The sequence below is a fragment of the Kitasatospora sp. NPDC048540 genome, assembly GCF_040651175.1.
In the GTDB taxonomy this organism is placed as follows: domain Bacteria; phylum Actinomycetota; class Actinomycetes; order Streptomycetales; family Streptomycetaceae; genus Kitasatospora.
Map to the genome: position 1 here is coordinate 31,682 of NZ_JBEZIR010000032.1, position 47,512 is coordinate 79,193.

A 47,512-nucleotide genomic window follows, 5' to 3' on the forward strand; every position below is an offset into this window, starting at 1 on the left:
ACCTCGGCGACCGGCTCAGCCTCGACAGCGGCCTCAACGACCTCGGCCTCGACCTCCGCGACCGGCTCAACCTCGGCTACCGGCTCGACCTCGGCGACCGGCTCAGCCTCGACAGCGGCCTCAACGACCTCGGCCTCGACCTCCGCGACCGGCTCAACCTCGGCTACCGGCTCGACCTCGGCAACGGGCTCAGCTTCGACCTCGGCCTTGACGGCCGGCGCTGCAGCCTCCTCAACGGGCTCAACCTCGGTGGTCTCGGCAACCACCTCAACCTCGGTCTCGGCGGCGGCCTCAACGACCTCGATCTCAACCTCCGCAACGGGCTCAGCCTCAACCTCGACGACCGGCGCAGCCTCCGCGACCGGCTCGGCCTCCACCTCGGCGGCAACCTCGACCTCGGTCTCGACAGCGGCCTCAACAACCTCGGCCTCGACCTCCGCAACGGGCTCGGCCTCGGCCTCGACGACCGGCGCAGCCTCCGCGACAGGCTCGACCTCGGTGGCCTCGGCCACCGGCTCGGCCTCCACCTCGGCGGCAACCTCAACCTCAGTCTCGACAGCGGCCTCAACGACCTCGGCCTCGACCTCGGCCACCGGCTCGGCCTCGGCCTCGACCTCGACGACCGGCGCAGCGTCAACCGCGGCCTCGACGGCCTCGGCGTCAGCGTCGACCTCGACCTCCGCCACGGCCTCCGCCGCCGCGTCCTCGCCGTCCCGCGGCCCCGCCGCGAGTGCCTGCCGGGCGGTCTGCTCGTCGGTGCCGACGTGGCGGTCGTAGGCGGCGAGCGCCGCCTCGCGGTCGGCCTGGCGCTCGGTGAGCTCGGTGAGCAGGGGCTCCAGGTCGTCCGCGGCCAGCTCCTCGCGGAGGGCGCGGAGGGCGGGCAGGCGGTAGAGGGTGCCCTCGTCGGCGGCCAGGCGGTCGACGAGGTCGGCGAGTTCACCGAGCGGCAGGGCCGGCAGGTCGCGCTCGGGCAGCAGGCGGCCGAGCGCGCGGACGGCGGTGCCGAGGGATTCGACGGCCTGCGCGGTCTCGGTGATCAGGGTGCCGCCGACCGGCACGACCGGCTTGGCGGTGGCCTCGTCCTCGGACAGGGCCGCCCAGTCGGTGCGGACCGCGGAGGCGGCCAGCAGCGCGGCGTGCAGGTCGGTACGGCTGGTGCGGCCGCCGACGGTGAGGCCCTTGGCCTTGGACCGCAGCGACCAGCGGCGTCCGAGCGGCAGGCTGATGCCCTGCTGCTTGCGCCAACGGCCGTCCGCGGTGGCTGCGGTGAGCTGGTCCAGGTCGGCGTCGTAGGCGTCGGCGCTGAGGGTGCCCGAGGTGCGCTGGACCCGCTGGAAGAGGTCGAGCAGCAGGTCGAGGCCGTTCAGGGTCTCGGGGATGTTCAGTCCGGCCTTGGTGGCGAGTCCGGTGACCGCCGCGCCGACGGCGCGGATGTCTCCGTTGCGCAGCTCGGCCAGCACCGTGGAGGCGGCGCGGGCCTCCTCCGGTCCGGCGACGTGGTCTGCGGCCTCGATCCAGGGGTTGGTGTCGGTGGTCAGGGTGAAGCCACCCTGCTCGGCGTACCGACCGAGCTCCTCACGGGTGCTCCGGCGGCCTTCGCCGTCGGGGGTCTCCGCTGGGGCCGGCACCGTGGCGTCGGCGTCGTTCAGAAAGCGCACTGTCATGGCTGGTCCGGTTCTGGCGGGGGGCTGGCGGGGAACGTTCGGCGGTGTCGGGGCGTCGCGAGCAGCCCGGCTCGCGCGGCGCGGGAGGCCAGGATACGGGTGAGCGTTCGAGGCACGCACGCACCGGGGCCCTTATAACTCCCCGCGCCGCCGGGCGCCACCCGGACACCGGTCGTGCCGGGCGGGTTCACCGGTGCCGCCGGGGCAGCAGGTGGGCCACGTCGTGACGGCTCACCGGGCGGAGGTAGTCGCGGACCGGGGTGCGGTGCCACCAGTCCCCGGTGGCCCGGCGTTCGCTCCATGAGGTGAACCGGTAGCGGTAGAGCCGTGCCCGGACGAAGGTGGGCGGCGCGCCGGGGAACGGGTTGTGGCGCAGGAGGGCGAGGGTGTCGCGGTCGTTGACCAGGAGTCTGGCCACGAAGGAGTCGAACCAGGGCCCGGCGTAGGAGGGTGAGATCGCGGCGAACCACATCAGCCAGTCGAGCCGCAGGTGGTACGGCGCGAACTGACGGGGCGTCCTGCCGGGTTCGGTGGGCTTGCCCTTGAAGCCGTACTCGCGCCAGCCGGTGGCGTGGGTGACGACGGGCTCGTCGGTTCCTTCGAGCACGACCTCGTGGCGCAGTCGGCCCACCGTGCCGAACGCGCCGTACGCGTTGACCAGGTGGAGGCGGTTGTAGGAGCGGTTCATCTGCTGGTGGCGCGAGAACAGGTTGCGGGCGGGCCAGTAGCTGAGGGCGGCGATCAGCACGGTCAGGGCGATCACCAGTGCTTCGTACCAGTGCGGTCCGGCCCGGTGGCCGGGGGCGGCGGGCAGTGGGAGGTGGCGGGCGTCGACGGCGGACAGGGCGAGGGCGATGGTGAGCCAGTTCAGCCAGGCGAAGTTGCCGGAGAGCACCAGCCAGAGCTGGGTGGCGGTGATCAGGGCGCCGGCGATGCTCGCGACCGGCTGGGGCAGGAAGAGGCCGAACGGGACGGCCAGCTGGACCACGTGGTTGGCGGCCGCCTCGACGCGGTGCAGCGGCCGGGGCAGGTGGTGGAAGAACCAGCTGAGCGGGCCCGGCATCGGCTGGGTCTCGTGGTGGTAGTAGAGGCAGGTGAGGTCGCGCCAGCAGCGGTCGCCGCGCCATTTGATCAGTCCGGCGCCGAACTCGACCCGGAACAGCAGCCAGCGCAGCAGCCACATGCCGAGGACCGGCGGCGCGGTGTCGTCGTTGCCGAGGAAGACGGCCAGGAAGCCGGTCTCCAGCAGCAGGGACTCCCAGCCGAAGGCGTACCAGGTCTGGCCGACGTTGACGATGGAGAGGTAGAGCACCCACGGGACCGCCCAGAGCAGCATCGCGGCCCAGAGCGGCAGCAGGTCGTCGGCGCCGGCGAGCAGGGCGGCGGTGAGCGCGGCGCCGGTCCAGCAGACGGCTGCGAAGGCCCGGTCCGAGTAGTGCAGGTGGAACAGTCCGGGGGCTCGGCGGGCGGGGACGCGGGCGGTGAAGCGGGGCACCGGGAGCATGCCGTGTTCGCCGATCAGGGCGCGGAACTGGGCGACGGCGGTGAGGAAGGCGGTCAGGTAGACGGCGGCCAGCAGCCGCTGGAAGACCTCCCGGGCGAACCAGTACTCGGGTGCCGCGAACCAGTCCACCCGCACCTCACCTCGGATCGGCCCCGCCGGGACGGCTCCCATCCGTACCACCCGCTCACGCCGTCGCGGCGGGCGGGCGCACCCCGGCCGGGCGGCGTTCATCCGGTCGGCGCACCGGGCCGGCCGCGCCGGGGCCGCGGGAGCGGGCGAGCCGGGGTGGGGGCTGCGTGTACGTCCGGCCGTGGATGTGGTCTCATACCCGCGCAAGGACCCAACAGGACCAAACTCGGGAGTCGCACATGTCATCCTCGGTTCCGCAGCGGCCGGCGGAGACCCTCGCCCCCGGGTCGACCGCCGCCGCCACGGTCGGGCCGCCCAGGATCGGCGGGGCGGTGTGGGCGGCGCTCGGCATCGTGTACGTGGTGTGGGGCTCCACCTACCTGGCCATCCGGGTGGTGGTGGAGACCATGCCGCCGCTCCTCTCGGCCAGTGCCAGGTTCTCCGCCGCGGCGCCGCTGCTGGCGCTGCTGCTGGTCTGGCGACAGGGCGTGGGCGCGCTGCGGGTGACCCGGCGCCAGCTCGGTTCGGCGGTGCTGGTCGGCCTGCTGCTGCTGGTCGGCGGCAACGGGCTGGTGGTCCTGGCGGAGCGCTCGGTGCCGTCCGGGATGGCCGCGCTGCTGGTGGCGAGCGTGCCGCTGTGGGTGGTGGTGCTGAACCTGGCCGGCGGCCGCCGGCCGGCGGTGGCGACGCTGGCCGGGGTGCTGCTCGGGCTGGCCGGCCTGGTGGTGCTGACCTCGCCGGGGCTGAGCGGCCAGGTGAGGCTCGGTGGCCTGCTGTCGGTGGTGCTGGGGGCGCTGATCTGGGCCTTCGGCTCGTTCCTGGCGGGCCGGCTGGAGATGCCGGCCAATGCGATGGCGGCCAGCGTGTACGAGATGGCGGCCGCCGGCCTCGGCGCCGGGCTGCTCGCGGTGGTGCGGCACGAACCGCAGTACTTCGACCCGGCGGCCGTCTCCGGCCGCTCCTGGGCCGCCCTGGCCTACCTGGTCGTCTTCGGTTCGCTGATCGCCTTCACGGCGTACGCCTGGCTGCTCCAGCGCGCGCCGCTGTCGCTGGTGGCGACCTACGCGTACGTCAATCCGGTGGTGGCCGTGCTGCTGGGGTGGCTGGTCCTGGCCGAGCCGCTGACCTGGCCGGTCCTGCTGGGCGGCGCGATCGTGGTGAGCGGGGTCTTCCTGGTGGTCCGGGCCGAGCGGTAGCGGGCCCGGCTCCCCTCCGGGAGGGGGGAGTTGGGCACCTGCCTTGAAGGCTTGACCTATCCGAATTCGGGGGCCCGACGTCTCCGCAGGTCACAAGGGAAGATCATTCAAGAATGTAACGACTTGGTCGACATTGTAAGTGGGATGCTTTAATTATTGACGTCACATCGGGGTGCCAGCTTGACTCCCCTTCACTCGCCGCAGGCTGCGGCGCTGTCAGGGAGGCACCACCCACCATGAACGCAATGACGCGTCGCCTGCTCGTCGGCACGGCCGCTGTGTCGATGACGCTGTCGCTCGCCGCCTGCGGCTCGAGCGGCTCCACGCCGTCCGCCGGCGCCAACAAGACCATCGGTCTCCTGCTGCCCGAGCGCGCCTCGTCGACCCGTTACGACACCTTCGACAAGCCGCTGATCGAGTCCTCGATCAGCGGCCTGTGCACCAAGTGCACCGTCGACTACGCCAACGCCGACGGCGACGAGGGCACCCAGAAGCAGCAGTTCGACGACATGCTGGCGCGGGGCGTCAAGGTCATCCTGCTGGACGCGGTCAACGCCAAGATCACCGCACCCTGGGTCGACGCGGCCGCCAAGAAGGGCGCCAAGGTCATCGCGTACGACCGCCTGGCCTCGGGCAACGTCGCCGCGTACGTCTCCTTCGACAACAAGCGCACCGGCGAGCTCCAGGGCCAGGCCCTGGTCGAGGCGCTGGGCAACAAGGCCGCCAACGCGCAGGTCGTCATGGTCAACGGCGCGGAGAGCGACCCGAACGCGGCCGACTTCAAGGCCGGCGCGCACAAGTCGCTCGACGGCAAGGTCAAGGGCATCGTCTACGAGCAGTCCGGCGAGTGGAAGCCCGAGGTGGCGGCCGCCAAGATGACCGAGGCCATCGGAAAGCTCGGCAAGAACGGCTTCCAGGCCGTCTACTCCGCCAACGACGGCATGGCGGCGTCGATCATCGAGACCCTGAAGAAGGCCGGCCTCGAGAACATCCCGGTCGGCGGCCAGGACGCCTCCCTGGACGCCATCCAGCGGGTGCTCACCGGCGAGCAGGCCTACACGATCTTCAAGCCGTACGCACCGGAGACCGACGCCGCCGCCAACATCGCGGTCTACCTGGTCAAGGGCCTGGACGTGACCACCGTCGCCACCGCCATGACCGACAGCAACGGCGCGCAGATCCCGTCGATGCTGCTCAGCCCGATCGTGGTCACCAAGCCCCGGATCAACGACACGGTGATCGCCGGCGGCCTCTACACCGCCGCCCAGATCTGCGACCCCGCGCACGCGGCGGCCTGCAAGGCCGCCGGGATCCAGTAACCGTCCCGCCCGGCCGCCACCACCGGCCACCACCACCGGCCACCCGCTGTCCGGGTCCGCGGCCGACGCCCCCGAGCGCGTCAGCCGCGGACCCGCTGGGTGACCGCGATGCAGCCCAGCACGGCCAGCGCCGCCACCGGCGCGGCCGGGGACGGCTGCTCCCCCAGCACCAGCACGGCCCAGCCCAGCGTCAGCAGCGGCTGGGCCAGCTGGAGCTGACTGGCCCTGGGCACCCCGATCGACGCCATACCCCGGTACCAGAGCACGAACGCGCCGAACTGGGACACCCACGCCAGGTAGAGCAGACCGGCCACGGCCTTCGGCCCGGCGTGCACCGGTTCCGCCGCCAGCGCGAACGCCGTCACCGGCACGGTCACCGGCAGCGCCGCCAGCACCCCCCAGGCGATCACCTGCCAACCGGGCATCCGCCGCGCCAGTCGGCCGCCCTCGGCGTACCCCGCCGCACACACCAGCAGCGCCGCGAAGAGCAGCGCATCGGCCAGGCCGAGCCCGCCGTGGCTCTGCGTCAGGGTGAAGGCCAGGACCGCCGCCGCGCCCGCCAGCGCCGCCCACCAGAAGGCCCGGGCCGGACGGGCGCCGCTGCGCAGCACGGCGAAGACGGCGGTGGCCAGCGGCAGCAGGCCGATCACCACGGCGGAGTGGGTGGCCGAGGAGAGCTCCAGGGCGAGCGTGGTGAGCAGCGGGAACCCGACCACGCACCCGGCCGCGACCACCAGCAGTCCGGCCCGGTCCTCCCGGCGGGGCAGCGGCGCCTTGGCGGCCAGCAGGCAGCCTGCGGCGACCACGGCCGCCAGCACCCCGCGCAGACCGGTCGCGGTCCAGGGGCCGAAGCCGTGCAGCGCCCAGACGGTCGCCGGGAAGCTGAAGGAGAAGGAGAGGACGGCGGTCGCGGCGAGCACGGTACCGCCGACCGCAGTACCGCCGACGGCAGTACCGCCGAGCGTGGTACCACCCGCCGCAGTACCGCGGACCGCTATCGTCATCGGACTGGTAGCGCTATCTTGTGCTGTCATGAACGAGCGTAGCAGCGGCGCGGAGCTGGCCGCCATCCTCCGCGGCGAGCTCAACCGCTACTCACCCGGCGAGAAGCTGCCGTCCAGCCGGGCCCTGATGGTGCGCCACCAGGTGAGCCCCGTGACGGTCTCCCGGGCCATCGCCGAGCTGGCCGCCCAGGGGCTGGTGGTCACCCGGCCCGGCGCCGGGGTGTTCCGTGCCGAGGCCGCACCTGGCGCCGCCCCCGGCGGATCCGGAGGTACGGCGCCGCCCGACACCTCCTGGCAGGAGGTCGCGCTCAGCGCGGAGGCCGGGGTGCCGCCGAGCCGCAGCGCAGACGCCTCCGGGGTACTGGCCGCGCTCGCCCTCGCACCGCCCGAAGTGGTCGACCTCAACAGCGGCTACCTGCACCCCGTGCTGCAACCCGAACGCGCGCTCGCCGCCGCCCTCGCACGGGCCGGCCGCCGGCCCGGCGCCTGGGGCCGACCGCCGATCGACGGCCTGCCCGAGCTGCGGGCCTGGTTCGCCCGCGACATCGGCGGCGCCCTCACCGCGTCCGACGTCCTGATCACCGCCGGCGGCCAGAGCGCCCTGACCACGGCCCTGCGCTCGCTGGCCGCACCGGGGGCGCCCGTCCTGGTGGAGTCGCCGACCTACCCGGGCACGGTGGCCGTCGCCCGCGCCGCCGGTCTGCGGCCGGTCCCGGTACCGGTGGACGCGGACGGCCTGCGGACCGACCTGCTCGCCGACGCCTTCGCCGCCACCCGGGCCCGGGTCCTGGTCTGCCAGCCGCTGTTCCAGAACCCGACCGGCGCCGTACTGTCCGCGGCCCGCCGGCCCGAGGTCCTGCGGATCGCCCGCGCGGCCGGCGCGTTCGTGGTGGAGGACGACTTCGCCCGGCGGCTGGTGCACGCCGACGCCCCCGCCCTGCCGGTCCCGCTCGCCGCCGAGGACCCCGACGGCGTGGTCGTGCACATCAGGTCGCTGACCAAGCCGACCTCGCCGAGCCTGCGGGTCGGCGCGATCACCGCCCGCGGACCGGCCTACCAGCGGCTGCGCGCCGTCCAGGCGATGGACAGCTTCTTCGTCCCCCGGCCGCTCCAGGAGACCACCCTGGAACTGGTCGCCTCCCCCGCCTGGTCCCACCACCTGCGCACCCTGGCGGGCGCCCTGCACGACCGCCGGCAGACCCTCGCCGTCGCCCTGCGGCAGTGGCTGCCCGACCTGCTGCCCGACCGGCTCCCGTACGGCGGCTACCACCTGTGGCTGCGGCTGCCCGACGGCCGGGACGACGGCGCGCTGGCCGCCGCCGCGCTGCGGGCGGGCGTCGCCGTCACCCCCGGCCGCGGGTACTTCACCGCCGAGGCGCCCGGGCCGCACCTGCGGCTCAGCTACGCCTGCGCGGACAGCCCCGAGCGGCTCACCGAGGGCGTACGGCGTCTGCACCGGGCCTACGGGGAGCCGCTCTGACGGGACGACCGACGACGGCCCGCGCGGCGGCGGCCGTGGGCGGGCCGAGCGGCGGCGGCGTGGGTCAGCCGGTCCGCCAGGCATCCGCGCACAGGGCGGTGGCCAGCTCCTCCCGGTAGCAGGACGCGGCGAGCCAGGCCAGGGCGAACGCCAGCGGGTCCCCCTCGCGGAGACGGCCGAAGACGTCGCGTTCGCGGTCGGCGGCGGCCGCGCACAGCGCCGTCAGCAGGTCCGCGGCGGTACCGAGGCCCGCCGCGCGCAGCCGGGCCGCCTCCGGCACGGCCGGGCCCGGGGCGAGCGCACGGCGGCCGGCCGTGACGGCCTGCTCCAGACGCCGGCCCAGCACCTCCACCGGAGGCTCCGGGACGGCACCGGCGGACGGCCGCGGCGCCGGCTCCACGAGCTCCGGGGCCGAAAGCTCCGGGACCGACGGCAGGTCGGCCTGCTGGAGCCGTTCCAGACCCAGGCCGACCCGGCCCGCGCGGGCGTCCGGCAGCCGCAGCCCCGCCGGGCCCGGCACCTGACCGGCCGCCAGCAGCCGCAGCCTCGGGTGGGCGGCCCGCTCCAGCCGGCCGATCACCCGCAGCCGCAGTCCCGGTACCGAGGCCAGCAGGGCCTGGTTGTCGCGGCACGGCAGCGCCGGGTGAGCGGCGGCCGGTGCCAGGGCCAGCGTCAGGCCGGCGCATTCGGCCAGCACCTCACCGGGCACCGGACCGGCCCCGACCACCGTGACGTCCAGGAACAGCAGGTCCGCACCGGCCGGCCGGTCCTCCTCGGGCAGCCGGCCGGCGGCCAGCGCCCGGTCGGCCTGGGACGCCACCGGCTCGGACCAGAGCGCCGCCGACGGCTGCTCCTGCCAGTCGGCACCGGCCGCGCGGACGGCCCGCACCTTCGCCCCCGCGCCCAGCCGGCCCGACTCAGTCCGGGTCGCCGACTGCACCACCAGCCCCGCCCGGGAGAACTCACGGTGGCTCAGCGAAGCGTCCCCCAGCCGCAACGGACGCGACCCGGCCGTCAGCGCCGCCTCGGCGGCGGCGTCGGCACCCGAGTGCGGGGTGACGTCGGAGACGGTGCTGAGCCGCCCGGCCGGGTCCACCGCCCAGGCCACCACGCCCGCATGGGTCGCGGTCAGCACCGGCTCGGCGAACAGCCCGTACAGGCGCAGCCCGCCGCCTTCCCGGTAGGTCTGCCGGGCCGTACCGCGCAACCCGGCGGCGGGCGCCGGGCCGAGCAGCGCGGTGGTTACCTCCAACAGGTCCCGCAGGACCGCCGCCAGATCGCCGAGCCGGTGCTCGGCCTGCCGGGCCCGGGCCGCCCGCAGCCGGGTGACCAGCGCGACGGCGAGCGCGGCCGGCCGGTGCAGACCGAGCAACCGCGCCTGGTGGGCCACCCGCAGCACCTCGGCCTGCAGAACGCCGCCCGCGCCACCGATCCCGGCGGCGAGCACCTCGGCGGCGGCCGCCCGCAGCTGCCGCACCGCGTCGGCCTCACGCGCGGCCAGCGGCGCGGGGGCGGCCGGAGGCGCGGGGGCGGGTTCCGGCGGCGCGGGGGCGGGTTCCCCGGGCGCGGCCGGGTCGGCGGGCGCGGCGGGCTCCCCCGCTTCCCCCGATTCCCCTGGCTCCCCCGGCGGCTCCGGGTCACCGGGGGAACCCGGGTCAGCGGGCTCCGCGAGGTCGGCCGCGCTGACGGCGGCGGCCCGGTGCAGGCAGCCGGGCGCCAGCAGACAGCCGCAGCGGACGTCGGCCGCCGAGGCGACCACGCCGCCGGGCGCGTGCAGGACCAGCTCGCTCTCCTCGTCGATCCTGATCCGCCAGTCGTCGCCGTCCCGGACGGCGGTCAGGCCGTCCAGCTTGGCGACCGCCCCGTCCAGCCGCTTGCGCAGCCTGGGCGTCAGCCCGCCCACGACGTCGGCGACCACCTCCGCCCGTACGGCGGGCAGGGTGCCGGCTCCGGTCACCGTTCCAGTCCCGGTCATGCGATCTTCTCCCCCACCCAGCGGGCCAGTTCCAACGGGCTCAGTGCGGCCACGGGCATCCCGGCGGCGACCAGTTGCCCGGCCACGGCCTTGGAGTAGCGGGCCCGGCCGGTGTCGTCCAGGGCCGCGCAGCCGAGCAGGTGGCAGCCCTCGCCGACCAGCGCCCGGGTCTGCGCGAGCAGTCCGCCGACGGGGTGGCCCTCCTCGAAGTCGCTGATCACCGCGATCAGCGTGCGGGACGGCACCGTGACCAGCTCCCGCGCGTACGCCAGCCCGGCCGCGATGTGCGTGCCACCGCCGACCCGGACCTCCAGCAGCAGCCCGAGCGGGTCCGCCACCCGGCCGCTGAGGTCGGCCACCTCGGTGGAGAAGGCCACGAAGTGCGTCGTCAGGGACGGGACGCCCGCCAGGATCGCGGCCGTCATGGCGGCCCAGATGGTGGAGGGCTCCATCGAGCCGGAGACGTCCACCACCAGGATCAGCCGCCAGTCGGCGGACCTGGCGGCCCGGCTGCGGAACACCGGCCGCTCGGGTACGACCAGGGTGCCGCCGTCCGGCCCCGGGCGGGCGGTCGTCAGGTTGGCACGGATCGTCCGGTCCAGGTCGAGCACGCCGCCGGGACGGCGGCTCGGCCGCGGAACGGTGAGACCGGTCAGCGCCGGACGCAAGGTCTGCGCCAGCTCCCGGGTCAGCTCCTCCACCAGCCGCCGCACCAGCGGCCGCAGGGCCGCCAACCTGGACTCGGACAGGCCGCCCGCGTGCTCCAGCACGGTCCGCAGCAGGTCCACGGAGGGGCGGACGGCCGCCGGGTCGAGGCTCGCCAGCACGTCGGAGCGCCCATGCGCGGCAGCTGCCGCCAGCACCTCCTCACGGATGCCGGGGCCGAACAGCGCCGCCAGTTCCTCGGACCACTCCCGAACGCCCGGGTACGGGGCCTCGCGGCCGCCGCGGCCGCCCGGCCCGAGATCGAGCCCGGCGCCCTCACCGCGGCCGTGGCCGTACAACTCGTCCAGCGCGGTGGCGAGCCGGCCGGCCGGGCCCGACGGCCGGCGGCTCCCGGGGCGGCCGAGCAGCAGCCGCCAGCGGTCGGCGGCGGCCAGCCGGTGCGAGGGTCCGGCGGGCACGTCGTCCGGCGCCGGAGCCTGCACCCGGGGGCCGCCCGCACCCGGAGCGCCACTCCCGCCGACGGGCGGACAGTCTGCGGGCGGGAGGTCGGCGGGCCGGAGGTCGGCGGTGGGCAGCAGTCCCTTGGCGGCCAGCGCCTGCCGGGCGGCCAGGTCGGCCCGGGCCCAGGCGCCGAGCACGGCGGGCGGGCGGGCGGCGGGGAGGGTGTCGACGTGCTCGCCGAGCTGCTCCTCGACCAGCGTCAGCAGCCGGTCCCGGGCGGCCGGGCTCAGGGCGTCGAATCCGCCGCGCAGGGCCGGCAGTCGGTCCAGGAAGGCGGTGTCGGGCAGCGCGGCCACCCGCTCCAGCAGCGGGGCGAGGGCGTCGGGCGCGCTGTCGAGCAGGCCCTCGGCGGCGGTCAGCAGACCGGTGAGCGCGCGGACCAGGGTGTGCCGGCGGTCGGCGTCGGTGGCGCCGTCCACCCAGGAGGCGACCCGGCCGCCGAGTTCACCGGCGGGCCGCTCGCCCAGCAGCACCAGGACGGCCCCCGCGGCGCCCCGGACCAGCGGCGAACCCCGGTCGGCCAGCTCCCGCAGGGTGTGGCCGAGCCGCAGACCGCCCTCGCCGTGGGCGCGGCGGGCGAACTCCAGCAGCGCATGGGCGTCCGCCGGGTCGTCGGATCCGGCCAGACCGTCGAGCCGGGCGACCGCGGCCGTGGTGAGCAGGGCCGCGGTCGGCGCGGCGGCATCCGGGCGCGCCGGGCCGGTGGCCTCGGTCGGGAAGTGACCGGCCGCCAGCCGGTCCACCAGGGCCAGGCCGGCCAGCAGTTCGGGCAGGCTGCCGGTGGCGGGCAGCACCTCGGCCAGCTGGTCCAGCCGCACCGCGGTGAGCGCGGCCAGCCCGCAGCCCGCCGCGTCGGCGAGGCCGTCGATCACCTGACGGGCGGTCGGCCCGTCCGCTGCACGCTCCCGGCGCAGCCGCTCCCCGAGGGTGCCCTCGGCGGCCTGCGCGGCCGTCACCCCCCGGCTCCCGGCGACCGCCAGCATGGCCTGGACCGCCGGGGTCCAGCGCACCCGCCACCGGCTGCCGATCGCCTCGGTGCCGCCCGCGCCGCCGGTGGCCACGCGCTCCCCGTACGGGACGCCGCAGACCTCGAGGCGGCTCAGCAGCAGGGCGCGGCGGGCGTCCAGCGGGCTGCGCAGCGGGTCGAGCCGCAGATCGCGCGGGGCCGCGTCGGCGCTGTCCGCGGGCCCGGGCAGGCCGAGTTCGGCGAGCTGGGCCTCGACGGCCGGGCCGAGCCCGCCGCGCGGGGCGGCGGGGGTCGGACGGCCGGTGCGGGTGCCGACCAGGACCTGTTCCAGGGCGCGCGCCACCGCCCGGCCGCGGCCGAGCGGCTCGCCCTGGGCGAGCACCGTACGGACGGCTTCGGCGAGTTCACCGCGGCCGGGGGCGGGCAGCCCGCGCAGCCTGGCGAGGTCGCCGGCCAGCCGGACGATCTCCCGGGCGTCCGCCGGACCGGCCGGGTGGCCCTCGGCACGCAGGCGCTCGCAGATCCGTACGGCCGTGCCGATCACGGCCTCCGCGAGGCTGTCCGGGTCGCCGCCTGCGGCGAGCACGGTGTGCTGCCACTCGGGGTCGCGGATACCAGCCGGGTAGCCGGAACGGGAGTCGAGCAGCGGGTAGGTGTAGGGGATCAGCGAGACCACGTGGGAGCCGGGCGCCACCTCGGGCGCCTCCCCGGGCACCGGCCCGCTGGGCGCCGCCCGGCCGGAGCCCGACAGGGCGGGGTGGGAGGGCCCGGTCGGCGCGAGGTCCGGCCGCCCCGCCGTCGGGGTCCGCCCGGCCGCCGGCCCGCTGTGCGTCGGGTGACCATCGCCGGGCGCCCCAGGGCCAGGACCGTACTCGGGCCCGGGCCCGTAGTGAGGCTCGGGCTGCAGCAGTGCGGGGGCGTGGAAGGCGCCGACCACGGCGGCGACCCGGCGACCGTCGGCGCCCGCCTGCCGGATCCGCTCGCGCATCCACTCCTCCCGGCGCAGGTCCACCGGGTCGACACCGCCGGAACGCTCGGCGTCCGCCCGCAGCGCCCAGCCGACCAGCAGCGCTGCTCGGCGCACCGCCTCCGGTGTGCTGCCGGGGGCGGGCGCCTCGACCAGGCGGGTCTGCCAGCCGCGGTTGAGGTGGGCGGTCCAGCGCTCCAGCCAGCGGGCGGCCGGTTCGTCGAGCCGTACCCGCGGGTCCGTCAGCAGTTCCTCGGCGCCGCTCTCGGCCAGCAGGTGCAGCCAGACCTCGTCGAACGCGTGGTCGGCGGCGGCGGGCAGGATCTCCAGCAGCCGCAGCCGGACGGTCTCCTCGCGCCGGGCCAGCCCGGTCAGCGCGGACCGGGAGGCCTTCCAGAACGCGCCCGGCGCGCGGCCGATCGCCGGCGCGGCGATCAGCTCGGCGAGCAGCGACTGCTCCTCCTGCGCCTGGTCCAGCCCGGCCGCCCTGATCAGCGTGCGGGCGTCCTCGGCCAGGCCCGCGTACGGTGCCATCCCGGCGGCCGACCGCTCGGCGCACAGCCGGCGGAAGCGCTGCCACGCCGTCGGACCGCCGAGCCGGGCCGCCAGGTCCTTGACGTACTGGCGCAGCGCCTTGACGGTCAGCGCGCCGGCCAGCGCGAACTCCAGGAAGACCGCGCGCAGCCGCTCCTCGTCGATCTCCAGGCCGAAGGTGCGTTCCGCCTCGCGGGCGCGGCCGAACCACGTCCCGGCGTACGCCTGGTTGCCTTGGGCCAGGAAGATCCGGGCGACCTGCTCGCAGTACGTCGGCAGGAAGTGCGGCACGGCCCGCCCGAGGCGGTCGGCCAGCTCCTCGAAACCCTCCTTGGCGGCCTTCGGCTTGGCGGCCACCTGCCGGGACGGCCGCTCCATCTCCTTGACCACGGCCAGCGCGTGGTGACCGTTGGCCGGGTCGTTGACCAGGGCCCACGCGGGGAAGCCGAGCGCCTCCCGCCGGACCTGCCCCACCTCGACGGGCGGCGCGTCGGCGGTCAGGCCGAGGAACTCCAGTGCCGCGTCCTCGGCGCCGCCGAGCAGCCCCGGGACCAGCCGGACCACCAGGCGGTCGTCCAGCACCGGATGGCGGTAGCCACGGGCCGTCAGGACGTCCGCGGCGCTGTCGGGGCCGCCGGTGCCGGACACCGTGCCGAGGGGTAGTACGGCGCCCGCGTCGAGCAGCCGCCGACCGTCCTGGGCGGTGTCCTGATCCTGATCCTGATCCTGATCCATCGTCCGCTCGGCGCTCATGCCGACTCCTCCCCCTCGACCGTGCGGCCGGCGTGCAGCGCGGCGGCCATCCGCATCCCCTCCGACCAGGCCACCGGCCCGACCTCCCGCAACGGCACCTGACGGCCGTCCGGACCGGCCCAGCTCAACGGGCCCGTCTCGCACTCGTCGTACTCGTAGTAGTCCCCCACCCAGACCCGGGCCTCCAGCAGCCGGCCGCCCTCCACCACCGACACCACGGCGGACCCGCCGCGGACCCGGTACCCCAGCCGCGCACAGCGGCCGACCAGCTCGCGCAACTCCCCGTACCGGGCGCCCGCGTACGTGTCGCACTCGACGGCCTTCGCGGCCGGGCCGGCCGGACGCGGCCACACCTCGCGGTGCAGCTGCTGCACCCGCTGGGCGACACCGAGCTCCACCGCGAACTCCCGCAGGTCCGCCAGGTCCTCCAGCAGCGCCGGATGCGGGATCAGCACCTCGGCGCCGGACAGCCGGACGGTGTCGCCGTCCAGGTCCACCACGCCGACGCCGCGGTCCCGGTCGGCGCCGCGCAGGAAGCCGGCCGTGCCGCCCTGCGCGTCGGTGACCACCAGATCGCGCAGCACCGACTGCCAGGCGGGGTCCGGCCAGACGGCCGCGAGCACGGCGGCGGGCACCGGCAGCGAACGGATCATCCACCGCTCGACCGTGCGCAGGCACTCCTCCTCGTGGCCCTCCAGCCACTCGGCGAGCCGCCGCAGACGGCTCAGCGCGGGATCGTCCTTGAGCTTCCCCGGCACCGATTTCAGCTGCCGCCCGGCCGCGTTGCGGCACACGACCTTCCGGTCGGAGTCAAGGGCGATCTCGTAGTCGCCCGCTGTAACCCACCCCACGGCGCTGCCTCCCAGCTGCGGTTTCCTCCGGCTGGCACAGAACGTAACGACCCGCACTGACAATCGACCGGGGAGGCCGGGACGTGCCCCCGGCTCCCCCGAAGGCGACCCGCCGCACCGCCGACGCAGAGGGGGCCGGGACTGCGCCTTACGCCCCCGGGCGGGGTCAGCCGTGGGTGAGTTCGAGGACCGCGATGCCGGCGAGGACGGTGGCGCTGGCGGCCAGGCGGATGCGGCCGAGGCCTTCGTGGAGGACGAGTGCGCCGATGATCGCGGCGATCACGATGCTGGTCTCGCGCAGGGCCGCGATGGTGGCGAGGTCGCTGCCGGGCTGGGCCTGGGCCCAGACGACCAGGCCGTAGGCGGTGAGGGACATCAGACCGCCCGCCAGGCCGCTGCGCCAGCCGGTGCGGAGCTGGCCGGCCAGGGCGCGTCCCCGCAGGGCGGTGGCGACGGCCAGCATCGCCGCGCCCTGGGTGAGGAACATCCACGCGATGTACCCGGACGGGGCGCCGGAGGCTCGGACGCCGGTGCCGTCGACGACGGTGTAGCCGGCGATCATCACACCGGTGCCGACCGCGGCGGCCAGTGCGGGGAGCTGGGCACGGCCGGGGAGGCCGCCCGCGAGGGCGAGTCCGGCCAGGCCGAGCGAGATGACGAGCACGCCGGCGAGTCTGGCCGCGGGCAGGCCCGGGCCGAGCACGGTGGCGGCGAGCAGCGCGACCACCAGCGGCGAGGTGCCGCGGGCGATCGGGTACATCTGGCCGAAGTCGCCGAGCCGGTAGGCCTGGAGCAGCAGCAGCTGGTAGCCGACCTGGAGGGCGGCGGAGGCGGCGATGTACGGCCAGGCGGCCGGGTCCGGCACGGGGGTGAGGCAGGCGAGCGCCGCGCCGCAGCCCAGGAAGGCGGTGTTCATCAGGGCGAACCCGGCCAGTTTGTCCCGGACCCCGTGGGCGAGCGCGTTCCACACGGCGTGCAGGACGGCGGAGGCGAGCACCACGAGCGGGACGGTCTGAGCGGGCACGCCGCTCCTTCCGGGTGAGGGGAAGGCAAGGGGTCGGGAAGCCGGGGGCGGAAGGCCGGGGGTCGGGAGGGCGGCGGTGCGGGCCCCGGTGCCGTGGCCGGTGCCGGGGCCGCGCCGCGCGTCGTCAGCGAGCCTGGATCGCCCAGAACTCGTCGAAGGACAGCAGGCCGTCCCGGCTGGTGTCGGCGTCGCTGATGAGCGCCTGGGCCTTGGGCACGGTGATGTAGGGGTCGCCCATCTCCGCCATGACCTTGGAGTACTCCTCCGGGGAGATGTGTCCGTCACCGTCGATGTCGAACCGGGCGAAGACCGCCTTGGCCGTGTCGATGTCCATCTGGCTGTCCTCCACTTGAGTGTCACTGTGACGGCGGTACCCTACCCGGCCGCCCCCGGGTGTCCGATACGTCCCCCCCCCGGGGCCGCGGTGGCCGCCGGTCCGGTGGCGGGCGAGACTGGCGGTGTGCCGGAGCTGCCCGAAGTCCAAGCCCTGGCCGAGCGCATGACCGCGGACTGCGCCGGCCGCACCCTCACCCGGATGGACGTCCTCTCGGTGCAGGTGCTGAAGACCTTCGACCCGCCCGCCCACGCGCTGCACGGACAGGCCGTCACCGGCGTGGGGCGGCACGGCAAGTTCCTCGACCTGGCGACGGCGGACGGTCTGCACCTGGTGCTGCACCTGGCCCGGGCGGGCTGGATCCGGCACCGCGGGTCGTTCCCGGACCGCCCGCCGTCCCGGCGCGGGCCGCTCGCGCTGCGGCTGGTGCTGGACGACGGTTCGGGCTTCGAGGTGACCGAGCAGGGCACCACCAAGCGGCTGGCCGCGTACGTGGTGACGGATCCGCTGGCCGTGCCGGGGGTGGCCCGGCTGGGGGTGGATCCGCTGGGCGGGGAGTTCACGGCCGAGGTGCTGGCCGGGCTGACCTCGGGCGTCCGCAAGCGGCTGAAGACGCTGCTGACCGATCAGGCGGTGCTGGCCGGCATCGGCAACGCGTACTCGGACGAGATCCTGCACGCGGCCAGGCTGTCCCCGTACGCGCTGGCCGCCTCGCTGGACGGGGAGCAGCTGGGCCGGCTGTACGCGGGGATCCGGGAGGTGCTGAGCGGGGCGCTGGAGCGGGCGCGGACGGTGGCGGGGGCGGACGGGCTGAAGGCGGAGAAGAAGGCGGGCCTCGCCGTGCACGGGCGGGCCGGGGAGCGCTGCCCGCGCTGCGGGGACACCGTGCGGTCCGTCAACTTCGCCGACTCCTCGCTGCAGTACTGCCCGACCTGCCAGACCGGCGGGCGGATGCTGGCCGACCGGAGGCTGTCGCGACTTCTCAAGTAGGTGATTGAATGTGCGCGAAACCGCCCTGCATCGCGCATGAAACGTCACTGGGGAGCCAGCAGTCGTGATCCTGATCGTCACGCCCAACCCTGCCCTCGACCTCACCTACACCGTCCCCGCGCTCCGGCCCCACACCAGCCACCGGGTGTCGGAGGTCGCCGCCCAGGCCGGCGGCAAGGGCGTGAACGTCGCCCGGGTGCTGACCGCGCTCGGCCGCGCCACGCTCACCGTGCTGCCGCTCGGCGGACCGACCGGCACGGCCGTCGGGGACGGGCTGACGGCGGCCGGGATCCCGTTCGCGGCGGTACCGGTCGCCGACGGAACCCGGCGGACCGTCGCCGTGGTCGACCCGGTGGACGCCACCCTGCTGAACGAACCCGGCCCCCGGATCACCGGCGCCGAGTGGACGGCGCTGCGCCGCGAGGTGGACACCCGGCTGTCAGCGGCCGGTGTCCTGGTGCTGTCCGGCAGCCTGCCGCCCGGGATGCCCGAGGACGCCTACGCCGACCTGGTCGCCCTCGCCCGGCGGCACGGCGTACCGACCGTCCTGGACGCCGACGGCCCCGCGCTGACCGCCGCCCTGGCCGCCGGGCCGACCGTGGTCAAGCCCAACGCCGCCGAGCTGCGGGCGGCCACCGGCCTGGCCGACGTCCCCGCCGCGGCGGCCGGGCTGCGGGCCCGCGGCGCCCGTACCGTGGTCGCCTCGCTCGGCCCGGGCGGGCTGTACGCGCTCTCCGAGGAGGGCGCCTGGCAGTGCGCCCCGCCCGTCGTCGTCACCGGCAACCCGACCGGCGCGGGCGACTCCGCGGTGGCCGCCATCGCCGCCGGACTGCTCGGCGGCGCCGGCTGGCCCGCGATGCTCCCCGACGCGGTCGCGCTGTCCGCCGCCACCGTCCTCGCGCCGTCCGCGGGACGGTTCGACCTCGCGGCCTACCGCCGTTTCCGCGCCACCGCGACGGCGCACGCCGCCCCCGTCCCGGCGACGGTCCGTCAGACCTGAGACAGTGGGCCCGACATCATGATCACGGAGGTGGCGGGCATGATCGGTGACCGGTCCAACGGCGAGGTCGACGCCGTCGTGGTGGGGTCCGGCCCGAACGGCCTGGCGGCGGCGCTGGTCCTGGCCGGCGCCGGACTTCGGGTCGAGGTGCACGAGGCCGCCGACACCGCCGGAGGCGGCGCCCGGACCGCCGAGACCACCCTGCCGGGCTTCCGGCACGACCTGTGCTCGGTGGCCCACCCGATGGCGCTCGCCTCACCGTTCTTCCGCGCCTTCGGACTGGCCCGCCGGGTCGAGCTGCTCCAGCCCGAGATCGCGTACGCCCAGCCCCTGGACGACGGCCCCGCCGGCCTGGCCTGGCGCGACCTGGACCGCACCGCGGCCGGCCTCGGCCGGGACGGCGCCGCCTGGCGGGCCCTGTTCGGACCGCTGGTCGAACGCTGGCAGGGGCTGGTCGACACGGTCCTGGCGGACGGGCGCCGACCGCCCGCCGACCCGCTCACCGCCCTGCGCCTGGCCCTGCGGACCGCCGAGCTCGGCACCCCCGCCTGGTCGGCGCGGCTGCGCGGCGGGACCGCCCGGGCGCTGCTCGCCGGGGTCGCCGCCCACGCCGTGCGCCCGCCGCGCGAACTCGCCCCCGCCGGGGCCGCCCTGCTGCTGGGCACCCTCGCGCACGCCGTCGGCTGGCCCGTCCCGCGCGGCGGCAGCCAGGCCGTGACGGACGCGATGACCGCCGAACTCACCCGGCGCGGCGGACGGATCGTCACCGGCCACCCGGTCGGCGCCCTCACCGACCTCCCGCTCGCCCGCGCCGTCCTGCTGGACACCTCCCCCGCCGGCCTGCTGCGGATCGCCGGACGCCGGCTGCCCGACCGCTACGCCCGCAGGCTGCGCGGCTACCGCTACGGCGCGGGCGTCTGCCGGGTCGACTTCGCGCTGGCCGGCCCGGTCCCCTGGCGCGACCCCGACTGCGCCCGGGCCGGCACCCTGCACCTGTCCGGCACCAGGGCCCAGACCCTCGCCGCCGAACGCGAGATCGCCGCCGGCCGGCACGCCGAGCACCCCTACGTGCTGACCGTCCAGCCCGGCGTGGTCGACGACAGCCGCGCCCCCGCCGGACACCACACCCTGTACAGCTACGCCCACGTGCCGCACGGGTCGACGGCCGACCTCGCCGGGACGGTGACCGCCCAGGTGGAGCGCTTCGCGCCCGGCTTCCGCGACCTGGTGCTCGCCCACCGCACCACCACCGCCGCCGACCTGGCCACCCACAACGCCAACTACGTCGGCGGCGACGTCGGCGCGGGCGCCATGACGCTGCGCCAGACCCTGCTGCGCCCGGTGCCCGCGCTGGACCCGTACGCGACACCGCTGCCCGGCCTGTACCTGTGCTCGGCCGCCGCCCCGCCGGGCCCCGGAGTGCACGGGATGTCCGGACTGCACGCGGCCGGGCGGGCACTGCGGCAGGTCTTCGGCATCACCACCGCGCCGCTGGAGCTGGCCGCGGGCCGGGACCTCGGCGGGCGGCGGAACGACATCCCCGGGTAAAGACTCGGCAAAGCAGCGGGACGTCCGGGGGCACACGGTGCTCCTGCACAGGCAACGGGCCTACGCCGGTCCCGCCGCCCCTGCCGAGCCCAGCCGCCCGAGGACAGCCGCCATGATCCGCCTGAACCGACCGTTGCTGCGCCCCGCCGACCGGCCGGGGCCCGCCGCCGTACCCGACCCCGACCTGCTCCGCGAGGCCGGCTACGGCCGGGACGCCGCCTACCAGCAGCTCGTCGAACGCCACCGGGCCGCCGTCCGCGGCTACCTCGGCACCTGCGTCGCGGACCCTCCGACGGCCGACCGGCTGACCGGACTCACCTTCACCCGGGCCGGGCAGACGGTCCGCCGGGGCGACCCCGGCGCCGGCCCGTGGCGGGTCCGGCTGCTCGCCACCGCCCGGACCGCCACCCTCCAGGAGTGGCGGCGGGAGCCGGACGCGGTCCCGCTCACCGAGGGGTTCCGCAGCTGGGCCGCGGCCGGCGGCGCCTGGCCGCTGGACGGGAGCGACCGGCTGACCGAGGCGTACCGGATCCTCCCCCTCCCCTGGCAGACCGTCCTGTGGCACGGCGTGGTGGAGCAGGAGGACCCGCGGGCCACCGCCCCGATCACCGGCCTCCACCCCGACCAGGTCGGTGACCTCACCGACCGGGCGCTCGCCGGACTCCGCAGCACCTTCACCGCCCTGCACCGCCGGGCGGTGGCCCACCGCCCGGCCTGCACGGCGGCCCTGACCGCGCTGCCCACGGGACCCGGTCGGCCCGCCCCCGACCCCGCCGGGGCCGCTCACCTGACGGACTGCCCGCTCTGCGGGGCCGCCGCACTGGACCTGGCCGACCTCCCCGGCCGGCTGCGCCGCCAGCTGCCCGAGCGGCTGCTCGGCTGGTGGGACGAGGCGGCCCGGCAGCGCGGGCGCGAGGAGGCCGCGGCGGCCGCGCCCGACGCGCAGGAGGGCCGGCCCGCGCCCGCCCGCCGGACCTTCCGGCTCCCGGACGCGCACCGGCGGTCGAAGACCGAGCTCGCCGCCGGGTCCGTCCTCGCGCTGGTGGCCGCGCTGGCCGCCGGGTTCGGCGGCCCACCGCCCGCGGCACCGGCGGCGGCCGGGCCGCCGCCGTCCGCCGCGGCACGCCTCCTCCCGTCACGGCCGGGGGTCACCACCCCCGCGACCACCCTGATCCCCGCCTCCGCCTTCGCCGCCGCGGAGGGCACCGCGCCGATCTCCGCGACCGGCCGGGCGCTGACCCCGGCCGGCTGGCTCCGGTTCGACAACGTGGACTTCGGCGCCACCCCGAAGACCTTCGTGAGGATCCGGTTCGACCCGCGCGGGGCGGAGTCCGCCGAGATCCTGGTACGGCTGGACGACCCCGGTACGCCACCGGTCGCCGCGGCCCGCCCCGCCGCGCCCGAGACCCGGCTGACCCGGGCGGTCACCGGGCTGCACAACGTCTACCTGTTCGCGCGCTGCCCGAGCGCCACGGCGTGCGCGGAGATCGAAGGGTTCTCGTTCCGCTGACCCCCCGCGTCCCCGCGCAGCCGGGTGACGTCCCGCGGCGCGCCGCATGACCCGCACCCGTAGCGGCGACACTCCCCGAGGTGACCACCTGAGGAGTGAGCGACGGATGAGTGATGTGAGCGACGGCGGGCTGTCGGAGGCGCGGCTCGCCCGGCTGCGCCAGGTGCTGGCCGGCTACGTGGAGCGCGGCGAGGTGCCCGGGCTGGTGGCGGTGGTGCAGCGGCGCGGACACGTGCACATCGAGGTGCACGGCACCCTGGCGGCCGGCGGCGGCGAACCGATGCGGCGCGACAGCATCTTCCGGATCTCCTCGATGACCAAACCGGTCACCGCCACCGCCGCGATGATCCTGGTCAAGGAGGGCCGGCTGCGGCTGGACGACCCGGTCGACGCCCTGCTGCCCGAACTCGCCGACCGCCGGGTGCTGCGCGCACTGGACGGCCCGGTCGAGGACACCGTGCCCGCCCTGCGGCCGATCACCCTGCGCGATCTGCTGACCTTCCGGCTCGGCTACGGCGCACTGATGGCCCCGCCGGGCACCTACCCCGTTCAGCAGGCGGTCGCCGACACCGGCCTGCACATCGGCCCGCCGGACCCGGCCAAGGACCCGGAGCCGGACGAGTGGCTGCGCAGGCTCGCCACCCTCCCGCTGTTCCACCAGCCCGGCGAGCGCTGGATGTACCACACCGGCGCGGAGGTGACCGGGGTCCTGGTCGCCCGCGCCGCCGGCCGGCCGCTGGAGGAGTTCATGCACGAGCGGATCTTCGAGCCGCTGGGCATGCGCGACACCTCCTTCAGCGTCCCCGCCGCCAAGCTCGACCGCTTCACCACCAGCTACCTGAGCAACCCCGCCGACGGCGCGCTGATCCCGTACGACCCTCCTGCGGACGGTAGTTGGAGCCGGCCACCGGCCTTCCCCGGCGGCGGCGCCGGGCTGGTGTCCACCGCCGACGACTACCTCGCCTTCAGCCGGATGCTGCTGGGCCTCGGCCGGTACGCCGGGCGCCGGGTACTGTCCCGGCCAGCCGTTGAACTGATGACGACCGACCAGCTGACCCCCGCCCAGAAGGACGCCTCCGGGCTGTTCCCCGGCCAGTTCGACGACTTCGGCTGGGGATTCGGGATGGGTGTCACCACCGTGCGCACCGACCTCGCCCGCTCGGTCGGCTCGTTCGGCTGGGACGGCGGCCTCGGCACCTGCTGGACCGCCGACCCGCGTGAGGAGCTGACCCTGCTGCTGCTCACCCAGCGTGCCTGGGCCAGCCCCGAACCGCCCGAGCTGGTCCGCGACTTCCGCACCCTCGCCTACCAGGCCATCGACGACTGAACGGCCCGCACCGGCACCCCGCCGGAGGCCGGTCGGCGCCGGTCGGTCACCGTGGATCGATCACCGCAGGTCGATCACCGCGCGGCCGAGGAAGTCCTCCTCGTCCAGGAGTTCGGCGAGGCCCGGGTCACGGAAGGCGGGCGCGAGCGGGAGCCAGGCCAGGAAGGATCCGTAGCCGCCGCAGGTGGCCTCGCCGCCGTCACCGCCGCACACGACGCCCGGCTCCGAGGTCAGCTCCGGCCGGTACGGGTCCCGGGCGATCCGCAGGCCGAAGGCGTTGGCCCGCAGGTGCGGACCGTCGGGCGCGCTGAACGGGTCCGCCGTCGCCGGATGCCCGTCGCCCCACCGGAACAGGGTGCGGGCGCCCGCCCCGCAGGCGTACTCCCACTCGTCGGGGGTGGGCAGCCGTACGCCGTCGTCCCACCCCCGCTCCCCGTCGGCCTCGGCCGGTTCGACGCTCATCAGGAAGGACGGCAGCAGCACCGAGCGCCGCGGGGCCAGCACCCGTGCCAGGTGGGCGGCGAGGTCGGCGGGGAAGCCGAACTCCTCGACGCTCCGCGCGTACGAGGCCGCCTGCTCGGCGGTCGGACGGAAGGCCGCCGGGTCGACCCCCAGCTCGGCCGGGCCGCCCGGCACCAGGGCGAACTCCCGCCCGCCCAGCCGGAACAGGGCCACCGGACCGGCCTCGGACCGTTCGAGGGTCCACTGCGGCGCCCCGACCCGGGCGGCCACCGCGGCCGCGTGCACCCGGGCCCGGTCGTCCGTCGCGGACCGCCAGCGGTCGAGCGTCATGGTGGTACTCGTCATGCGCGGGAGTCTGCCACCGGGGACCGACACCGCCCGCTCGCCCGCCCGGCACCGGCCCCTAGGCTGCCCGGCATGACTGATATGACGATCAGCTGTGCGTGGCGCGGACCGTTCACCGACGACGAGCTCAACCTGCTGCACGCCGAGGGCTTCGGCCATCCCGTGCTGGAGATCGGCTGGTCGGCGCGGCTGCACCGGCACAGCCTGGGCTGGGTCTGCGCCCGGCAGTCGGGCGACCTCGTCGGGTTCGTGAACGTGGCCTGGGACGGCGGGCTGCACGCCTTCCTGCTGGACACCGTGGTGGCCGGCGCCCGGCACCGTACGGGGGTGGGCCGGGAGCTGGTCGCGGCAGCCGTCGCGGGGGCCCGGGCGGCGGGGTGCGAGTGGCTGCACGTCGACTTCGAGGAGCGGCTGCGGCCGTTCTACGTCGAGGCCTGCGGCTTCGACCCGACCGAGGCGGGACTGGTCCGGCTCTGACCGCCGCGGGCCGCCGCCCGGCACCGGCCGGGGGCGCCCCGGGCGCGCCCGCGCGGTAGCCTGGCGGGCCGGTGGCCCGGGGCCGGGTCCGGTACGGAAGGTGGCGACGGTGGCGGGTGGCGAGGCGAAGCGGCTGGTGGCGGCCGTGGACGTCGGCGGGACGAAGATCGCGGCCGCGCTGGTGGACCAGGACGGCACGCTGACCGCCCGGATCCAGCGCCCGACCCCGGCGCGGGCCGCGGCCGGGGTGGTGCTGGACACCGTCCTGGGTCTGGTCGACGAGCTGGCGGCGGATCCCCGCTGGCCCGAGGTGGGCGCGGTCGGCATCGGCAGCGCCGGGCCGGTGGACGCCGCCGCGGGCACCGTCAGCCCGGTCAACATCCCCGCCTGGCGGGGCTTCCCGCTGACCGCCCGGGTAGCCGCGCACCGCGCGGTCGACGTGCCGGTCACCCTGATCGGTGACGGCGTCGCCATCGCCGAGGCCGAGTACTGGCAGGGCGCCGCCGCCGGTCACCGCAGCGCGCTGTGCATGGTGGTGTCGACCGGCGTCGGCGGCGGCCTGATCCTGGACGGCCGGGTGCACGCGGGGCCGACCGGCAACGCCGGGCACATCGGCCACATCAGCGTCGACCTGGACGGCGACCCCTGCCCGTGCGGCGGCGTCGGCTGCGTGGAGGGTCTGGCCAGCGGCACCGCCATCGCCCGGTACGCGCTGGCGCACGGCTGGCGGGCGCTGGGCGAGGACGCCACGGCGGCGGCGGTCGCCGAGGCAGCGAAGGGCGGGGACGAGGTGGCGCTGGCCGCCTTCGACCGGTCCGCGCGGGCGCTGGCCGCCGCGATCGCCGCGACGGCCACCCTGGTGGAGATCGAGGCGGTGGTGATCGGCGGCGGGGTGGCCCAGGCCGGCCCGGTGCTGTTCGACCCGCTCGCCCGGCACCTGGACACCTTCGCCGCGCTGCCGTTCGCCCGTGGCATCCGGGTCCACCGGGCCCGGCTGGGCACGGACGCGGGCCTGGTCGGCGCCGCGGCGGCCGCACTGCGCAGCTGACCGCCCCTCACGCCGTACCGGCCGGGCGGCCGTTCCCGACCCCGGCCCTCCCGACCCCGGCCCTCCCGGGCTCAGTCCGCGGCGGGCCCCGCGGCGGCCCGGTTGACGAAGCTCGCGAGCGGGGCGTGGGTGCGCCAGCCGAGCGTCTCGTACAGGGCGCGGCCCTCGGTGCTGCCGCCGAGCAGGCCGGTGCCGGCGCCCCGGTCGAGCGCCGCGTCGGCGAGGGCCCCCATCACCAGGCTGCCGAGGCCGCGCCGGCGGTGTCCGGCGGCGGTCTCGATCTGGTCGACCACCGAGACGCCGCCGACCGGCGCGCACTGTCCCCGGGCGGCGAGCGAGCCGTCGGCGGCGAGCACCCGGATCCGGGTGACCCCGGCCGTGGTGTCGCTGGTCAGGGTGTACCCGTCGGGGGTGCGGGGGGTGCCCCGGCGCAGCTCGGTGGCCATCAGGAAGCCGGGGGCGTCGTTGGTCCAGCCGGCACCGAGCCAGCCGGCCATCAGCTCCGGCTCGACGAACGCCTTGAGCCAGGTGCCGGGGGCGGTGACGGTGCCGGCGACCTTGCGGACGGTCACCTCGTCGGCGTCCGGCAGTACGTGGCGCACCACGTGGTCCGGCAGCCCGACGTCGACCCGCAGGCCCCACGGCTCCTCCACCGCCGACGGCGTGCCCCGCGACACCGTCCAGCCGGCCACCCAGGCACGGACCAGCTCCGGTACACCGGCGTGCTCCAGCTCCACCACGACACCCCCAGGTAATAGCCCAATCGACTGAGAGAACCTTACCTGAGGGTGGACCGGCAGCTCAGCCGGATTTCCCGTCGGCGGCCGCTCCGACCACGGCGGGCCGCTGGTGCTCCGGGATCCCCTCCAGCAGCTCCTCGACGATCAGCCGCTTGGAGATGGTGTCCACCGCGGCCCGCAGTTCGGCGCTGCGCGGCCGGCCCCGGTCCTTCTCCAGCTGCTCGTTGAGCCAGCCGGCCCAGGCGCGGTTGAGGGCGTCGGCCTCCTGCCGGCCGGACCCGGTGTGGGAGTAGAAGGTGCCGGCCCGGCTGAGGTAGCCGCCCGTCACCATCCGTTCGAAGGCCGGCTCCAGCACCTCCGGCGGGAGCTTGCGACGGGCCGCGATCAGGTTGAGGTTGGCGTGCCCGACGGTCCGGGTGAACAGCTCGACCTGCATCACCGCCCACGCCCCGGCGATGTCCAGGTGGGAGTCGGAGGTGCGCAGGATCCGCCGCGCGGTGTCCAGGTCGGTGCGGCGCAGGATGTTGCCGACGGACAGTTCCAGCAGCCGGGCGGAGTCGCCGCCGGTCGGCGAGCCGAAGCCCTCGCCCAGGTCGGTGGAGGTGGCCCGGGCCGAGTCGCGGAGCTTGACCTGCTTGAGGAAGAGCGCCACCACGAAGCCCAGCAGCGCGACCGGGACCGTCCACAGGAAGACGGTGTGCAGGGTGTCCGCGTACGCGTCGATGATCGGCGCCGCCAGCTCGGGCGGCAGCGCGTGCAGACCCTCGGGGCTCTGCGCGGCCCGGGTCAGCTCCGCCGGGTCGCCGCCGAGGGTGGCCGCGGTGGTGACGCCGTCCGCGAGGTTGGTCCGCAGGCTGTTGGTGTAGATGGTGCCGAAGACCGCGGTGCCGAACGAGCTGCCCAGGGTCCGGAAGAAGGTGACACCGGAGGTGGCGGTGCCGAGGTCCGCGTAGTCGACGGTGTTCTGCACCGCGATGGTCAGCACCTGCATGCACAGGCCGATGCCGGTGCCGAGGACGAACATGTACAGCGACTCCAGCCCGCTGCCGGTGTCCGGCCCCATCAGCGACAGCAGGTACAGGCCCGCCGCCATCACCAGCGAGCCGACGATCGGGAAGATCCGGTAGCGGCCGGTCCTGGACACCACGTTGCCGCTGAACACCGAGGCGATCAGCAGGCCGAAGACCATCGGCAGGGTCCGCACCCCGGAGACGGTGGCGGAGTCGCCGTCCACGTACTGCAGGTAGGTGGGCAGGAAGGTCATCGCGCCGAGCATCGCGAAACCGACGATGAAGCTGAGCACCGAGCAGACCGTGAAGACCGGGTTGCCGAACAGCCGCATCGGCAGCATCGGCTCGGCGGCCCGGGTCTCCACCAGGCAGAACAGCGCCAGGGCCAGTACCCCGAGGACGAACAGTCCGATGATGGCGGCCGAGCCCCAGGCGTACTCGTTCCCGCCCCAGCTGGTCGCCAGGATCAGGGAGCTGGCGCCGACCGCCACCAGCGCGATGCCCAGGTAGTCGATCACCGGGCGGGCCACCGAACGCAGCGACGGGATGTTCCGCGCGGCGGCGATCACCACCACGATCGCGATCGGCACATTGACGTAGAACGCCCAGCGCCAGGTCAGGTGGTCCGTGAACAGGCCGCCGAGGAGCGGGCCGATCACCGTGGCGACGCCGAAGACCGCGCCGATCGCGCCCTGGTACTTGCCCCGCTCGCGCAGCGGGATGACGTCCGCGATCAGGGCCATCGCGGTGACCATCAGACCGCCCGCACCGACGCCCTGCAGCGCCCGCCAGCCGATCAGCAGCGACATGTTGGTCGCGAGGCCGCAGAAGAACGAGCCGGTGATGAAGACGATCGCGGAGACCTGGAAGACCACCTTGCGGCCGAACAGGTCCCCGAACTTGCCGACCAGCGCGGTGGTGACGGTCTCCGCCAGCAGGTAGGCGGTGACCACCCAGGACATGTGCGCCGCGCCGCCGAGGTCGGCCACGATGGTGGGCAGCGCGGTGCCGACGATGGTCTGGTCCAGGGCCGCCAGCAGCATGCCGAGCACGATGGTGCCGAAGACGATGTTGCGCTGCCGCTTGTCGAGCACGGGCGGCGCCGCCTCCGGCGCGGCCGGGGCGCTCTCGCTGGTGGTGGTCACGCTCGCATCCTCACACCGGCCCGGGCCCGACGCCCGCGCTGACGTCCGGCAAGGTGAGGGTCCGTCGGCCGGGGCCGGGACCGGATCCGGCCCCGGCTGCCACAGAACCGGGCCCCCGGAGCGTTGAAGGGACATGGACCGCACAACGACGACGAGTTCGGCGCCGCCGGAGCAGCAGCCGGACTTCCTTGAGTTCGCTGCGGCACGGGGACGACATCTGATCCGAACCGCCTTCCTGCTCACCGGCGGGGACGGCTACCTGGCCGAGGACCTGGTCCAGGAGACGCTGGCGCGGATCTACCTCAGGTGGCGGCGGATAGCCGCGCTCGACAACCCGGCCGCCTACGCCCAGACCGCGCTGGTGAACACCTTCCTGTCGCACCGGCGGCGGCGCAGCAGCACCGAGCACGTCACCGACCGGTTCGCCGAGGTGGCGACTGCCCCCGAGGATCCGGCGCTGCGGCTGACACTGCTGCGGGCGCTGGCCGAACTGTCGGCGCCGGACCGCGCGGTGCTGGTGCTGCGCTACTGGGAGGACCGCAGCGTGGAGGAGACCGCGGCGGCCCTGCGGCTCGGCCCGACCGCGGTGCGCTCGCGCAGCAGCCGGGCGCTGGCCCGGATGCGAGCCGCGCTCGGGGACGAGCTCGGTGAGCTCGCCGGCTCCTGACCGCACCCCGGCGCCCCCGGCCCGGACCACTGACCAGCCCGACCCGTGACAGGGGATCAGCCATGACCTTCGAGGAAGACTTCAGCCATGCCCTGCGGGACGCCGCGGAGCTCTCACCCGACCCGCCGGCCGTCGCGCTGGCCCGTTCCGCGGCCCGGATCGGCCACCTGCGCAGGCAGCGCCGGCGCGCCGTCCTGGTGACGTCCTCGCTGGCCGCGGTGGTCCTGGCCGGACTGACCGTGGCCGGGGCCCACCTCCCGGGCCTGAAGACCACGCCCTCCGGCGGCCACCGGTCCGACCGGATCACCGGGCCCTTCATGGACCGGACCATCCGGGCGCTGCTGCCCACCGGGGAGGTGCAGGAGAGCCGGGCCTTCGGCCTCGGCGAGGTGCAGGCGCCCGGCGCCGGCCCGCTGGTGTCGGTCGTTTTCGACGACGGCCGGGGCTCAGCCATGGTCACCCTGACCACCGACCGGGTGGCGCTGCCGATCACCACGAAGACCAACGGCACCGAGTGCTGGGACAGTTTCTCCTCGCCGGTCGAGGCCTGCACCCGCACCCCGCGGCCGGACGGCTCGGTGCTGCTGATCCAGAAGCTCCACCCGCGGGACCAGTACGACGTACGGACCTGGATGGCGGTCTACACCGGCGCCGACGGCCACCAGATCCGGGTGGACGAGACCAACTCCCGCAACGCGGGCCTGCCGCTCACCCGGGACGCCCCGCCGCTCAACGACGAGCAGCTCGCCGCACTGGTGACCAGCAGGCTCTGGGACCCGGTGTTCGAGGAGTTCACCGGCCCGGCGACACCCCGGCCGACGGCGCCGGTCACCCGGGCACCGGCCCGGCCGCCGGCCTCGGCCGAGGTACTGGCCAAGGCGACGGCGCTGCTGCCCGCGGGGGTGACGGCCGGGGACGGCGGTACCCAGGAGAGCGAGGGCACGGCCCACTTCCCGGTCACCTCGCAGGGCCGCGAAAGCACGCTGGCGGTCACCGTCACCCCGCACTGGCGCGAGGAGGACCAGGACGACCCGAAGACGTTCTTCCGGGGGTTCGCCGACAGCGGCACCCTCAGCACCGCCGCGGACGGCACCCTGGTGATCGTCCGGGTGACCGGGGCGAGCAAGGGCAGCCCGGAGCCGGCCCTGCACTGGAGCGTGGAGGCGCTGCACCCGGACGGCACCATGGTCCAGGTCAACGAGTGGATCGGTGCGAAGGTCTGGGACGCCGTCCCCGGCACCCCGGCGCTGACCACCGATCAGCTGACCGCGCTGGTCACCGGCCCCGCCTGGCGGGGCTGACCGGCCGGCCGGGGGACAATCGCGGGGTGGAGTGCATCTTCTGCGCGGCCGTGGCCGGCACGGCGCCGGTCCACCGGGTGCTGGCGGACGAGGTGGCGGTGGCCTTCCTGGACCACCGCCCGCTCTTCCCCGGTCATGTGCTGGTGGTGCCCCGGGACCACGTCGAGACGCTGTCCGACCTGCCCCCGGCGCTGGTCGGCCCGTTCTTCGCCCGGGTCCAGCGGGTCGCCGGGGCCGTGGAGGCGGGGATGGCGGCGGCGGGCAGCTTCGTCGCCGCCAACAACCGGATCAGCCAGTCCGTGCCGCACCTCCACTTCCACGTGGTGCCCCGCAACCCCAAGGACGGGCTGCGGGGCTTCTTCTGGCCCCGCACCCGCTACCGGGACGAGGCGCACGCGGCCGGAACGGCCGCCCGGGTGAGGGCGGCGATGCCGTCGGACCCGTTGCCGCCGGGATGATTTGACGGATCATCAGGTCAATTCCCGACGCGCGCCCCATAACTCCCGTTCCGGCTGTGGATCTACCGGTCGGCACGATATGTTTCGAGCCGTTGCCCACCGAATCCTCACACCGGCATTGGAGTCTTCGCCATGGCCGTTCCCAGGTCGCTCACCGCCCTCGTCGGCGCAGCCACGCTCTCGATCGCCCTGGCCGGCTGCGCGGACCCCCCGGTCGGCACCATCACGGCGAGCGACGGCACGACGGTCGTGAAGCTCAGCGGTCCGTTCAACAGCAACTGCCAGGGCTTCGCCGGGCAGGGCGTCACCTCGGTGATCAACCGGACCCTGGTCGACATCGTGCTGCACCACGGCCCGGACTGCACCGACCCCAAGGACGCCGCCACCTTCTACCTGGCCACCGACACCTCGATCGAGGACAGCTCGGACCGCTGGCTCAGCTTCTCGGTCGTCAACTGACCGGCCCGGCGGCCACCGCGACCGCCGGAGCAGGGCCGACGACCGTGGCCGGCGCCCCGGGCCGGGCCGCGGCTGGCACACTGGCCCGCATGATCGAGCTGAACGGCGGGCCCGCCCGGGCGGCGGACCTCGCGGCGCTGGCACTGACCGGCTACGGCCACTTCACCACGCTACGGCTGGCGGACGGACGGATCCGCGGCCTGGACCTGCACCTCGCCCGGCTGGTCCGGGACTGCCGGGTGGTGTTCGGCGCGGAGCTCGACCCCGCTCGGGTCCGGGACCGGCTGCGCGCCGTGGCGGCCCGCACCGAGGAGCCCGTCACCGTCCGGGTCACCGTGTTCGACCCCGGGCTCGCCCTGGAGCGGCCGGGCGCCGACGCCACTCCCCACCTGCTGGTCACCACCCGGCCCGCGGCGGCGGCCGCAGCGGCGCCGCTGCGGGTCCGCACCGTCGAACACCGACGGGAGCTGCCCGAGGTCAAGCACACCGGACTGTTCGGCCTGCTGCACCAGCGGCGGCTGGCCCAGCTCGCCGGTTTCGACGACGCCCTGCTGACCGGGCCGGACGCGGCCGTCTCCGAGGGCACCACCTGGAACGTCGGCTTCCACGACGGCCGGGACCTGGTCTGGCCGGACGCCGACTGCCTGCCCGGTGTCACCGCGGCGCTGCTCGCCGGGGCGTACGACGGTCCGCAGCGGCGGGAGCGGGTGTCCGCGGCCGGACTGGGCCGGTTCACCGCGGCGTTCGCCGTCAACGCGGGCTTCGGGGTCCGCCCGATCGCCGCCGTCGACGGCCACCGGTTCGACCCGGCCCACCCGGTGCTCGACCGGCTGCGCGCGGCCTACCTGGCCGTCCCCGCCGACCGCCCGTAGCGGCCGGACGGCGGTCACAGGCCGAAGCGGGCCCGCCGGTCGGCCGGGACCAGGTCGGTGAAGTCCGGGTGGCGGCCGATCCACTTCCGTACGTAGGGGCAGTAGGGCAGCACCGCCAGCCCCCGCCGGCGGGCGTCGTCGAGGGCGGCCCGGACCAGCCGGCCGGCCAGGCCCCGGCCCTCGAAGACGGGGTCGACCTCGGTGTGGATGAGGGCCAGCTCCCCCTCGGACAGGTGGTACTCGGCGAAGCCGACCGGCTCCCCCGTACCCGCCGCGGCTCCGGGACCGATCCGGATCTCGTAGCGGGACGCCCGCGGATCGTCCGTGACCCGCTCCTGCTCCTGCTCCTGCTCCTGCGGGGTGTCGTCCATACCGGCTCCCGTCCTGCCGCTGGGGCTGTCCCGGCTCCGGGGTGCGGAGCCGGGCGCCGTCGTCGAGGTCCGGGCAGGATAGGCCGCGCGCGGGGGCGGGTTCAGGCGACCCGCAGGGCGGCGGGTTGCTGCGCGAACGGGACCACCCGGTCGGCCGCCCACGCCGGGGCGGGCCGAGGACCAGCGAGTGGCGGGCGGTGCCGCCGGTGGCGGCGAGCAGGCCCTCCGCGACCGTGACCGGCGCCGCTCACCAGCCGGCGGCCGCGGCCAGCAGGTGTTCCCGGACCCGGGCGACCTGCGGGGAGCCGCCACCGCCGGCCCGCTGCGCGAGGTACAGGGTGTTGATGGGCGGGTCGGCCGGCTCCAGCAGCGCGAGCAGGTCACCCGACGCCAGCTCGCCCCGGCACAGGTACCGCGGCAGCACCGCGATCCCGGCCCCCGCCACCGCGGCGGCCAGCAGCCCGCGCAGGTCCGGCAGCACCACGCCGGCCCGCCCGGCCAGCCGTACGCCGAACACGTGCCGCCAGTAGCGGCGGGCTATCGGGTGGTCCTCGGCGTAGCTGAGCAGCGGCACGCCGGCCAGCGCGGCCGGGCCCTCGGCGGCCACCGCGCCGGGGCCGATCCGCCGGGCCCACTCGACGCCCGCGACCAGCACGAACTCCTCGTCGCCCAGCGGCACCGCGGCCACCTCCCGGCCGCGCGGGCGGACGGCCGAGAGCACCAGGTCGTACCGGCCGCCGCGCAGCCCCTCGAGCAGGTCGTCGGCGAGGCCGGTGGTGGCCCGCAGCCGCAGCCCGCCGGCCACCAGCGGCGCCAGCGCGGGCAGCGCCCGCACCGACAGGAACTCGGCCGGGCCCGCCAGGTGGACCGGCTCCCCCGCGCCACCCGGGCCCGGGGCGACCCGCTCGGCCACCTCGGCCAGCGCGTCCAGCGGCCCCGCCACGGCGGCGGCCAGCTCCGCCGCGACGGCGGTCGCGGCCACCCCGCGCGGCAGCCGCTCGAACAGCTGCCGGCCGAGCCGCTGCTCCAGCGCCCGGACCTGCGTGGTGACGGTCGGCTGGGACAGCCCGAGCACCCGGGCCGCCGCCGTGAACGAGCCCGCGCGGTGCACCGCGAGGAAGGTCCGCAGCAGGTCCAGGTCGAGCCCGGTATGTGAAAGCGAATGGGTCACATGGCCGAGCCTATTGGTCCCCGATGGCTCCGGCGGCCTACCGTCGAACCCGTCACCGGCCGAGGGCACGGCCCCGGCCGCAACCAGGACGTCCAGGGAGACCACCATGTCCAAGATCCTCTTCGTGCTGACCGGCGCCTCGCAGTGGACCCTCGCCGACGGCACCGGGCACCCGACCGGCTACTGGGCGGAGGAGTTCGCCACGCCGTTCCACGCCCTCACCGCGGCCGGGCACCGGGTCACCGTGGCCACCCCGGGCGGGGTGGTGCCGCCGGTGGACCGGGCCAGCCTCGCCGAGGGCGTGGCCGGCAACCGGGCCGCGGCCGAGGCACTGGCGGCGGAGCTCGCCGAGCTGCCCGAGCTGCTGAACCCGGTGAAGATCTCCGAGGTCGACCTCGCCGACTACGACGCGGTGTACTACCCGGGCGGGCACGGCCCGATGGAGGACCTCGCCGTCGACGCCGACTCCGGCCGGCTGCTCACCGCCGCGCTCGCCTCCGGCAAGCCGCTCGGCGTGGTCTGCCACGGACCGGCCGCCCTGCTCGCCGCCGAACTCCCCGACGGCACCTCACCGTTCGCCGGCTACCGGCTGACCGGCTTCAGCAACGCGGAGGAGACCGCGGCCGGGTTCGCCGACCGGGCGGTGTGGCTGTTGGAGGACCGGCTGACCGCGCTCGGCGCCGACTACCGGGCGGGTGAGCCGTGGGCGCCGCACCTGGTCACCGACCGCAACCTGGTCACCGGCCAGAACCCGGCCTCCTCCGGGCCGGTGGCCGAGGAGCTGGTCAAGCGCCTGGCCTAGGGTCCGGCTCCGGGCCCCCGTCGGCCGCGACCACGGCCGCGGCCTCGGTCAGCCACTGCACCCAGAACGACTCCAGGCTGATCCCCGCCTGCAGCACCAGGTGCTGCAGGCGGTTCTCCCGGTCGGCCCGATCGGCCGGGAAGTCCCGCTGCTCGATCTGCCGGTACTCCTCCAACTGCGCCCGGTGCAGGCCTAGATGGCGGCGCAGCTCGACGTCGAGACCGGCCGCGCCGACCACCGCGGCGGCCCGCAGCCGCAGCAGCAGGGCGTCCCGGACCGGCTTGGGGTCGTGCTCCTCGGCCACCCAGGCGGCCAGTTCGGCCCGGCCCGCCGGCAGCACCTCGTACTCCTTGCGGCGGCCGCGGGCCGGGGCCTCGTGCGGCAGCTCCCTGATCTGCCCGGTCTCCTCGAGCCGGCCGAGCTCCCGGTAGATCTGCTGGTGGGTGGCGGACCAGAAGTAGCCGATCGACCGGTCGAAGCGGCGCGTCAGCTCCAGCCCCGAGGACGGCTTCTCCAGCAGAGCGGTGAGGATGGCGTGCGGCAGCGACATGGGACGGGCGGGACCTCTCCGGGCTGACGGCGCAGCGGCTGCCCGGCGGGCGGCCGCTGCGTGGCAGCTGAATCCTACGAGCCCGGCCGCCGGTCAGAGGATCGCCGCGAGCCGGGTGCCCTGGTCGATGGCCCGCTTGGCGTCCAGTTCGGCGGCGAGGTCCGCGCCGCCGATCAGGTGCGGCGCGTGGCCGAGCGCGCACAGCTGCTCGTACAGGTCGCGGCGCGGCTCCTGGCCGGTGCAGAACACCACGGTGTCGACGGCGAGCAGGCGCGGGGCGCCGTCGACGGTCAGGTGCAGGCCCTGGTCGTCGATCCGCTCGTAGGTCACGCCCGCCACCATCTCCACGCCGCGGTGCCGCAGTTCGGTGCGGTGGATCCAGCCGGTGGTCTTGCCGAGGCCCGCGCCGACCTTGGTGGTGGAGCGCTGCAGCAGGTGGACGGTGCGGGCGGCCGGGTGGCGGACCGGGGTGCGCAGCGCGCCGCCGGTGCGGTACTCGGTGTCGACGCCCCACTGTTCGAAGAAGACCGCCGGGTCCTGCGCGGCGCCCTTGCCCGGGTCGGTGAGGTACTCGGCGACGTCGAAACCGATGCCGCCGGCCCCGACCACGGCGACCCGCGCCCCGACCTCGGCGCGCCCGCCCAGCACGTCCAGGTAGCTGACCACGCTGGGGTGGCCGACGCCGGGGATGTCCGGGGTGCGCGGGGTGACGCCGGTGGCCAGCACCAGCTCGTCGTACCCCTCGGCGGCGAGCTCCTCGGCGGTGGCGGTGGTGGACAGTCGCAGGTCGACGCCGTGCAGCTCCAGCTGCCGCCGGTAGTAGCGCAGCGTCTCGTCGAACTCCTCCTTGCCGGGCACCTGCCGGGCGAGGTTGAGCTGGCCGCCGATCCGGTCGGCGCTGTCGTACAGGGTGACGGCGTGGCCGCGCCCGGCGGCCGAGACGGCGAGGGCGAGGCCGGCGGGTCCGGCACCGACCACGCCGATCCGCTTGCGGCGGCGGGTCGGCGAGAGCACCAGCTCGGTCTCGTGGCAGGCCCGGGGGTTGACCAGGCAGGAGGTGATCCGGCCGCTGAAGGTGTGGTCCAGGCAGGCCTGGTTGCAGCCGATGCAGGTGTTGATGGTGTCGGCCTGCGCGGCGCCCGCCTTGGCGACGAACTCCGGGTCGGCCAGCAGCGGGCGGGCCAGCGAGACCAGGTCGGCGTGGCCGTCGGCGAGCAGTTGCTCGGCCAGCTCGGGGGTGTTGATGCGGTTGCTGGTGACCAGCGGCACGGAGACCGCGCCCATCAGCTTCCGGGTCACCCAGCTCCAGGCGCCGCGCGGCACCGAGGTGGCGATGGTGGGGATCCTGGCCTCGTGCCAGCCGATGCCGGTGTTGATGATGGTGGCGCCGGCCGCCTCGACGGCCCGGGCCAGCTCGACGACCTCGGCCAGGGTGGAGCCGCCGGGGACCAGGTCGAGCATGGAGAGCCGGTAGATCAGGATGAACTCGGGTCCGACCCGCTCGCGCACCCGCCGGACGATCTCCACCGGGAAGCGCATCCGGTGCTCGAACGGGCCGCCCCAGCGGTCCTCGCGCAGGTTGGTGCAGGCGGCCGTGAACTCGTTGATCAGGTAGCCCTCGGAGCCCATGATCTCGACGCCGTCGTAGCCGGCCCGCTGGGCGAGCGCAGCCGCGTCGGCGAAGTCCTCGATGGTCCGCTCGACCTCCTCGCCGGTCAGCGCGCGCGGCGGGAACGGGCTGATCGGCGCCTGCAGCGCGCTCGGCGCGACCAGGTCGGGGTGGTAGGCGTAGCGGCCGAAGTGCAGCAGCTGCAGGGCGATCCTCCCGCCCTCGCGGTGCACCGCCGCGGTGATCACCCGGTGCTCGTCGGCCTCGGCCGCGGTGGTCAGCTTGGCGCCGCCGGACCACGGGCGGCCCGCCTCGTTGGGGGCGATGCCGCCGGTGACGATCAGGCCGACGCCGCCGCGGGCGCGCTCGGCGTAGAAGGCGGCCATCCGCTCGAAGCCGCCCTCCGCCTCCTCCAGGCCGACGTGCATCGAGCCCATCACCACCCGGTTGGGCAGGGTGGTGAAGCCCAGGTCGAGCGGGCTGAGCAGCTGGGGGTACGCGGTCATCCGACGCCTCCTGGTCCGTGGTCGCCGCCTCACGGTAGGACGCGCCGAAGCTATATGCAACTAGTTGCACAACCGGTCTGCGTCACACCGCGGCCGCCCGCCGCTCCTTCAGCCGGTGCTTCAGCCCCAGCAGCGCACCCGCACCGCCGCGCGGCACCAGCCAGGACTCGTCGAAGCGGTCCACCGCGCCGAACCGGTATTTGTACCGCTCGGTCCCGCGCAGGAAGTCGAAGGTGGCCAGCCCCTGCTCCGCACAGCTGCGCACCGCCGCCGCGATCACCGCCGTCCCCAGCCGCAGCGGGGCCAGCTCCGGCTCCCAGCCGATCTGGTAGTACGCGAAACCGGTGCCCCACCGGAAGCCGTACAGCGCCCCCACCACCCGCTCGCCCCGCTCGGCCAGCAGGAAGGCCGGCCCGTCCTGCGGCGAACCCGCCGCGGCCGACCGCTCCAGCACCCGGGCGTGCAGCTCGCGGCGCCGCCCGTCGAAGGTGGTGGCCTTGCCCATCGCCTCGCGGCGCTGCCCGTGCAGCCGCAGCACGGTGTCCAGCAGCTCGGGCCCGGCCTGCCCGGGCGGCACCCAGCGGAACGCCACCCCGGCCGCGGCCAGCTTGCGCCCGTACCGGCGCAGGTCGGCCCGGAACTGCCGGGAGCCGATCGCGTCGAAGCCGCCGCTCAGGTCCGTGCGCGGACACGCGGCGCGGGCCACCCGCCGGGCGCCGGGCGGCAGCAGAACGCCCTGGTCCGGGTCCAGGTCGGGCAGCCAGAGCGAGCCGCGGCCGGCCCGGGCGGACAGGAACTCCCGCACCTCGGAACGCCGTTCGGGGCGGGCGGGGAATCCGCAGTGGTCGGCCGCGCCCGGACCCGAGCCGAGCACCGTGAACACCGGCGCCGACAGCGGCAGCCGCGGATGCAGCCGCTCCCGGGTGCGCAGCAGCGGCACCACCGCCTCGACCCGCCCGCCGTCCCCCCGCCAGAGCGCCAGCTCCGCCGCGCCCGCGGGCAGCCCCGCCCCCAGCGTCTCCCACCAGGACAGCACCCACTCGGGCGTCATGAACCAGGACCCGGCCGGATCGGCCGCCACCAGCTCCCGCCAGCCGTCCACCGCCTCCGCCGGCAGCCCCGCCACCGTGCGGTGGATCTCCGGACCGCGCACCCCCGCCGCCTGCCCCTGCACCGCCACCATCGTCCGCGACCCCCACCCCTGACCCCGGCCCGGCCGCCGGCCGGCGGGTCCGGGCCCGAGTGAATTGTGCCGAACGGTGAAGGGGTCCGGCCGGGTTTCACCCGAACCCGCCCGGTCCGCACCGGGACATCCCGGTGACGCTCCGTCAGGGAGCGGCGACGGTACGGCGAATCCACCGGGTCACCTCCATCTGAGTTTGCCTCAAGTCTCGACGGGACCGGCTCAGTTGATCCACCGTGGTGCTCGCAACCGGACCGCCCCGCTCCTGACCGGGAGACCGCGGCGGACCACCAGGCACGGCCCGAAGGATGGAGACCACCCCATGACCACTCCGGCGGACCTCACCGTCTGCATCGTCGGCGCCGGACCGCGCGGCCTGTCCGTGCTGGAACGGCTCTGCGCCCACGAGCGCGAGTCCCCCGCCTTCGCCGCGGTCACCGTGCACCTGGTCGACCCGGCCGCCCCCGGCGCCGGCCGGGTCTGGCGCACCGACCAGTCCCCGCACCTGCTGATGAACACCGTGGCCTCGCAGATCACCGTCTACACCGACGACAGCGTCCGCATCGACGGCCCGGTCGAACCCGGACCCAGCCTGTACGAGTGGGCCCGGGAGCTGGCGCACCCCGGCCGCCCCACCGGCCAGGACGAGGCCGCCCTCGCCGAGGCCCGCACCCTCGGACCCGACTGCTACCCGACCCGCGCCTTCTACGGCCGCTACCTGGCCGACGCCTTCCGCCGGATCACCGCACAGGCACCGGCCCACCTGGACGTCCGGGTCCACCGCACCCGGGCCGTCGCCCTCACCGACACCACCGGCCGGCCCGGCGGCCCGCAGCGCCTCACCCTGGCCGACGGCCGGCAGCTGGACGGACTGGACGCCGTGGTGCTCTCCCAGGGCCACCTGCCCGCCCGGCCGACCCCCGCCGAGCAGCGGACCACCGCCCTCGCCCGGGCGCACGGCCTGCGCCACCTGCTCCCCGCCAACCCCGCCGACGTCGACCTCGACCACATCGCGCCCGGCGAGCCCGTCCTGCTGCGCGGACTCGGCCTGAACTTCTTCGACTACCTGGCGCTGTTCACCCTCGGCCGCGGCGGCACCTTCGAACGGTCCGGCGACCACCTGGCCTACCGCCCCTCCGGCCGCGAGCCGCGCCTGTACGCCAGCTCCCGGCGGGGCGTGCCGTACCACGCGCGCGGCGAGAACCAGAAGGGCGCCCACGGCCGCCACCTGCCCCGCCTGCTCACCCCCCGGTACCTCGCCGCCCTGCGCCGGCGCGCCGAGGACGGCGACCCGGCCGGGTTCAGAGCCGAGCTGTGGCCGCTGGTCTCCGCCGAGGTGCAGAGCGTCTACTACCGCACCCTGCTGGAGTCGCACGGCCGCCCCGCCGCCGGCGCCGACCTCGCCGAACGCTACCTCGCCGCCGACGCCGGCGAACGGGAACAGCTGCTGGCCCGGCTGCTGGACGCCCACGGCATCGCCGCCGCCGACCGGTGGAGCTGGGAGCGGCTCGCCGACCCGTACCCCGCGCGGGGCTTCGCCGACCGGGCGGAGTTCCGCCGCTGGCTGCTCGACCACCTGGACCGGGACGTCCGCGCGGCCCGGGCCGGGAACGTCACCGGCCCGCTCAAGGCCGCCCTGGACGTCCTGCGCGACCTGCGCAACGAACTGCGGCTCGCGGTCGACCACGGCGGACTGACCGGCGACTCCCACCGCGACGAACTGGACCGCTGGTACACCCCGTTGAACGCCTTCCTGTCGATCGGACCGCCGCTCGGGCGGATCGAGCAGATGGGCGCCCTGATCCGGTGCGGTCTACTCGAACTCACCGGACCCGGCACCGAGATCACCCTCGACCCGGACCGGCCCGCCTTCTCCGCCCGCTCCCACCGGGTACCCGGCCCCCCGGTCCACGCCACCGTCCTGATCGAGGCCCGGCTGCCCGAACCCGACCTGCGGCGCACCGCCGATCCCCTGCTGCGCCACCTGCTCGACACCGGGCAGTGCGCCCCGTACCGGATCGGCCGCCACCTCAGCGGCGGGCTGGCCGTCACCCCGCGCCCGAACCGGCTGCTGGACGCCCACGGCCGGGCCCACCCGCGCCGGTTCGCCTACGGGGTGCCCACCGAAGGCGTCCACTGGGTGACCGCGGCCGGGATCCGCCCCGGCGTCGACTCCGTCACGCTGGGGGACTCCGAGGCGATAGCCCGCGCGGTGCTGACCCCGAGCCACGCCCTAGGGTTGACGGCTGACGCACCGACAGGAGAGACCGCGGCTCCCGTCGGCACCGACCGGATCGGAGTGATCGCATGACCGAGAACCTCGACGACCTGACCGACGCGGGCCTGCTCTCCCCGGTCCGCGCCGGCACCGCCGTCGAGGCGGCCACCGGCGACCGGGCCTGGCTGCAGGCCATGCTGGACGCCGAGGCCGCCCTCGCCCGCGCCCAGGCCCGGCTCGGCACCCTGCCCGAGGACGCCGCCGAGGCCGTCACCGCCGCCGCCCGCGCCGACCGGCTCGACCTGCGCGCCCTGGCGCTGGCCGCCCGGGAGACCGCCAACCCCGTGGTCGGCCTGGTCCAGGCGCTCACCCGGGCGGTCGCGGAGATCGACCCGGCCGCCGCCGAGTACGTCCACCGCGGCTCCACCAGCCAGGACGTCTTCGACACCGGCGCGATGCTGGTCGCCGCCCGGGCCCTGCGGATCATCCGCACCGACCTCGACCGCACCGCCCGCGCCCTCGCCGCACTGGCCGCCGGCCACCGCGACACCGCGATGGCCGGCCGCACCCTCGCCCTGCACGCCGTCCCCACCACCTTCGGCCTCAAGGCGGCCGGCTGGCGGCAGCTCGTCCTGGACGCCGACCGCCGCCTCGCCGACCTGCTGGACCACGGCCTGCCGGTCGCCCTCGGCGGCGCCGCCGGCACCCTCGCCGGATACCTGGAGTACGCCCGGATCGACGGCGACCGGCCCGACCGGGACCCCGGCGAGTACCTCGACCTGCTCCTCGACGCGTACGCCGAGGAGACCGGCCTCGCCCGGCCGGTACTGCCATGGCACGCACTGCGCACCCCGATGGCCGACCTCGCCGCCGCCCTCGCGCTCACCACCGGCGCCCTCGGGAAGATCGCGGTGGACGTCCAGGTGCTGGCCCGCACCGAGGTCCGGGAGGTGGCCGAACCGGCGGTGGCCGGCCGGGGCAGCTCCTCGGCGATGCCGCACAAGCGCAACCCGGTGCTCTCCACCCTGATCCGCAGCGCCGCGCTCCAGGTCCCGGTGCTGGCGGCCGGCCTGACCCAGTGCCTGCTCGCCGAGGACGAACGCTCCGCGGGCGTCTGGCACGCCGAGTGGCAACTGCTGCGCGAGTGCCTGCGGCTGGCCGGGGGCGCCGCCGCCACCGCCGCCGAACTGGCCGAGGGGCTGGACGTACGGCCCGAAAGGATGGCCGAGAACCTGCAGCTGACCGGCAGCCAGGTGGTCTCCGAGCGGATCGCCGCGGTCCTCGCCCCGCACCTCGGCAAGGCACCGGCGAAGGACCTGCTCACCCGGGCCTCCGCCACGGCCGAGCGGACCGGCCGGCCACTGCCCGGGGTACTGGCCGAACTCCCGGAACTGGCCGAGCGGTTCACCCCCGCCGAACTGGCCGGCCTGTGCGACCCGGCCGCCTACTGCGGCGCCGCCGGCGCCCTGGTTGACCGGGCGCTGCGCACCGGCCCGCCGGCCGGCGGCGGCCCCGCGACCGTTACCGGACCGGGACACCCGGGCCGAACCGGGGACCGCACCCCTCGCGTGTGACTGCACGTGGGCCCCACCGGCCCGGACACCCTCAGGAGGACCCATGAACCGCCGTACGTCCAAGGCTGCCGTCGCACTGCTCGCGGTCACGGTGCTCGGCCTGGCCGCCACCGGCTGCTCGGGCGCGACGAAGCCGACGGCGTCCACGGCGACCGGCGCGGCGCAGCCCGCCGCCGCCACCGCCACCCAGGCGGCCGGCGGCGGCACCACCTCCGGCACCGCCCCCACCCGGGGGGCGACGGCCGCCGCCACCCCGGCCGCCGCCGACCGCTGCCACACCGGCGAGGTCAAGGCCGACATCCAGCTGCAGGGCGACCGTCCCGGCTCGGCGATGCTGATGCTGGTCAACAAGTCCACCCGCACCTGCACCGTGTTCGGCTACCCGGGCGTGGGCGGGCTGCTCGCCGACAACAGCAAGGTCGCGCTGACCGCCAACCGGGTGGCACACCCCGGTGCGCCGGTCGCGGTCACCCTGAAGCCCGGCACCACCGCCTTCGCCGGTCTGGACTGGGCGCCGTGCAGCAAGTCCGACGTGGACTGCAAGGTTCTGGCGGGCCTCGAGCTGACCCCGCCGGACGAGACCACGCAGGTCATCGCCGCCGTGCTCGGCACCGACGGCAAGCCGGTCAACGCACTGACCGTCTCCAAGGCGGGCGTGCGCGTCGGGTCGCTGCAGCCGGCCTCGCAGGGCGTGGTGTTCACCGGCTGACCCCGCCCACGCTCCCACGGTCCACCGGCCGGCACCGGCGGCGGTCACGTCTCGCTTCCGCCGGGCCGGCCCGGTGTCCGGCCCGACCAGAGCGGCTCGACCCGCTCCCAGGCCGGCTCCCAGGCGGCCACGGCCCGCCGGTCCAGTACCCGGTACCGCAGCGCGCAGCCCAGCGCGGCCACGGTGGCCACCGCCGACGTCGTGAGCACCCCGGTCACCGCGGCGCTGAGCACGATGTCGGTCCCCGACCGGGGCGCGGGCACCGCACGGCCGTCGTCGCCGACCCAGACCGGCACCGTGCTGCCGGCCGGTGTCCCCGGCGTCACCGACACCCAGCCGGTGACCTGCCCCGTCGGACCGGACACCCAGGTGGCCTCGACCGGCACCCCCGCGGCGGCGTCGGCGGGCGACCCGCCGCTGTCGGCCGGCACGGCCGCCTCCTGGGTGGTCGCGGTGGTCCGGTGCCGGTGCTGGGCCTCCACCGCCGCCTCGTGCAGCCCTCCGCGCCAGGCCAGCGCCGCCAACGCCAGACCGGCCGCGAGCGAGAGGACCAGGCCGAGCAGGAACAGGGCCAGCAGGCGGCTGCGGGAACGGTCGGCGGTACGGCACAGCGGGTTGGCGTCCCGGCCCGCCGCACGGCACAGGTGGCCCCGCAGGGTGGTGTGGGCGATCGGGCTGCCGGGCCCGGACGGTCTGCGCGCCATGGTGCTCCTCCTCGGCGGGGAGTTGCCGGGGTGCGGCGCCACGGGCCGCGGCCCGCGCGGGCACCCCCTCCAGTCTCGCTCTCCCGGCGCCCGAGGTCACCGCCGGACGGGAAGACCCGGCCCGACCTGGGCGGACCCGGCAGCCCGGTCCGCCGGCCGGCCGCGGGGCGCACCATGGAGAGGAGGCCCGGCACCGTCGTCCCAGGAGGTGCGTCATGGTCCACCGGTGGCACCACGGGTATCCGAGCGGGTGGGGGTACGGCCTGGCCGCCCTGCTGCTGCTCGGCGTCGTGGTGATGATCGCCCTGCTGGCCGTCCTGGTGTACCACCAGTTCGCCGCCCGCCGCCCGGCACCGGTCCGCGGACCGGCCGTCCCGCCGCCCGCCCCACCCGGGCCACCGGCTGCCGTCCCGGCGCCCGCGGCCGAACAGCTGCTGGCCGAACGGTACGCGCGCGGCGAGATCGACGACGAGGAGTACCGCCGACGCCTGGACGTGCTGAGACAGCACCGCCGGGAGTGACCCGCCGGGCCCGGTGGTGCGCCGCTCGGGCGGCGCTAGCCTGCCGTGGCCTCGGCCAGCGGCAGTTCGGCGCCGTCCAGCTCCAGCACGCAGGCGATGGCGTCCCGGTCCCCGGCGGGGTGCTCGATCCGCAGCGCGAAGGGCCGGGCGGGCGAGCCGGGCAGCTCGCCCGCCAGCAGCTGCACGGCGTGGCCGTGGCGGCGGTCCCGGCGGTAGCCGACCTCCTTGCCGTCCACCAGCAGCTCGTACTCGATCCGCCGGCCGGCGCGGACGTTGACGGTGACCGAGTGGCCGACGTGGTCGAGGTGGAACCGGCGGTGACGGCTCATGGCGGCGCTCCGGGGAGGTCGGTCGTCGGGACCACTCCATGCTGCGCCCGCCCGGCACCGGCCGCCGCCCCGCGGCGGGCAGTGCCCGGCGGTCAGCGGCGCAGCGCCAGCGCCGCCAGCAGGGCAGCGCCGTCGGCGAGCACCTCCTCGTCGAAGGCCGCCTCGGGCGAGTGGTTGTAGGGGGCGGTGTCCGGGGTGCGGCCGGGCAGGGTGGCCCCGAGGAAGAAGTACGCGCCGGGCACCCGGTTCAGCACGAACGAGAAGTCCTCGGAGCCGGCCAGCGGCTGCGGCAGGTCGGTGTAGCGCTCGGCGCCGAGCAGCTCACGGGCGGTGTCCGCGACGAACGCGGCCTCGGCGGCGTGGTTGGCGGTCACCGGGTAGTCGTGCCGGTACTCCACCTCCACCGTGAGGCCGTGCGCCTCGGCGATCCCCCGGACCACCCGGGGCAGCACCTCGGCGGCCCGGGCGGCGGCCTGCGCGGAGAAGCTCCGTGCGGTCGCCGTGAAGGCCGCCTCGTCGGGGATCACGTTGTGGGCGTCCCCGGCGTGGAAGGCGCCGACCGTGACCACCACCGGGTCGAACGCCGAGAAGGTCCGGGTGACGGCGGTCTGCAGGGCGGTCACCATCTCGCAGGCCGCCGGGATCGGGTCGAGCGCCGCGTGCGGGGAGGAACCGTGCCCGCCGCGGCCGCGGACGACCACGTGCAGCCGGTCCGCCGCCGCCATGATCGGGCCGGGCCGGGTGGCCACCACCCCGCTCGGCAGCAGCGCCGAGGAGACGTGCAGGGCGTACCCGGCGGCGACCGGGCGGTCCGCCCCGGCCGCCGTCAGCACCCCCTCCTCGACCATGATCTCGGCGCCGCCGTCGCCCTCCTCGCCCGGCTGGAACATCAGCACCACGTCGCCGGCCAGCTGCTCGCGCCGCTCGGCCAGCAGCCGGGCCGCGCCGACCAGGATCGCGGTGTGCAGGTCGTGCCCGCAGGCGTGCATCCGCCCGGGCAGCGCGGAGGCCGGGTGCCCGGCCGGGGCCCGTTCGTGCACCGGCAGGGCGTCCATGTCACCGCGCAGCAGCACGGTCGGGCCGCCGCCCGCGCCGCGCAGCACCGCCGTCACCGAGTCCAGCCCGGCGCCCGTGGTCACCTCCAGCGGCAGGCCGTCCAGCGCGGCGAGCACCCGGCGTTGGGTGGCGGGCAGGCGCAGGCCGATCTCGGGCTCGGCGTGCAGCTCCCGGCGCAGCGCGACCAGCTCGGGCTGCAGACTGCGGGCGGCTTCCAGCAGGTCCATCCTCGGACTCCTCGTTCACGGCTTAGCGGTACCGGTGGTCGAACGCCTGCCCAACCTCTCCGACATTCACTCGTTCGGGTAGCAGTGACTCCTCCGGACGGCTCAGCGGCTCGTGAAGATCTAGTGTTCCGCTCGGGTGGATCGGTTCTCCATACCCGTCATTTTGCCTTTGCCGAAGCTGATTTGACGCTCCGCCAGGACAACCGGGCGGCGCGCCGGACCCACACGAAGGAGCTCCTGCCGATGCCCGTGGACGCAAGCCCGGAGACACAGCAGGCACAGCAGGCGCAGTCCAGTCTCGCGACAGCGGCTGCCCGCAATCTCGCCACCACGACCAAGTCCGCCCCGCAGATGCAGGAGATCACCTCCCGCTGGCTGCTGAAGATGCTCCCCTGGGTGCAGACCTCGGGCGGCGCGTACCGGGTCAACCGGCGGCTCACCTACACGGTCGGCGACGGCCGGATCGAGTTCGTCAAGTCCGGGCCGGAGGTCCGGGTCATCCCGCGCGAGCTCGGCGAGCTGGCGCTGCTGCGCGGCTTCGACGACGACGCCGTGCTGATCGCACTCGCCGACCGCTGCGTCCAGCGGGACTTCGGCCCCGGTGAGGTGCTGGCCGAGCGCGGCACCCCGGCCGACCAGATCCACCTGATCGCCCACGGAAAGATCAACAAGGTCGGCACCGGCAAGTACGGCGACACCACCGTCCTGGAGACCCTGGGCGACGGCGACCGCTTCGGCGAGCAGAGCCTGCTCGACCCGGACGCCGCCTGGGAGTACACCGCCACCACGCTGACCTCCGGCACCGTGCTCTCGCTCTCCCGGCGCGAGTTCGAGGCGGTCCTGGCCGGCTCCGAGGCGCTGCAGACCCACCTGGCGGAGTTCCGCTCCCTCCCGATGCAGCGGCAGAACGAGCGCGGCGAGGCCGAGATCGCCCTGTCGGCCGGCCACACCGGCGAGTTCCAGCTCCCCGGCGCCTTCGTGGACTACGAGCTCAAGCCGCGCGAGTACGAGCTGAGCATCGCGCAGACGGTGCTGCGGGTGCACACCCGGGTCGCCGACCTCTACAACCAGCCGATGAACCAGACCGAGCAGCAGTTGAAGCTCACCATCGAGGCGCTGCGCGAGCGCCAGGAGCACGAGCTGATCAACAACCGCGAGTTCGGCCTGCTCAACAACGCCGACTTCACCCAGCGGATCCAGACCCACTCCGGCCCGCCCACCCCGGACGACCTGGACGAGCTGCTGAGCCGCCGCCGCGACTCCGAGTTCTTCCTGGCCCACCCCCGCACCATCGCCGCCATCGGCCGCGAGCTCAACTCCCGCGGCCTCTACCCCGACCACGTCGACCTGGGCGGACAGAAGGTGCCGGCCTGGCGCGGGGTGCCGATCCTGCCCTGCAACAAGATCCCGATCACCAAGGAGCACACCAGCTCGATCCTGGTGCTGCGCACCGGCGAGGACAACCAGGGCGTGATCGGCCTGCACCAGACCGGTATCCCGGACGAGTACCAGCCCAGCCTGTCGGTCCGCTTCATGGGCATCGACGAGAAGGCGATCATCTCCTACCTGGTCACCGCCTACTACTCCGCGGCGGTCCTGGTGCCGGACGCGCTCGGCGTCCTCGAGAACGTCGAGATCGCGCACGGCCGTAACTGATCGACATCAACACAGGTTGACACGGCGTCAGGCGGCTCGGGCCCGACCTTGTCCCGCGCCAGTCGGCACCGCCGCCCAGGCCGCAGCAGGTGACTGCCC

40 protein-coding genes are annotated in these 47,512 nt (G+C 75.7%); 21 read left to right on the forward strand and 19 right to left on the reverse strand.

Translation table 11 applies throughout. The features are described from left to right. On the reverse strand, positions 1–1,664 hold a 1,664-nt coding region (locus AB0D08_RS15490), incomplete at its 3' end, for a hypothetical protein (RefSeq protein WP_359889074.1). Between the two features lie 187 nt (positions 1,665–1,851). After that, positions 1,852–3,297, reverse strand: coding sequence for a lipase maturation factor family protein (locus AB0D08_RS15495; protein ID WP_051812475.1), 1,446 nt, complete (start codon positions 3,295–3,297; stop codon positions 1,852–1,854). A 239-nt stretch (positions 3,298–3,536) separates the two neighbouring features. Between AB0D08_RS15495 and AB0D08_RS15500 the strand changes: the two genes are divergently transcribed. Together AB0D08_RS15500 and AB0D08_RS15505 are read left to right on the forward strand one after the other, a co-directional pair. Continuing rightward, complete coding sequence (locus AB0D08_RS15500) at positions 3,537–4,493, forward strand: EamA family transporter (protein WP_359889076.1); 957 nt, start codon at positions 3,537–3,539, stop codon at positions 4,491–4,493. A gap of 236 nt (positions 4,494–4,729) precedes the next feature. Next, positions 4,730–5,812: a substrate-binding domain-containing protein gene (locus AB0D08_RS15505; protein ID WP_033820591.1), complete on the forward strand. Its 1,083-nt coding sequence runs from the start codon at positions 4,730–4,732 to the stop codon at positions 5,810–5,812. An 80-nt stretch (positions 5,813–5,892) separates the two neighbouring features. On the opposite strand, the gene AB0D08_RS15510 is transcribed toward AB0D08_RS15505, so the two are convergent. After that, the gene (locus AB0D08_RS15510) at positions 5,893–6,846 is read right to left on the reverse strand and encodes a DMT family transporter (protein ID WP_082526537.1); all 954 of its coding nucleotides are present in this window, start codon (positions 6,844–6,846) and stop codon (positions 5,893–5,895) included. Here AB0D08_RS15510 and AB0D08_RS15515 point away from each other — a divergent pair. Next, on the forward strand, positions 6,845–8,296 hold the full coding sequence (locus AB0D08_RS15515) for a PLP-dependent aminotransferase family protein (RefSeq protein WP_359889080.1): 1,452 nt from the start codon (positions 6,845–6,847) through the stop codon (positions 8,294–8,296). The two genes, AB0D08_RS15510 and AB0D08_RS15515, sit on opposite strands and share 2 nt — an antisense overlap. A 64-nt stretch (positions 8,297–8,360) precedes the next feature. On the opposite strand, the gene AB0D08_RS15520 is transcribed toward AB0D08_RS15515, so the two are convergent. From AB0D08_RS15520 to AB0D08_RS15540, 5 genes are all read right to left on the reverse strand, one after another. Beyond that, the gene (locus AB0D08_RS15520; RefSeq protein WP_359889082.1) at positions 8,361–10,271 is read right to left on the reverse strand and encodes a hypothetical protein; all 1,911 of its coding nucleotides are present in this window, start codon (positions 10,269–10,271) and stop codon (positions 8,361–8,363) included. Next, positions 10,268–14,641 carry a DUF5682 family protein gene (locus tag AB0D08_RS15525; RefSeq protein ID WP_359889130.1) on the reverse strand — a complete coding sequence of 1,458 codons (4,374 nt, stop codon included), beginning with the start codon at positions 14,639–14,641 and terminating at the stop codon, positions 10,268–10,270. The genes AB0D08_RS15520 and AB0D08_RS15525 overlap by 4 nt, the downstream gene beginning before the upstream one ends. 14 nt (positions 14,642–14,655) lie before the next feature. Next, complete coding sequence (locus AB0D08_RS15530) at positions 14,656–15,510, reverse strand: DUF4132 domain-containing protein (protein WP_033818124.1); 855 nt, start codon at positions 15,508–15,510, stop codon at positions 14,656–14,658. A gap of 166 nt (positions 15,511–15,676) precedes the next feature. Continuing rightward, a complete protein-coding gene (locus AB0D08_RS15535) occupies positions 15,677–16,534 on the reverse strand; it encodes an EamA family transporter (protein WP_359889085.1) in 858 nt (285 codons plus the stop codon). A gap of 124 nt (positions 16,535–16,658) precedes the next feature. After that, positions 16,659–16,868, reverse strand: coding sequence for an EF-hand domain-containing protein (locus tag AB0D08_RS15540; protein WP_033818122.1), 210 nt, complete (start codon positions 16,866–16,868; stop codon positions 16,659–16,661). 126 nt (positions 16,869–16,994) lie between these two features. Between AB0D08_RS15540 and AB0D08_RS15545 the strand changes: the two genes are divergently transcribed. The 5 genes from AB0D08_RS15545 to AB0D08_RS15565 all read left to right on the forward strand — a co-directional run bounded on the left by AB0D08_RS15545 (position 16,995) and on the right by AB0D08_RS15565 (position 23,243). Further along, the gene (locus AB0D08_RS15545; protein ID WP_359889088.1) at positions 16,995–17,858 is read left to right on the forward strand and encodes a DNA-formamidopyrimidine glycosylase family protein; all 864 of its coding nucleotides are present in this window, start codon (positions 16,995–16,997) and stop codon (positions 17,856–17,858) included. A 64-nt stretch (positions 17,859–17,922) separates the two neighbouring features. Next, positions 17,923–18,858, forward strand: a complete 936-nt coding sequence (locus AB0D08_RS15550) for a 1-phosphofructokinase family hexose kinase (RefSeq protein ID WP_359889091.1) — start codon at positions 17,923–17,925, stop codon at positions 18,856–18,858. Between the two features lie 39 nt (positions 18,859–18,897). Continuing rightward, entirely contained in the window at positions 18,898–20,406 is a 1,509-nt protein-coding gene (locus AB0D08_RS15555; RefSeq protein WP_359889094.1) for an NAD(P)/FAD-dependent oxidoreductase, read from the forward strand. Positions 20,407–20,518: 112 nt separating this feature from the next. Further along, positions 20,519–21,916 carry a hypothetical protein gene (locus AB0D08_RS15560; protein WP_359889096.1) on the forward strand — a complete coding sequence of 466 codons (1,398 nt, stop codon included), beginning with the start codon at positions 20,519–20,521 and terminating at the stop codon, positions 21,914–21,916. Positions 21,917–22,022: 106 nt separating this feature from the next. Further along, positions 22,023–23,243, forward strand: a complete 1,221-nt coding sequence (locus AB0D08_RS15565) for a serine hydrolase domain-containing protein (protein WP_359889099.1) — start codon at positions 22,023–22,025, stop codon at positions 23,241–23,243. A 60-nt stretch (positions 23,244–23,303) separates the two neighbouring features. On the opposite strand, the gene AB0D08_RS15570 is transcribed toward AB0D08_RS15565, so the two are convergent. After that, the gene (locus AB0D08_RS15570) at positions 23,304–24,050 is read right to left on the reverse strand and encodes an SUMF1/EgtB/PvdO family nonheme iron enzyme (RefSeq protein ID WP_033823790.1); all 747 of its coding nucleotides are present in this window, start codon (positions 24,048–24,050) and stop codon (positions 23,304–23,306) included. A gap of 81 nt (positions 24,051–24,131) precedes the next feature. Here AB0D08_RS15570 and AB0D08_RS15575 point away from each other — a divergent pair, with 81 nt between their 5' ends. Both AB0D08_RS15575 and AB0D08_RS15580 read left to right on the forward strand, forming a co-directional pair. Then, on the forward strand, positions 24,132–24,527 hold the full coding sequence (locus AB0D08_RS15575; protein ID WP_359889133.1) for a GNAT family N-acetyltransferase: 396 nt from the start codon (positions 24,132–24,134) through the stop codon (positions 24,525–24,527). 109 nt (positions 24,528–24,636) lie between these two features. After that, the gene (locus AB0D08_RS15580) at positions 24,637–25,575 is read left to right on the forward strand and encodes an ROK family protein (RefSeq protein WP_359889102.1); all 939 of its coding nucleotides are present in this window, start codon (positions 24,637–24,639) and stop codon (positions 25,573–25,575) included. 71 nt (positions 25,576–25,646) lie between these two features. Here AB0D08_RS15580 and AB0D08_RS15585 read toward each other — a convergent pair whose 3' ends face one another. Together AB0D08_RS15585 and AB0D08_RS15590 are read right to left on the reverse strand one after the other, a co-directional pair. Beyond that, complete coding sequence (locus AB0D08_RS15585) at positions 25,647–26,312, reverse strand: GNAT family N-acetyltransferase (protein ID WP_359889104.1); 666 nt, start codon at positions 26,310–26,312, stop codon at positions 25,647–25,649. A 64-nt stretch (positions 26,313–26,376) separates the two neighbouring features. Continuing rightward, positions 26,377–28,470, reverse strand: a complete 2,094-nt coding sequence (locus AB0D08_RS15590; protein ID WP_359889106.1) for an MDR family MFS transporter — start codon at positions 28,468–28,470, stop codon at positions 26,377–26,379. A gap of 133 nt (positions 28,471–28,603) precedes the next feature. Between AB0D08_RS15590 and AB0D08_RS15595 the strand changes: the two genes are divergently transcribed. The 5 genes from AB0D08_RS15595 to AB0D08_RS15615 all read left to right on the forward strand — a co-directional run bounded on the left by AB0D08_RS15595 (position 28,604) and on the right by AB0D08_RS15615 (position 32,227). After that, the gene (locus tag AB0D08_RS15595; RefSeq protein WP_033823349.1) at positions 28,604–29,137 is read left to right on the forward strand and encodes a SigE family RNA polymerase sigma factor; all 534 of its coding nucleotides are present in this window, start codon (positions 28,604–28,606) and stop codon (positions 29,135–29,137) included. 62 nt (positions 29,138–29,199) lie between these two features. Then, the gene (locus AB0D08_RS15600; RefSeq protein WP_033823348.1) at positions 29,200–30,438 is read left to right on the forward strand and encodes a hypothetical protein; all 1,239 of its coding nucleotides are present in this window, start codon (positions 29,200–29,202) and stop codon (positions 30,436–30,438) included. 26 nt (positions 30,439–30,464) lie between these two features. After that, positions 30,465–30,896, forward strand: a complete 432-nt coding sequence (locus AB0D08_RS15605; protein ID WP_359889109.1) for an HIT family protein — start codon at positions 30,465–30,467, stop codon at positions 30,894–30,896. 132 nt (positions 30,897–31,028) lie between these two features. Continuing rightward, on the forward strand, positions 31,029–31,355 hold the full coding sequence (locus tag AB0D08_RS15610; RefSeq protein ID WP_033823346.1) for a hypothetical protein: 327 nt from the start codon (positions 31,029–31,031) through the stop codon (positions 31,353–31,355). Positions 31,356–31,444: 89 nt separating this feature from the next. Then, on the forward strand, positions 31,445–32,227 hold the full coding sequence (locus tag AB0D08_RS15615; RefSeq protein ID WP_359889112.1) for an aminotransferase class IV: 783 nt from the start codon (positions 31,445–31,447) through the stop codon (positions 32,225–32,227). A gap of 14 nt (positions 32,228–32,241) precedes the next feature. Here the strand turns inward: AB0D08_RS15615 and AB0D08_RS15620 are convergent, their stop codons facing one another. Together AB0D08_RS15620 and AB0D08_RS15625 are read right to left on the reverse strand one after the other, a co-directional pair. Further along, a complete protein-coding gene (locus AB0D08_RS15620; RefSeq protein WP_359889114.1) occupies positions 32,242–32,598 on the reverse strand; it encodes a GNAT family N-acetyltransferase in 357 nt (118 codons plus the stop codon). A gap of 247 nt (positions 32,599–32,845) precedes the next feature. Beyond that, complete coding sequence (locus tag AB0D08_RS15625) at positions 32,846–33,769, reverse strand: LysR family transcriptional regulator (protein WP_033823344.1); 924 nt, start codon at positions 33,767–33,769, stop codon at positions 32,846–32,848. A 106-nt stretch (positions 33,770–33,875) separates the two neighbouring features. On the opposite strand from AB0D08_RS15625, the gene AB0D08_RS15630 reads away from it, so the two are divergent. Continuing rightward, positions 33,876–34,571: a type 1 glutamine amidotransferase domain-containing protein gene (locus AB0D08_RS15630; RefSeq protein WP_359889116.1), complete on the forward strand. Its 696-nt coding sequence runs from the start codon at positions 33,876–33,878 to the stop codon at positions 34,569–34,571. Here AB0D08_RS15630 and AB0D08_RS15635 read toward each other — a convergent pair. The 3 genes from AB0D08_RS15635 to AB0D08_RS15645 all read right to left on the reverse strand — a co-directional run bounded on the left by AB0D08_RS15635 (position 34,555) and on the right by AB0D08_RS15645 (position 38,410). Continuing rightward, positions 34,555–35,121, reverse strand: coding sequence for a PadR family transcriptional regulator (locus AB0D08_RS15635; protein WP_033823342.1), 567 nt, complete (start codon positions 35,119–35,121; stop codon positions 34,555–34,557). The genes AB0D08_RS15630 and AB0D08_RS15635 overlap by 17 nt on opposite strands. Before the next feature lie 93 nt (positions 35,122–35,214). Further along, positions 35,215–37,236, reverse strand: coding sequence for an NADPH-dependent 2,4-dienoyl-CoA reductase (locus AB0D08_RS15640; RefSeq protein ID WP_359889118.1), 2,022 nt, complete (start codon positions 37,234–37,236; stop codon positions 35,215–35,217). Between the two features lie 82 nt (positions 37,237–37,318). After that, entirely contained in the window at positions 37,319–38,410 is a 1,092-nt protein-coding gene (locus AB0D08_RS15645; RefSeq protein ID WP_149038442.1) for a GNAT family N-acetyltransferase, read from the reverse strand. Between the two features lie 331 nt (positions 38,411–38,741). On the opposite strand from AB0D08_RS15645, the gene AB0D08_RS15650 reads away from it, so the two are divergent. The 3 genes from AB0D08_RS15650 to AB0D08_RS15660 are packed head-to-tail and all read left to right on the forward strand — an operon-like array spanning position 38,742 to position 42,920. Continuing rightward, positions 38,742–40,730: an FAD/NAD(P)-binding protein gene (locus tag AB0D08_RS15650; protein ID WP_359889120.1), complete on the forward strand. Its 1,989-nt coding sequence runs from the start codon at positions 38,742–38,744 to the stop codon at positions 40,728–40,730. Then, positions 40,727–42,211, forward strand: coding sequence for a 3-carboxy-cis,cis-muconate cycloisomerase (gene pcaB / locus AB0D08_RS15655; protein ID WP_359889121.1), 1,485 nt, complete (start codon positions 40,727–40,729; stop codon positions 42,209–42,211). Before AB0D08_RS15650 ends, pcaB begins: the two co-directional genes overlap by 4 nt. A gap of 43 nt (positions 42,212–42,254) precedes the next feature. Next, positions 42,255–42,920, forward strand: a complete 666-nt coding sequence (locus tag AB0D08_RS15660) for a DUF4232 domain-containing protein (RefSeq protein ID WP_359889123.1) — start codon at positions 42,255–42,257, stop codon at positions 42,918–42,920. Positions 42,921–42,964: 44 nt separating this feature from the next. On the opposite strand, the gene AB0D08_RS15665 is transcribed toward AB0D08_RS15660, so the two are convergent. Beyond that, positions 42,965–43,624, reverse strand: a complete 660-nt coding sequence (locus AB0D08_RS15665; RefSeq protein WP_051813688.1) for a hypothetical protein — start codon at positions 43,622–43,624, stop codon at positions 42,965–42,967. 215 nt (positions 43,625–43,839) lie between these two features. On the opposite strand from AB0D08_RS15665, the gene AB0D08_RS15670 reads away from it, so the two are divergent. Further along, on the forward strand, positions 43,840–44,145 hold the full coding sequence (locus AB0D08_RS15670) for an SHOCT domain-containing protein (RefSeq protein ID WP_033823338.1): 306 nt from the start codon (positions 43,840–43,842) through the stop codon (positions 44,143–44,145). A 35-nt stretch (positions 44,146–44,180) separates the two neighbouring features. Here the strand turns inward: AB0D08_RS15670 and AB0D08_RS15675 are convergent, their stop codons facing one another. Next, positions 44,181–44,474, reverse strand: a complete 294-nt coding sequence (locus AB0D08_RS15675; RefSeq protein ID WP_033823337.1) for a hypothetical protein — start codon at positions 44,472–44,474, stop codon at positions 44,181–44,183. Between the two features lie 92 nt (positions 44,475–44,566). Beyond that, entirely contained in the window at positions 44,567–45,757 is a 1,191-nt protein-coding gene (locus AB0D08_RS15680) for a M20 family metallopeptidase (RefSeq protein WP_359889126.1), read from the reverse strand. Between the two features lie 243 nt (positions 45,758–46,000). Between AB0D08_RS15680 and AB0D08_RS15685 the strand changes: the two genes are divergently transcribed. Then, the gene (locus tag AB0D08_RS15685; protein WP_033823335.1) at positions 46,001–47,413 is read left to right on the forward strand and encodes a family 2B encapsulin nanocompartment shell protein; all 1,413 of its coding nucleotides are present in this window, start codon (positions 46,001–46,003) and stop codon (positions 47,411–47,413) included. Positions 47,414–47,512: the final 99 nt, after the last annotated feature.

Coding starts and splice junctions, on each gene's coding strand:
- AB0D08_RS15500 (WP_359889076.1), top strand. CDS start 3,537: ATGTCATCCTCGGTTCCGCAGCGGCCGGCGGAGACCCTCGCCCCCGGG.
- AB0D08_RS15505 (WP_033820591.1), top strand. CDS start 4,730: ATGAACGCAATGACGCGTCGCCTGCTCGTCGGCACGGCCGCTGTGTCG.
- AB0D08_RS15515 (WP_359889080.1), top strand. CDS start 6,845: ATGAACGAGCGTAGCAGCGGCGCGGAGCTGGCCGCCATCCTCCGCGGC.
- AB0D08_RS15510 (WP_082526537.1), bottom strand. CDS start 6,846: ATGACAGCACAAGATAGCGCTACCAGTCCGATGACGATAGCGGTCCGC.
- AB0D08_RS15520 (WP_359889082.1), bottom strand. CDS start 10,271: ATGACCGGGACTGGAACGGTGACCGGAGCCGGCACCCTGCCCGCCGTA.
- AB0D08_RS15525 (WP_359889130.1), bottom strand. CDS start 14,641: ATGGATCAGGATCAGGATCAGGATCAGGACACCGCCCAGGACGGTCGG.
- AB0D08_RS15540 (WP_033818122.1), bottom strand. CDS start 16,868: ATGGACATCGACACGGCCAAGGCGGTCTTCGCCCGGTTCGACATCGAC.
- AB0D08_RS15555 (WP_359889094.1), top strand. CDS start 18,898: ATGATCGGTGACCGGTCCAACGGCGAGGTCGACGCCGTCGTGGTGGGG.
- AB0D08_RS15560 (WP_359889096.1), top strand. CDS start 20,519: ATGATCCGCCTGAACCGACCGTTGCTGCGCCCCGCCGACCGGCCGGGG.
- AB0D08_RS15565 (WP_359889099.1), top strand. CDS start 22,023: ATGAGTGATGTGAGCGACGGCGGGCTGTCGGAGGCGCGGCTCGCCCGG.
- AB0D08_RS15570 (WP_033823790.1), bottom strand. CDS start 24,050: ATGACGAGTACCACCATGACGCTCGACCGCTGGCGGTCCGCGACGGAC.
- AB0D08_RS15575 (WP_359889133.1), top strand. CDS start 24,132: ATGACGATCAGCTGTGCGTGGCGCGGACCGTTCACCGACGACGAGCTC.
- AB0D08_RS15595 (WP_033823349.1), top strand. CDS start 28,604: ATGGACCGCACAACGACGACGAGTTCGGCGCCGCCGGAGCAGCAGCCG.
- AB0D08_RS15600 (WP_033823348.1), top strand. CDS start 29,200: ATGACCTTCGAGGAAGACTTCAGCCATGCCCTGCGGGACGCCGCGGAG.
- AB0D08_RS15610 (WP_033823346.1), top strand. CDS start 31,029: ATGGCCGTTCCCAGGTCGCTCACCGCCCTCGTCGGCGCAGCCACGCTC.
- AB0D08_RS15615 (WP_359889112.1), top strand. CDS start 31,445: ATGATCGAGCTGAACGGCGGGCCCGCCCGGGCGGCGGACCTCGCGGCG.
- AB0D08_RS15620 (WP_359889114.1), bottom strand. CDS start 32,598: ATGGACGACACCCCGCAGGAGCAGGAGCAGGAGCAGGAGCGGGTCACG.
- AB0D08_RS15630 (WP_359889116.1), top strand. CDS start 33,876: ATGTCCAAGATCCTCTTCGTGCTGACCGGCGCCTCGCAGTGGACCCTC.
- AB0D08_RS15635 (WP_033823342.1), bottom strand. CDS start 35,121: ATGTCGCTGCCGCACGCCATCCTCACCGCTCTGCTGGAGAAGCCGTCC.
- AB0D08_RS15640 (WP_359889118.1), bottom strand. CDS start 37,236: ATGACCGCGTACCCCCAGCTGCTCAGCCCGCTCGACCTGGGCTTCACC.
- AB0D08_RS15650 (WP_359889120.1), top strand. CDS start 38,742: ATGACCACTCCGGCGGACCTCACCGTCTGCATCGTCGGCGCCGGACCG.
- pcaB (WP_359889121.1), top strand. CDS start 40,727: ATGACCGAGAACCTCGACGACCTGACCGACGCGGGCCTGCTCTCCCCG.
- AB0D08_RS15660 (WP_359889123.1), top strand. CDS start 42,255: ATGAACCGCCGTACGTCCAAGGCTGCCGTCGCACTGCTCGCGGTCACG.
- AB0D08_RS15665 (WP_051813688.1), bottom strand. CDS start 43,624: ATGGCGCGCAGACCGTCCGGGCCCGGCAGCCCGATCGCCCACACCACC.
- AB0D08_RS15670 (WP_033823338.1), top strand. CDS start 43,840: ATGGTCCACCGGTGGCACCACGGGTATCCGAGCGGGTGGGGGTACGGC.
- AB0D08_RS15675 (WP_033823337.1), bottom strand. CDS start 44,474: ATGAGCCGTCACCGCCGGTTCCACCTCGACCACGTCGGCCACTCGGTC.
- AB0D08_RS15680 (WP_359889126.1), bottom strand. CDS start 45,757: ATGGACCTGCTGGAAGCCGCCCGCAGTCTGCAGCCCGAGCTGGTCGCG.
- AB0D08_RS15685 (WP_033823335.1), top strand. CDS start 46,001: ATGCCCGTGGACGCAAGCCCGGAGACACAGCAGGCACAGCAGGCGCAG.